The 55,436-nt window shown below is 71.6% G+C and carries 53 protein-coding genes (2 of these 53 running past the window's edge); 29 read left to right on the top strand and 24 right to left on the bottom strand.

The annotated features are described in order from the left end of the window. A protein-coding gene (locus ACYQ1L_RS01845; RefSeq protein WP_460002558.1) for a nucleoside deaminase crosses the window boundary here: on the bottom strand, positions 1-280 show its 5' portion. 251 nt of this gene lie to the left of the window's left edge; only the first 280 of its 531 coding nucleotides appear in the window; the start codon lies at positions 278-280; its stop codon lies off the left edge, out of view. A 245-nt stretch (positions 281-525) separates the two neighbouring features. On the opposite strand from ACYQ1L_RS01845, the gene ACYQ1L_RS01840 reads away from it, so the two are divergent. The 5 genes from ACYQ1L_RS01840 (at position 526) to moaA (ending at position 4,911) form a co-directional block, all read left to right on the top strand. After that, entirely contained in the window at positions 526-930 is a 405-nt protein-coding gene (locus ACYQ1L_RS01840) for a TOBE domain-containing protein (RefSeq protein ID WP_460002556.1), read from the top strand. Further along, entirely contained in the window at positions 927-1,751 is an 825-nt protein-coding gene (modA, locus tag ACYQ1L_RS01835) for a molybdate ABC transporter substrate-binding protein (RefSeq protein ID WP_460002555.1), read from the top strand. Before ACYQ1L_RS01840 ends, modA begins: the two co-directional genes overlap by 4 nt. Next, positions 1,748-2,551: an ABC transporter permease gene (locus ACYQ1L_RS01830; RefSeq protein ID WP_460002554.1), complete on the top strand. Its 804-nt coding sequence runs from the start codon at positions 1,748-1,750 to the stop codon at positions 2,549-2,551. The genes modA and ACYQ1L_RS01830 overlap by 4 nt, the downstream gene beginning before the upstream one ends. Next, positions 2,548-3,657: a sulfate/molybdate ABC transporter ATP-binding protein gene (locus tag ACYQ1L_RS01825; RefSeq protein WP_460002552.1), complete on the top strand. Its 1,110-nt coding sequence runs from the start codon at positions 2,548-2,550 to the stop codon at positions 3,655-3,657. The genes ACYQ1L_RS01830 and ACYQ1L_RS01825 overlap by 4 nt, the downstream gene beginning before the upstream one ends. 153 nt (positions 3,658-3,810) lie before the next feature. Further along, positions 3,811-4,911 (top strand): GTP 3',8-cyclase MoaA, encoded by a 1,101-nt coding sequence (gene moaA / locus ACYQ1L_RS01820; RefSeq protein ID WP_460002550.1) that lies wholly within the window; start codon positions 3,811-3,813, stop codon positions 4,909-4,911. 48 nt (positions 4,912-4,959) lie between these two features. On the opposite strand, the gene ACYQ1L_RS01815 is transcribed toward moaA, so the two are convergent. Continuing rightward, positions 4,960-5,370, bottom strand: coding sequence for a molybdenum cofactor biosynthesis protein MoaE (locus tag ACYQ1L_RS01815; RefSeq protein ID WP_460002549.1), 411 nt, complete (start codon positions 5,368-5,370; stop codon positions 4,960-4,962). Beyond that, positions 5,367-6,500, bottom strand: a complete 1,134-nt coding sequence (locus tag ACYQ1L_RS01810) for a ThiF family adenylyltransferase (protein ID WP_460002548.1) — start codon at positions 6,498-6,500, stop codon at positions 5,367-5,369. The genes ACYQ1L_RS01815 and ACYQ1L_RS01810 overlap by 4 nt, the downstream gene beginning before the upstream one ends. A 91-nt stretch (positions 6,501-6,591) precedes the next feature. On the opposite strand from ACYQ1L_RS01810, the gene ACYQ1L_RS01805 reads away from it, so the two are divergent. From ACYQ1L_RS01805 to ACYQ1L_RS01790, 4 genes are all read left to right on the top strand, one after another. Further along, the gene (locus tag ACYQ1L_RS01805) at positions 6,592-6,834 is read left to right on the top strand and encodes a MoaD/ThiS family protein (RefSeq protein WP_460002547.1); all 243 of its coding nucleotides are present in this window, start codon (positions 6,592-6,594) and stop codon (positions 6,832-6,834) included. A 140-nt stretch (positions 6,835-6,974) separates the two neighbouring features. Continuing rightward, on the top strand, positions 6,975-7,445 hold the full coding sequence (gene moaC, locus ACYQ1L_RS01800) for a cyclic pyranopterin monophosphate synthase MoaC (protein ID WP_460002546.1): 471 nt from the start codon (positions 6,975-6,977) through the stop codon (positions 7,443-7,445). Beyond that, complete coding sequence (locus ACYQ1L_RS01795; RefSeq protein WP_460002545.1) at positions 7,442-7,963, top strand: MogA/MoaB family molybdenum cofactor biosynthesis protein; 522 nt, start codon at positions 7,442-7,444, stop codon at positions 7,961-7,963. Before moaC ends, ACYQ1L_RS01795 begins: the two co-directional genes overlap by 4 nt. 80 nt (positions 7,964-8,043) lie before the next feature. Next, positions 8,044-8,583 (top strand): YaeQ family protein, encoded by a 540-nt coding sequence (locus ACYQ1L_RS01790; protein WP_460002544.1) that lies wholly within the window; start codon positions 8,044-8,046, stop codon positions 8,581-8,583. A 75-nt stretch (positions 8,584-8,658) separates the two neighbouring features. Here ACYQ1L_RS01790 and ACYQ1L_RS01785 read toward each other — a convergent pair whose 3' ends face one another. After that, the gene (locus tag ACYQ1L_RS01785) at positions 8,659-12,021 is read right to left on the bottom strand and encodes an efflux RND transporter permease subunit (RefSeq protein WP_460002543.1); all 3,363 of its coding nucleotides are present in this window, start codon (positions 12,019-12,021) and stop codon (positions 8,659-8,661) included. Between the two features lie 157 nt (positions 12,022-12,178). Here ACYQ1L_RS01785 and ddaH point away from each other — a divergent pair, with 157 nt between their 5' ends. Further along, positions 12,179-12,940, top strand: a complete 762-nt coding sequence (gene ddaH, locus ACYQ1L_RS01780) for a dimethylargininase (protein ID WP_460002541.1) — start codon at positions 12,179-12,181, stop codon at positions 12,938-12,940. Positions 12,941-12,961: 21 nt separating this feature from the next. Here the strand turns inward: ddaH and ACYQ1L_RS01775 are convergent, their stop codons facing one another. Together ACYQ1L_RS01775 and ACYQ1L_RS01770 are read right to left on the bottom strand one after the other, a co-directional pair. Beyond that, the gene (locus tag ACYQ1L_RS01775; RefSeq protein WP_460002539.1) at positions 12,962-13,327 is read right to left on the bottom strand and encodes a fluoride efflux transporter FluC; all 366 of its coding nucleotides are present in this window, start codon (positions 13,325-13,327) and stop codon (positions 12,962-12,964) included. Next, entirely contained in the window at positions 13,324-13,731 is a 408-nt protein-coding gene (locus tag ACYQ1L_RS01770) for a fluoride efflux transporter FluC (protein WP_460002537.1), read from the bottom strand. Before ACYQ1L_RS01770 ends, ACYQ1L_RS01775 begins: the two co-directional genes overlap by 4 nt. 263 nt (positions 13,732-13,994) lie before the next feature. Between ACYQ1L_RS01770 and ACYQ1L_RS01765 the strand changes: the two genes are divergently transcribed. After that, a complete protein-coding gene (locus ACYQ1L_RS01765) occupies positions 13,995-14,729 on the top strand; it encodes a Pr6Pr family membrane protein (RefSeq protein WP_460002535.1) in 735 nt (244 codons plus the stop codon). On the opposite strand, the gene ACYQ1L_RS01760 is transcribed toward ACYQ1L_RS01765, so the two are convergent. Both ACYQ1L_RS01760 and ACYQ1L_RS01755 read right to left on the bottom strand, forming a co-directional pair. Continuing rightward, positions 14,707-16,092 carry a flavin monoamine oxidase family protein gene (locus ACYQ1L_RS01760; protein ID WP_460002534.1) on the bottom strand — a complete coding sequence of 462 codons (1,386 nt, stop codon included), beginning with the start codon at positions 16,090-16,092 and terminating at the stop codon, positions 14,707-14,709. The two genes, ACYQ1L_RS01765 and ACYQ1L_RS01760, sit on opposite strands and share 23 nt — an antisense overlap. 196 nt (positions 16,093-16,288) lie before the next feature. Next, positions 16,289-17,113 carry a MerR family transcriptional regulator gene (locus ACYQ1L_RS01755; RefSeq protein ID WP_460002533.1) on the bottom strand — a complete coding sequence of 275 codons (825 nt, stop codon included), beginning with the start codon at positions 17,111-17,113 and terminating at the stop codon, positions 16,289-16,291. 53 nt (positions 17,114-17,166) lie between these two features. Here ACYQ1L_RS01755 and ACYQ1L_RS01750 point away from each other — a divergent pair, with 53 nt between their 5' ends. The 3 genes from ACYQ1L_RS01750 to ACYQ1L_RS01740 all read left to right on the top strand — a co-directional run bounded on the left by ACYQ1L_RS01750 (position 17,167) and on the right by ACYQ1L_RS01740 (position 21,481). Next, the gene (locus ACYQ1L_RS01750; RefSeq protein WP_460002532.1) at positions 17,167-19,737 is read left to right on the top strand and encodes a glycogen/starch/alpha-glucan phosphorylase; all 2,571 of its coding nucleotides are present in this window, start codon (positions 17,167-17,169) and stop codon (positions 19,735-19,737) included. 251 nt (positions 19,738-19,988) lie between these two features. After that, the gene (locus ACYQ1L_RS01745; protein WP_460002530.1) at positions 19,989-20,840 is read left to right on the top strand and encodes a DUF4097 family beta strand repeat-containing protein; all 852 of its coding nucleotides are present in this window, start codon (positions 19,989-19,991) and stop codon (positions 20,838-20,840) included. Further along, a complete protein-coding gene (locus ACYQ1L_RS01740; protein ID WP_460002529.1) occupies positions 20,837-21,481 on the top strand; it encodes a PadR family transcriptional regulator in 645 nt (214 codons plus the stop codon). The genes ACYQ1L_RS01745 and ACYQ1L_RS01740 overlap by 4 nt, the downstream gene beginning before the upstream one ends. A 169-nt stretch (positions 21,482-21,650) precedes the next feature. Here the strand turns inward: ACYQ1L_RS01740 and ACYQ1L_RS01735 are convergent, their stop codons facing one another. After that, complete coding sequence (locus ACYQ1L_RS01735; RefSeq protein ID WP_460002527.1) at positions 21,651-22,193, bottom strand: universal stress protein; 543 nt, start codon at positions 22,191-22,193, stop codon at positions 21,651-21,653. A gap of 163 nt (positions 22,194-22,356) precedes the next feature. Between ACYQ1L_RS01735 and ACYQ1L_RS01730 the strand changes: the two genes are divergently transcribed. From ACYQ1L_RS01730 to ACYQ1L_RS01720, 3 genes are all read left to right on the top strand, one after another. Further along, on the top strand, positions 22,357-22,542 hold the full coding sequence (locus tag ACYQ1L_RS01730; protein ID WP_159577147.1) for a DUF3073 domain-containing protein: 186 nt from the start codon (positions 22,357-22,359) through the stop codon (positions 22,540-22,542). Between the two features lie 178 nt (positions 22,543-22,720). Next, the gene (locus ACYQ1L_RS01725; protein WP_460002526.1) at positions 22,721-23,752 is read left to right on the top strand and encodes a LacI family DNA-binding transcriptional regulator; all 1,032 of its coding nucleotides are present in this window, start codon (positions 22,721-22,723) and stop codon (positions 23,750-23,752) included. Positions 23,753-23,798: 46 nt separating this feature from the next. After that, on the top strand, positions 23,799-24,623 hold the full coding sequence (locus ACYQ1L_RS01720) for an MOSC domain-containing protein (protein ID WP_460002525.1): 825 nt from the start codon (positions 23,799-23,801) through the stop codon (positions 24,621-24,623). A gap of 9 nt (positions 24,624-24,632) precedes the next feature. Here the strand turns inward: ACYQ1L_RS01720 and ACYQ1L_RS01715 are convergent, their stop codons facing one another. Then, entirely contained in the window at positions 24,633-25,706 is a 1,074-nt protein-coding gene (locus ACYQ1L_RS01715) for a LacI family DNA-binding transcriptional regulator (RefSeq protein WP_460002523.1), read from the bottom strand. Between the two features lie 93 nt (positions 25,707-25,799). Here ACYQ1L_RS01715 and ACYQ1L_RS01710 point away from each other — a divergent pair, with 93 nt between their 5' ends. The 4 genes from ACYQ1L_RS01710 to ACYQ1L_RS01695 all read left to right on the top strand — a co-directional run bounded on the left by ACYQ1L_RS01710 (position 25,800) and on the right by ACYQ1L_RS01695 (position 30,790). Beyond that, positions 25,800-26,699, top strand: a complete 900-nt coding sequence (locus ACYQ1L_RS01710) for a carbohydrate ABC transporter permease (RefSeq protein WP_460002521.1) — start codon at positions 25,800-25,802, stop codon at positions 26,697-26,699. A 1-nt stretch (position 26,700) separates the two neighbouring features. Continuing rightward, positions 26,701-27,573, top strand: coding sequence for a carbohydrate ABC transporter permease (locus ACYQ1L_RS01705; RefSeq protein ID WP_460002520.1), 873 nt, complete (start codon positions 26,701-26,703; stop codon positions 27,571-27,573). A gap of 43 nt (positions 27,574-27,616) precedes the next feature. Further along, on the top strand, positions 27,617-28,954 hold the full coding sequence (locus tag ACYQ1L_RS01700) for an ABC transporter substrate-binding protein (protein ID WP_460002518.1): 1,338 nt from the start codon (positions 27,617-27,619) through the stop codon (positions 28,952-28,954). An 87-nt stretch (positions 28,955-29,041) separates the two neighbouring features. Beyond that, positions 29,042-30,790: a glycoside hydrolase family 35 protein gene (locus ACYQ1L_RS01695; protein WP_460002516.1), complete on the top strand. Its 1,749-nt coding sequence runs from the start codon at positions 29,042-29,044 to the stop codon at positions 30,788-30,790. A gap of 3 nt (positions 30,791-30,793) precedes the next feature. Here ACYQ1L_RS01695 and ACYQ1L_RS01690 read toward each other — a convergent pair whose 3' ends face one another. From ACYQ1L_RS01690 to purM, 3 genes are read right to left on the bottom strand one after another with little or no spacing between them, the layout of a single operon-like run. Then, the gene (locus ACYQ1L_RS01690) at positions 30,794-32,128 is read right to left on the bottom strand and encodes an MFS transporter (protein ID WP_460002514.1); all 1,335 of its coding nucleotides are present in this window, start codon (positions 32,126-32,128) and stop codon (positions 30,794-30,796) included. A gap of 46 nt (positions 32,129-32,174) precedes the next feature. Next, positions 32,175-33,647: an amidophosphoribosyltransferase gene (purF, locus tag ACYQ1L_RS01685; RefSeq protein WP_460002513.1), complete on the bottom strand. Its 1,473-nt coding sequence runs from the start codon at positions 33,645-33,647 to the stop codon at positions 32,175-32,177. A 6-nt stretch (positions 33,648-33,653) separates the two neighbouring features. Continuing rightward, positions 33,654-34,769: a phosphoribosylformylglycinamidine cyclo-ligase gene (purM, locus tag ACYQ1L_RS01680; RefSeq protein WP_460002511.1), complete on the bottom strand. Its 1,116-nt coding sequence runs from the start codon at positions 34,767-34,769 to the stop codon at positions 33,654-33,656. A gap of 212 nt (positions 34,770-34,981) precedes the next feature. Between purM and ACYQ1L_RS01675 the strand changes: the two genes are divergently transcribed. From ACYQ1L_RS01675 to ACYQ1L_RS01665, 3 genes are all read left to right on the top strand, one after another. Further along, positions 34,982-36,715, top strand: coding sequence for a biotin carboxylase (locus ACYQ1L_RS01675; protein ID WP_460002509.1), 1,734 nt, complete (start codon positions 34,982-34,984; stop codon positions 36,713-36,715). After that, positions 36,712-37,971, top strand: a complete 1,260-nt coding sequence (locus tag ACYQ1L_RS01670; protein ID WP_460002508.1) for a serine hydrolase domain-containing protein — start codon at positions 36,712-36,714, stop codon at positions 37,969-37,971. The genes ACYQ1L_RS01675 and ACYQ1L_RS01670 overlap by 4 nt, the downstream gene beginning before the upstream one ends. Positions 37,972-38,067: 96 nt before the next feature. Next, positions 38,068-38,667, top strand: coding sequence for a zinc-binding alcohol dehydrogenase (locus ACYQ1L_RS01665; protein WP_460002507.1), 600 nt, complete (start codon positions 38,068-38,070; stop codon positions 38,665-38,667). A gap of 52 nt (positions 38,668-38,719) precedes the next feature. On the opposite strand, the gene ACYQ1L_RS01660 is transcribed toward ACYQ1L_RS01665, so the two are convergent. Then, positions 38,720-39,037, bottom strand: a complete 318-nt coding sequence (locus tag ACYQ1L_RS01660) for a potassium transporter Trk (RefSeq protein WP_460002506.1) — start codon at positions 39,035-39,037, stop codon at positions 38,720-38,722. Between the two features lie 216 nt (positions 39,038-39,253). Next, positions 39,254-39,622 carry a sterol carrier family protein gene (locus ACYQ1L_RS01655; RefSeq protein WP_460002505.1) on the bottom strand — a complete coding sequence of 123 codons (369 nt, stop codon included), beginning with the start codon at positions 39,620-39,622 and terminating at the stop codon, positions 39,254-39,256. A gap of 73 nt (positions 39,623-39,695) precedes the next feature. Here ACYQ1L_RS01655 and ACYQ1L_RS01650 point away from each other — a divergent pair, with 73 nt between their 5' ends. Beyond that, complete coding sequence (locus ACYQ1L_RS01650) at positions 39,696-40,373, top strand: NUDIX hydrolase (RefSeq protein ID WP_460002504.1); 678 nt, start codon at positions 39,696-39,698, stop codon at positions 40,371-40,373. Between the two features lie 97 nt (positions 40,374-40,470). Beyond that, complete coding sequence (gene purD / locus ACYQ1L_RS01645; protein WP_460002503.1) at positions 40,471-41,748, top strand: phosphoribosylamine--glycine ligase; 1,278 nt, start codon at positions 40,471-40,473, stop codon at positions 41,746-41,748. A gap of 192 nt (positions 41,749-41,940) precedes the next feature. On the opposite strand, the gene ACYQ1L_RS01640 is transcribed toward purD, so the two are convergent. From ACYQ1L_RS01640 to ACYQ1L_RS01630, 3 genes are all read right to left on the bottom strand, one after another. Continuing rightward, entirely contained in the window at positions 41,941-43,428 is a 1,488-nt protein-coding gene (locus ACYQ1L_RS01640; protein WP_460002502.1) for a DHA2 family efflux MFS transporter permease subunit, read from the bottom strand. Continuing rightward, complete coding sequence (locus tag ACYQ1L_RS01635; RefSeq protein ID WP_460002501.1) at positions 43,421-44,032, bottom strand: PadR family transcriptional regulator; 612 nt, start codon at positions 44,030-44,032, stop codon at positions 43,421-43,423. Before ACYQ1L_RS01635 ends, ACYQ1L_RS01640 begins: the two co-directional genes overlap by 8 nt. A gap of 84 nt (positions 44,033-44,116) precedes the next feature. Then, positions 44,117-44,698: a GNAT family N-acetyltransferase gene (locus ACYQ1L_RS01630; RefSeq protein ID WP_460002500.1), complete on the bottom strand. Its 582-nt coding sequence runs from the start codon at positions 44,696-44,698 to the stop codon at positions 44,117-44,119. A gap of 60 nt (positions 44,699-44,758) precedes the next feature. Here ACYQ1L_RS01630 and ACYQ1L_RS01625 point away from each other — a divergent pair, with 60 nt between their 5' ends. Together ACYQ1L_RS01625 and ACYQ1L_RS01620 are read left to right on the top strand one after the other, a co-directional pair. Beyond that, positions 44,759-45,634 carry a phosphoribosylaminoimidazolesuccinocarboxamide synthase gene (locus tag ACYQ1L_RS01625; protein WP_460002499.1) on the top strand — a complete coding sequence of 292 codons (876 nt, stop codon included), beginning with the start codon at positions 44,759-44,761 and terminating at the stop codon, positions 45,632-45,634. 264 nt (positions 45,635-45,898) lie between these two features. Then, positions 45,899-47,245 (top strand): uracil-xanthine permease family protein, encoded by a 1,347-nt coding sequence (locus tag ACYQ1L_RS01620; protein ID WP_460002498.1) that lies wholly within the window; start codon positions 45,899-45,901, stop codon positions 47,243-47,245. Between the two features lie 21 nt (positions 47,246-47,266). On the opposite strand, the gene ACYQ1L_RS01615 is transcribed toward ACYQ1L_RS01620, so the two are convergent. The 6 genes from ACYQ1L_RS01615 to ACYQ1L_RS01590 form a co-directional block, all read right to left on the bottom strand. Further along, positions 47,267-47,965, bottom strand: a complete 699-nt coding sequence (locus ACYQ1L_RS01615) for a TetR/AcrR family transcriptional regulator (protein ID WP_460002497.1) — start codon at positions 47,963-47,965, stop codon at positions 47,267-47,269. A 219-nt stretch (positions 47,966-48,184) separates the two neighbouring features. After that, the gene (locus ACYQ1L_RS01610) at positions 48,185-48,811 is read right to left on the bottom strand and encodes a response regulator transcription factor (RefSeq protein ID WP_460002496.1); all 627 of its coding nucleotides are present in this window, start codon (positions 48,809-48,811) and stop codon (positions 48,185-48,187) included. Then, a complete protein-coding gene (locus tag ACYQ1L_RS01605) occupies positions 48,808-50,142 on the bottom strand; it encodes a sensor histidine kinase (protein ID WP_460002495.1) in 1,335 nt (444 codons plus the stop codon). The genes ACYQ1L_RS01610 and ACYQ1L_RS01605 overlap by 4 nt, the downstream gene beginning before the upstream one ends. A 131-nt stretch (positions 50,143-50,273) precedes the next feature. Continuing rightward, positions 50,274-51,317, bottom strand: coding sequence for a LacI family DNA-binding transcriptional regulator (locus ACYQ1L_RS01600; protein WP_460002494.1), 1,044 nt, complete (start codon positions 51,315-51,317; stop codon positions 50,274-50,276). Between the two features lie 4 nt (positions 51,318-51,321). After that, a complete protein-coding gene (locus tag ACYQ1L_RS01595) occupies positions 51,322-52,782 on the bottom strand; it encodes a glycoside hydrolase family 1 protein (RefSeq protein ID WP_460002492.1) in 1,461 nt (486 codons plus the stop codon). A gap of 135 nt (positions 52,783-52,917) precedes the next feature. After that, positions 52,918-54,039 carry an ROK family protein gene (locus ACYQ1L_RS01590; RefSeq protein ID WP_460002491.1) on the bottom strand — a complete coding sequence of 374 codons (1,122 nt, stop codon included), beginning with the start codon at positions 54,037-54,039 and terminating at the stop codon, positions 52,918-52,920. A gap of 99 nt (positions 54,040-54,138) precedes the next feature. Between ACYQ1L_RS01590 and ACYQ1L_RS01585 the strand changes: the two genes are divergently transcribed. Next, a protein-coding gene (locus ACYQ1L_RS01585; RefSeq protein ID WP_460002490.1) for an alpha-galactosidase crosses the window boundary here: on the top strand, positions 54,139-55,436 show its 5' portion. It continues 877 nt past the right edge of the window; the window shows 1,298 of its 2,175 coding nt (coding positions 1-1,298); its start codon is at positions 54,139-54,141; the stop codon falls past the right edge of the window.

Here is a 55,436-nt window from a genome sequence, read left to right as displayed (position 1 = left end):
AGAGCGTGGCACCGGACAGGTCGAATGTGCCGAGCTGCTGGCACGCGTTGCGGATCGCGGTCACCTCGGCGTGCGCCGAGGGGTCGAGATTCGCGGTGACGCGGTTGACGCCTTCGAACACCCGGCCGTCGGCCGAGACGACGATGGCGCCGAACGGACCGCCGGCATTGCGCACGTTGTCCGTCGCGAGGGCGACGGCCCGCGCGAGGTACTCGGCCGGCGTCTTCGCCACGACGTTCGCGGACGCACTGCCGTCCGGGGGCACGGGGGTGCTGGTCATGGAGAGCTTCCTTGCTGTCGTCGCAGTGATACGGCTTCCGGTCGGGCCCCGGAGTCGGGCCGTCCCTCGAGATAAGTACGTCGAACCGCTAGGTTGTCATCCCGCCTTCGGCCGGTGATGCGGCGTCGGGCTGGGGTCGACAGTAACAGCGTTCCCTCCCACGGTCCAGCACTTTTCGGAATCGTCATTCCGTAATGCGGGATCCGTGATTGTCCAACCGCATCTGCGGCGCTATCGTCTTCCTCATGACGCATTTTCGGATTCGTGAAGCCGCGAGCCTGTTGGGGGTCAGCGACGACACGGTGCGCCGCTGGGCAGCCGACGGGATCCTCACCCTCTCCACCGACGCGACCGGTCACCAGGTCGTGCCCGGCGCCGAACTCGCCGAGCGCGCCCAGGCTCTCGCGAGCGAGCCGGATCCGGGCGACGACATGGTGCGCAGCGCGCGCAACCGCTTCGTCGGGCTCGTCACGGCAGTGCGGGTGGAGGGGCTGATGGCGCAGATCGAGCTGCAGAGCGGGCCGCACCGCATCGTGTCGCTGATGAGCGCCGAGGCCGCGGAGGAACTGGGGCTCGAAGTCGGCAGCAAGGCCGTCGCCGTCACGAAGGCGACCATGATGATCATCGAAGCCGAGAGGGCCGGAGCATGACCGGCACCCGTCTGCGGCCGGCGGCCCTCATGGCGGGCGCGCTGGCGCTTCTCGCCCTCACAGCGTGCTCCGGGACGGCTTCCCCGGCGGCGAGCCCCTCGGCCACGCCGACCGGCCGGACGAGCATCGCCGTCCGCTCCGCCCCGCACGGCGAGCTCACCGTGTTCGCCGCCGCCTCGCTGAGCAAGGCGTTCGATGAGATCACCGCCCGGTTCGAGTACGAGAACCCGCAGGTTCATGTGCATCCGATCACCTACGACGGATCATCGACGCTCGCGACGCAGATCATCGCGGGGGCGCCCGTCGACGTGTTCGCCTCGGCCGACCTGAAGAACATGGACAAGGTCATCCAGGCCCGGCTCGCCGGACCGACCGAGGTGTTCACCTCGAACGTGCTGCAGATCGCCGTCGCTCCCGGCAACCCGCACAAGGTGAAGGATCTCTCATCGCTCGCCGATCCCGGCCTCAAGGTCGTGCTGTGCGCTCCCGCGGTACCGTGCGGGAGCGCGGCGAAGACGCTGCTGGACGCCGCAGGTGCCGCCGTGACACCGGTCAGCGAGGAGCAGAACGTCACCGCCGTGCTCGCCAAGGTCAAGGCCGGCGAAGCCGACGCCGGCCTTGTCTACACGACCGACGTCAAGGCGGCCGGATCCGCGGTCGCGGGCATCACCATCCCCGACGCGGACCGGGCCGTGAACAAGTACCCGATCACGGCGCTGAAGGCCTCGAAGAACCCGGATGCGGCACTCGCCTTCCAGGAGTTCGTGCTGTCGGACAAGGGCCAGAAGATCCTCACCGACCTCGGGTTCGGCGGGCGATGACGCAGCGGCGCGGCGAGGGGCTGGCGGCGTGGGTGCTGATCCCGGCACTCATCGCGGTGGCCCTGCTCGTGCTGCCGTTCGTCGCGCTGCTGGGGCGGCTGGACTGGGCGACCGTGCCCGCGGCGATCACGTCGCCCGCCGCGCTGCAGGCGCTCGGGCTCTCGCTGCTCACCGCGACGATCGCCACCGCGGTCTGCGCACTGCTCGGCGTGCCCCTCGCGGTGGCGATCGCCCGCAGCCCCACGTGGCTCGCGGCGGTATTGCGCACCCTGACCACGCTGCCCCTCGTGCTGCCGCCCCTCGTCGGCGGCATCGCGCTGCTCGCGCTGTTCGGACGCACCGGGCTGCTCGGCGGTGCCCTCGGGGCCGCCGGGATCCAGATCCCCTTCACGACGGTCGCCGTGGTGGTCGCGCAGGCGTTCGTGGCGCTGCCGTTCCTGGTGATCTCGATCGAGGGCGCCCTGCGCGCGATCGGCACCGAGCACGAGCACGTGGCCGCCGGTCTCGGCGCGGGCCGATTCACGGTGTTCCGCCGGGTGACCCTGCCGCTCGCCGCCCCGGGGCTCGTCGCCGGCACCGTGCTCTGCTTCGCGCGCGCTCTCGGCGAGTTCGGGGCGACGGCCCTGTTCGCCGGCAACGCGGCGGGAGTCACCCGCACCATGCCGCTGGCGATCTACACCGCCTTCAACGGCGCCGGGGTCGAGGAGGACACCGCCATCGCCCTGTCGCTGATGCTGATCCTCGTCGCCATCGCCGCGCTGGTGCTCGTACGCGGCTGGCGCCCGGGGGCCGTGCGATGAGGGTCGACCTGCACACCCGTCGCGCCGGCTTCGCGCTCTCCGCCGCGTTCGAGGCGGATCCGGGCGAGATCCTGGCCGTGATCGGCCCGAATGGATCCGGCAAGTCCACGCTGCTGAACGCGGTCGCGGGATTCCTGCCCGCTGCAGGGACGGTCGAGGTCGCCGGGCGGGTGCTCGACGCCCCGGCTCTCGGATCCGCCCGACCGACGCATGTGCCGCCGGCGCGACGGCGGGTCGCTCTGCTCGGACAGCGCCCGCTGCTGTTCCCGCATCTGAGCGTGCGCGAGAACGTGGCCTTCGGGCCTCGTGCGCAAGGCGTGTCCCGCGCGGAGGCCCGCCGTCGCGCTTCGCAGCGACTCGAGGAGGTGGGTCTCGGCGGGCTCGCCGCCCGCCGACCGGCGGAGCTCTCCGGCGGGCAGCAGCAGCGCGCCGCGATCGCCCGCGCCCTGGCCTCCGAGCCGGACGCCCTGCTGCTCGACGAGCCGTTCGCGGCGCTCGATGCCCCATCTGCCGCGCAGGCCCGGCGGCTCATCGCCGCGCAGGTGGGCGCCGGTGACCGTCCCATCCCGATCGTGCTCGTCACGCACGACCCCATGGACGCGCTGATCCTGGCCGCGCGCACGCTCGTCCTGCACGACGGCGCCGTGATGCAGGCGGGACCGACCGCCGAGGTGCTCGGCCACCCGCGCTCGGAGTTCGTCGCCGCCCTCGTCGGGGTGAACCGGCTCGAGGCGGTCGGCACGGGCGACGGCGCCGTGCGGGCGGCCGATGGGCTCGCGCTGCGCGGTCACGGCGACGCGACGGGGGCGGGCCAGGCGGCCACGGCCGTGTTCTCGCCCGGATCAGTGCGGGTGGAGGCGGCGTCGGCGGCGGATTCCGCGGCGCCAGCGAACCAGTGGACCGGTCGCGTCGCGCAGCTGGACCCGATTCCCGGCGGGATCCGGCTGCGCACTGCGGAGCACCCCGGGATCGCCGTGGACTGTCCGTCGACGCACGCGGTCGCGCTCGGACTGCACCCCGGGCAGCGTCTGTCCTTCCGCGTCGACGAGACCGACGTCTCGCTCCGCGTCGAAGCGGCCGCTCCCTCGGCGGTCGCCGGTCGCTGAGCGCCCTTCGTCTCGTCGGTGCGCTCCTCGCTCAGGGACCGGGAACGGTCGCCGGTCCCTGAGCGCGCGCAGCGAGACGAAGGGCGATGCAGCCGTTCGGATCCTGCTCAGCCGAGCCGGTGCTACGGTTGCCCCTCGAAAGGAGGCCGACCGATGTCGCCCACGCCTCGCCCTCGTGACGCCGACGCCGCCGCGTCCCGCGCCGGTGCCCGGCGGCTGCCATCGACCGGCGTCCTCGACACGCGCGACCGGCCTCTGCGCGACCTCCGGATCTCCGTGACCGACCGCTGCAATTTCCGCTGCGTGTACTGCATGCCGCGCGAGGTGTTCGGCCGGGACTACGCATTCCTTGAACGGCATGAACTGCTGACCTTCGAGGAGATCGAGCGGATCGCGCGCGCTGCGCTCGCGAACGGCGTCCGCAAACTGCGCCTCACCGGCGGTGAGCCGCTGCTGCGCCGCGGCATCGAGGACCTCGTCGCCCGGCTCGCCGCACTGCGGACGCTCGACGGATCCAAGCCTGAGATCGCCCTCACGACCAACGGATCCGCCCTCGCCGTCAAGGCGGAGGCGCTCAAGGCCGCCGGCGTCGACCGCGTCACGGTGTCGATCGACTCCCTCGACGATGAGCTGTTCCGCCGGATGAACGACGTGGAGTTCCCGGTCGCGCGCGTGCTGCAGGGCATCGACGCCGCCCAGGCGGCCGGCATGCCCGTCAAGCTCAACACGGTGATCAAGCGCGGGGTCAACGACGGCGAGATCCTCAGCCTGGCCGAGCACTTCCGCGGGACCGGCCATGTCCTGCGCTTCATCGAATACATGGACGTCGGCGCCACGAACGGCTGGAGCCTCGACGAGGTCGTCCCGTCGGCCGAGATCGTGGCGGCGATCGACGCCCGCTTCCCGCTGGAGCCCGCGGCACCGGCCGCCCCCGGCGAGACGGCGAAGCGCTGGCGCTACGTCGACGGTGCCGGGGAGATCGGCGTGATCTCCTCGGTCACCAGTGCGTTCTGCGGCACCTGCAACCGCGCCCGGCTCTCCACGGAGGGCCGCCTGTTCACCTGCCTGTTCGCGACCGAGGGCCACGACCTGCGCGCCCTGCTGCGCGGCGGCGCCGACGATGACGAGCTCACCACGACCCTCGCGCGGATCTGGGGAGTGCGCGACGACCGTTACTCCGAGATCCGGTCGAGCCTCACCCCCGAGCTCCGCGCCGACCGCCGCCGCATCGAGATGAGCTACATCGGCGGCTGAGGCGTGCAGGTTCCTGAGCGAGCGCAGCGAGAAGAAGGACGTTCCCGGTCAGAGACCGACCCACTCCGAGACGCCGTCGGCGTAGTGCTGGCGCTTCCAGATCGGCACGCCGCGCTTGATCTCCTCCACGAGCCGCTCGCACGCCTCGAACGCCTCCTTGCGGTGCCCGGCCGATGCCGCCGCGAACAGCGCGACGTCGCCGATCCGCAGGTCGCCGACCCGGTGCGCGGCCGCAACGAGCAGGCCCGTCTCGGCAGCCACGCGCTCGACGATCTCCTCGAGGAACCGCTCCGCATCGGGGTGCGCGCGGTAGTCCAACGAGCGCACCGCCTGACCGCCGTCATGGTCGCGCACGACGCCGCAGAACATCACGGTCGCCCCGTGCGCCGCGTCGCCGACCGCGGCACGGATCACCGCCTCGTCGAGCGGCTGGTCGCTGATGATCGCGCGCTCGCTCATGCGCCGGCGCCCTCCGTCCTGCCGCCCACGGCGGCGTACGCCCCGATCCCGCCCGCGAGATAGCGCGCGTCGATGCCGCGCTCGCGCAGCACGCGCACCGCCCGCCGCGACCGCGGATCCTTCTCGCAGAACACGACGAGCGGCTCGTCCGCGCCCTGCGGATCCTCGCCGGCCTCGAGGGCGCCGAGCGGCAGCGCCGCCGCACCCGGGATCCCCCGCAGCGCGACCTCGTGCGGCTCGCGCACGTCGAGCAGCCGCACGCCGCCCTCGCGCTGCAGCCGCAGCACCTCCGCCGCGGAGACGCTCGACGTCTCGTCGCCGGCCTCGGCGGAGCCCAGCCCGCAGAACAGCTCGTAGTCGACCAGTTCCGTGACCGGATCCGCATCCGCTGCCCGCTCGTACGCGATCTCCCTCGTGCGCGCGGTGAGCGCGTCGTAGAACAGCACACGTCCGAAGAGCGGTTCGCCGATGCCGGTGACGAGCTTGACGACCTCGGTGGCCATGAAGGATCCGATGGCCGTGCACAGGCTCGCCAGCACCCCGCCGAGTTCGCAGGACAGCACCTCGTCCGGATCCGGCGGCACGGGAAACAGATCCCGGAAGCCGACCTCAGGCACGGACACCCCGACCTGACCCTGGAAGCGCAGGATCGAACCCCAGACGAGGGGCTTGCCGGCCAGCCGCGCCGCATCGTCGGCAAGGTAGCGGGTGGGGAAGTTGTCGCTGCCGTCGACGAGAAGGTCGTATTCGGTGAGGATCGCGGGCAGAGTCTCCGCGGTCGCGCGCTCCCGGTACGGGCGCACCAGGATGCCCGGGTCGATGTCGCGCACGGTGTCGGCGAGCGAGCCGACCTTCGACCGGCCGATGTCGTCCATGCCGTGGCTGAGCTGCCGGTGCAGGTTGGAGAGCTCCACGACGTCGTCGTCGATCACGCCGATGGTTCCGACGCCGCTGCCGGCCAGCGCCGGGATGAGCGCGCTGCCGAGGCCGCCCGCGCCGATGACGAGCACCCGGGCCGCGGCGAGGCGGCGCTGGGCGGACTCGCCGAACCCCGGCAGCATCAGCTGACGGCTGTACCGGGCGATCCGTTGGGGCGGCAGTTCCGGCCCCGGCTCGACGAGCGCGATCATAGGATCGAGTGTACGCGGGGATCCTCCTGCGGGACGTGCGCTTTTCCGGGATGCGGATGCCCATTTCCGCAATACGAGTTACATTGAGGTCATGACCACCATCACCGTGCGCTACTTCGCGGCCGCCGCCGAGGCGGCCGGGCGCGACCAGGAGCAGCTGACCGTGCACGGCACGCTCGGCGCCCTGCGCGCGGAGCTGCTGGAGCGCTACGGCGAGCCCATGGCCAAGGTGCTGCGGTCGGGATCCTTCCTCGTCGACGGCACGGTCAGCCGCGACGACGACCGCGCCCTCGGGGCGACCGTCGACATCCTGCCCCCGTTCGCGGGCGGCTGACCTGAGGCGACCCGGGCCGGATCGCCTCGCCCGGGCGTCCCGATCCGCCGACGACGTCCCATCCTGCCGAGATATGCGGCGGATCCGTCGGCGAAACGTGACAGGCTCGGAGGATCGGGACCGAGTCGGAGGAGACGAGCATGAGTGAGCTGACGCACCTGCGGGCCGATGGATCCGCGCACATGGTCGACGTGACGGACAAGGCCGTCACCCGGCGCGAGGCGCGGGCGCAGGCCGTGCTCCAGACGACCGCGGAGGTCGTCGCCAAGATCGCCGACGGCACCCTGCCCAAGGGCGAGGCCCTCGGCACCGCCCGCATCGCGGGCATCATGGGCGCCAAGCAGACCTCGGCGCTCATCCCGCTGTGCCACCCGCTGCCGCTGAGCCGCGTCGAGATCGACCTGGTTCCAGAGGGCGACCGCGTGCGGATCCTCGCCACGGCCGTCACGAAGGGCGTCACGGGCGTCGAGATGGAGGCGCTCACCGCGGCCAGCGTCGCCGCGCTGACCCTGTACGACATGATCAAGGCCGTCGACAAGCACGCCGTGATCGGCGACATCCGCGTGCTCGCGAAGTCGGGCGGCAAGAGCGGCGACTGGACGGCGGAGTGACCGCGGACGCGCCGGGTCCTGGCGCTTCGACGGACTCGGCGACCGGCACGCGCACCGCCGCGGTGCTCGTCGTCTCGACCCGGGCCGCAGCGGGCGTCTACGCGGACGAGACCGGGCCGATCATCCGCGAGTGGCTGACGGGCCGCGACTTCGCGGTCGGGGATCCGGTCGTGGTGCCCGATGCGTCGGTCGCGGACGCGCTGGCCGCCGCGCTCGCCGACGCCCCCGACGTGCTGCTCACGACCGGCGGCACAGGGCTGTCCCCCGACGACCGCACGCCCGAGGCGACCGCCGCGCTGCTCGACCGGGAGATCCCCGGCCTCATGGAGGAGCTGCGCCGACGGGGCCTCGCCGCGACGCCGATGGCGCTGCTCACCCGCGGCGTGGCGGGAGTCGCCGGAGGCACGGTCGTCATGAACCTGCCAGGATCCCGCGGTGGCGTGCGGGACGGGCTCGCCGTGCTGGATCCGGTCCTGGACCATCTGCTCGGCCAGCTGAGCGGGCGCCGCGACCACTGACCCCGGCTCGGCGCATCCGGCGGTCGGGCGGCATGCGGCAGTGCGGCGGGCACCCCGGATCCCCGTAGGGTGGGACATCTATGGCAATCGGGGCGACGATCCACACGTTCGACGTGCAGCTGGCGGACACCGACCGCGGGGTCTACGACGACTACGCGCTGCGCGTCGCGCGGCACCCGTCCGAGACCGACGCGTACATGCTGACGCGCGTGCTCGCGTACGGGCTGGAGTACACGGAGGGCATCGCGTTCAGCGAGGGCCTCTCCTCCACCGAGGAGCCCGCGATCGTCGTGCGCGACCTCACCGGACGCCTGACCGGCTGGATCGAGATCGGCGCCCCGGATGCCGAGCGCCTGCATTTCGGATCCCGGCTCGCCGAGCGCACCGTCGTGTACACGCATCGCGACCCGGCGAAAGTCATGGCGCCGTGGGAGGGAAAGCGGATCCACCGCGCCGAGCAGATCCGCGTCTACAGCTTCGATCCCGGCTTCATCGAGAGCGCGGTGCCGCTGCTCGAGCGCCGCAACACCGTCACGATGACGATGACCGAGGGCGTGCTCTACCTCGACCTCAACGGCACCACGCTGACGACCGCCGTGCACGAGCACGCGCTGGGCTGAGCCCCCCGCCCTTCGTCTCGTCGCTGCCGGTTCCTGAGCGAGCGCAGCGAGATGAAGGGCGGGGGGACCCGGCAGCTAGGACCCCGACGGCCCGTGCTCACGCAGCTCGCGACGGGTCGGGTGGTGCGCCGGCACCTCCGCACCGTCCGCGTACGCCACGCGGATCGCGGACAGCTGCGCGGTGGACGTCGCGGGCTCCGACGGCGTGACAGACGGCGCGGGCGGTGGGGTGGTGATGCCCTCGGCGGGCTCCTCGGGAGCGGTTCCTGAGCGAGCCGAAGGCGAGACGAGGGACGCGGCCGCGGGCGCGCTCTCCGGCGCTTCGCCCGAAGCCGCCGCGGGCGCGCTCTCCGGCGCATCCGGGAGCCCCGCCTTCGCGGCGCGCCGGGCTGCCCGGCGCTCCTTGGCGCCCTCGACGAGGTTGTACAGCGTCGGCAGCACGAGCAGGGTCAGCACGGTCGAGGACACGAGGCCGCCGATCACGACGATCGCGAGCGGCTGCGAGATGAAGCCGCCGTGGCCGGTGACGCCGAGGGCCATCGGGGTGAGCGCGAAGATCGTCGCGAGCGCGGTCATCAGGATCGGGCGGAGGCGCCGGGATCCGCCGGCGATCGTGGCGTCGTGCGCGTTCATGCCCTTCTCCCGGTACTGATTGACCAGATCGACGAGCACGATCGCGTTCGTCACCACGATGCCGATGAGCATGAGCACGCCGATGAGCGAGGCGACGCCGAGCGGCACACCGGTGACGATCTGCAGCAGGATCGCCCCGGTCGCGGCGAAGGGCACCGAGCTCAGCAGCAGGATCGGCTGGCGCAGCGACTTGAACGTCGCGACCATCACGATGTACACGATCAGGATCGCCGCGAGCATCGCGAGCCCGAGCTGGCCGAACGCATCCTGCTGCTGCGTCACGACGCCGCCCAGGGACGCGTCGGCACCCGAGGGGAGATCGGCCTTCGCGATCGCCTTCGACACCGACGCGGAGGCGCTGGCGAGGTCGTTGCCCTTCGGTGTGACCGAGACGGTCGCGGTGCGCTGGCCGCGCTGGGTCGTGACCGACGCCGGGCTCTCGCTCTGCTGCACGGTCGCGATCTGATCCAGGCGCACGAGGCCGGCCCGGCTCGGGATCGTGAGCGCCTTCAGCTCGTCGACCGTCGTCGGCGGGTGCGCGCTCTGCAGATACACCGTGAGCGAGGAGCCGTCGATCTCCACGGATCCGATCTGCTGGGGGCGCATCGCCTGCGACACGATGCCGCCGACCGCCACCTCACTGAGACCGTGCTGCGCCGCCGCCGCGCGGTCCACCTGCACGGCGATGTACGGCAGCGACGCCGACAGGTTGCTGGAGACCTGGTTCACGCCCGCCGCGCCCTTGAGCTCCTTCACGAGCGCGTCGGTCGCCGCGTTCAGCGTCTTCTCGTCGGGCGCGGTGATCTTCACCTGGATGTCGCTGGATCCGAAGCCCTCGCTGGCGGCGATCGTGATGTCGCCGACACCGTCGAGCTTCTTCACCGCCGCGCGCACGTCGGACTGCACCTGCTCCTGGTTCGCCGACGGATCCGTCGTGATCGAGTAGCTGATGCCCGATCCACCGCCCGAGAACGCGTCTCGGAGCGCGGATCCGCTGGATCCGATCGAGACCTGCACGGTCTTGATGCCCGGGATGTCCTTGATCGCCTCCTCCACCTTCTGCGCGGCCGCATCCTCGGCGTCCAGGCTGGGCGCTTCGCCCAGCGTCTGCGACATCCGGAAGGTGTTCTGCCCGCTGGATCCGAGGAAGTTCACCTTCATCAGCGGAGCGGCGGCCATCGTGCCGATGAGCACGACGACGGCGAGCAGCACCGTGATCCAGGAGTGCTTCAGCGTCCAGCGCAGGATCGGCAGATACGCCCGCTGCAGCCGGGTGGGCGGCGCGTCCTCGTGCTCCGGGTCGATCGCGTGCCCGTCCGCGCCGGTCAGCGGCTTGCCCGGGCGCAGGAACCAGTACGCGAGCACCGGAACGATCGTCAGAGCGACGAGCAGCGAGGCCGTCATCGCGATCGTCACCGTGAGCGCGAACGGGCGGAACAGCTCCCCGGTCATGTCGCCGACGAAGGCGATCGGCAGGAACACGGCCACCGTGGTGATCGTCGAGGCGGTGACGGCCGTCGCCACCTCGCGCACGGCGCTGAGGATCGCCGTCTTCTTGTCGGATCCCTGCACATAGTGCCGCTTGATGTTCTCGATGACCACGATCGAGTCGTCCACCACGCGGCCGATCGCGATCGTGAGCGCGCCGAGCGTGAGGATGTTCAGCGAGTAGCCGAAAGCCTGGATGCCGATGAACGTGATGAGCACGCTGGTCGGGATCGAGATGGCCGTGACCAGCGTCGACCGCACCGAGAGCAGGAAGATGAGGATGACGATCACGGCGAAGAGCAGGCCGAGCAGGCCCTCCTGGGCGAGCGACTCGATCGACTGCTGGATGAACGGCGCCTGGTCGAACACGGTCGTGAAGGTCGCGCCGGGCAGGTCCTTCTCGAGCTGCGGGATGAGGGCGGTGACGGCTTTGGACACGTCGACCGTGTTCGCCGAGGGCAGCTTGGTGACGGCGATCGTGAGAGCGGTCTTGCCGTCGACCCGGGAGAGGGAGGTGATCGGGTTGCCCTCGATCGCGACCTTCGCCACGGAACCGACAGTGGTGCCGGGCGCGGTCGCGCCGATGAGCGGGATCGCCTCGATCTGCTCGACGCTGGTGAGCTTCTCCCCCGTCTGCACGGTCAGGGTGGTGTCGTCCTCGGTGATGGATCCGCCGGGGAAGAGCGTGCCGTTCTGCTGCAGGGCGTCCTTGATGGCGGTCGGCGCCAGGCCCGCGGCGAGCACGGCCGCACTGTCGGGCGTGATGGTGAGGCGCTTGCCCTGCCCGCCCACGAGCGAGGCCGCGTTGACGCCCTTCAGCCGCTCGATCTTCGGGACGATCGTGTTCGTGAGACGCTGCTGTGCGGTCTCGGCGTCGGAGAAGCCGGTGACGGCGACCTGGATCACCGGGAAGTCGTCGATGGATGCGGTGATCACCTGCGGATCCACGCCGTCGGGAAGCTGGGACTTGATCCGTCCGATCGCCTGGTTGATCTTCTGCTCGGCGGTCGCGAGGTTGGTGCCGTACGCGAACGATGCCTGGATGACGGAGGAGTTCGTGGTGCTCGTCGCCGTCGAGGTGTCCAGGCCCGGGACGCCCTGGATCGCGGTCTCGACGGGCGTGGAGACGTCGTGTTCGACGACCTCCGGGGACGCGCCGGGGTAATTCGAGACGATCGCGAGCTGCGGGAACTCGATCGACGGGATGAGCTCCTGCTTCAGATTCGTGAGCGCGAGGCCGCCGAACACCGCCGCCACGATCGTGATGAGGGCGATCAGAGCGCGGTTGCGCAGGCTCAGGACGGCGAGTGTGGACACGTCAGACCCTCTCGATCAGTGCGTGCGGACGGCCGGCGTGCATGCGGCTGCACTGTGACGAGTCTAGATGCGTTCGTGTATCGAACCGCCGTGAGTCCGACCTCCGATCAGCACGCGCCGACATCTGACCTGCGGCGCGCCCGTCTAATCTGGGAGGATGTCGCGTCTTCTCGTCCGCCGCCCCTCGCCCCGCCTCGCCGAAGGGGAGCTGACCCACCTCGAGCGCGTCCCGGTCGACCCGGAGCTCGCCCAGCGGCAGTGGGAGGCCTATGTCGACGTGTACCGCTCCCGCGGCTGGGACGTGATCGACATCGAGCCCGACGACGCGCACGCCGACGGCGTCTTCGTGGAGGACACCGTCGTCGTGTTCGGCGACCTCGCCCTGCTCACGCGTCCCGGCGCCGACTCGCGCCGCGGCGAGATCGAGACCACCCGTGCCGCGCTGGAGCAGGCGGGCATCGCGTATGCCGCGATCGAGGCGCCCGGCACGCTGGACGGCGGCGACGTGCTCAAGGTCGGCCGCACGGTCTACGTCGGGCAGACGCTGCGCACGAATGCCGAGGGCATCCGCCAGATGGACGCCCTGCTCGCGCCGCGGGGCTGGAGGGTCGTCCCGGTCGAGGTCACCAAGGTGCTGCACCTGAAGAGCGGCGTGACCGCCCTGCCGGACGGCACCGTGATCGGCTACCCGCCGCTCGTCGATGACCCGTCCGTGTACCCCGAGTTCCTCGCCGTGCCCGAGGAGCACGGCACAGCGGTCGTCGTTCTCGACGAGAACACCGTGCTGATGTCCTCCGACGCCCCGCAGAGCGCTCAGCTCTTCCGCGACCGCGGGCTCACGGTGATCGAGACGCCGATCACCGAGTTCGAGAAGCTCGAGGGCTGCGTCACGTGCCTGTCCGTGCGGGTGCGCGACTGACCGGATCCGCCGAAGCCGGGGTCAGCCCGCGATCGCGATGCCGAGCGCCAGCCCGGCGACCGCGGCGAGAATCCCCAGCAGCAGCATCCCGGCGGCGTTGAAGACGGCCGCGGGCGAGGATCCGTCCCGCCACAGCGCGACGGTGTCGAGCATGGCCGTGCTGAACGTGGTGTAACCGCCGAGCAGGCCGGCGCCGACGATGAACGCCGCACCCGGGAAGCCGCCGGTGACCACTCCGAGCGCGAAGGATCCGGTGAGGTTGATCACCAGCACGCCCCAGGGGTACCGGGTGCCGACCAGCCGTGCGACGCCGAGGTCGACGAGGTAGCGCAGGCCGGCACCGACGCCTCCGGCGAGCGCGGCGCAGAGGAAGAGCAGCGGGTTCATCCGTGCGCCTGCGTGTGGGAGGAGCGGGGGCGCGCCAGATCGAGGCCGAGCGCGGCCGCCCCGACGCCGAGGACGACGCTGCCGATCGCGTACGCCGCGGCGAGCCAGGGCTGTGCATGCCACAGGGTGACGCTGCCGACCGCGAGCGCGCTGTAGGTCGTGAAACCGCCCAGCACGCCGGTGCCGAGGAGGATGCGCACGGCGCTGGATCCGGGCAGGCGCGCCGCGAGCACGCCGATGAGGAACGCGCCCGCGATGTTGGCGATGAGGGTCGCCCACGGCACCGCGCCGAACCCGTCGCCGACGGGCGCCGGCAGCACGAGCCCGAGCCCCAGGCGCGCAGCCGTGCCGATGGTGCCGCCGGCCACCACGAGGGCGAGGCGGAGCGGGATGGGCGAGGTCACGCCCGCCAGCCTAGACCGGGCAGCTGTGGGTGCCGCCCCTCGTCGGCGCGGGCGGGAATCGGGGGCGGAGCCGGCGTGTCAGGGCGCAGGCACACCGCCGACGAGACGACACGCCGCGCACCGCCGCCGTCTTCCGACGACGCACACGACCGGGGGGATCCGGAGCCGCGTCCAGCAGGGTTCCGTAGACTCGGCCAGGTGGCGGGCACCACCCGAGGCGCTCCGCCGATCGGTTCGGAGCGACCGAGGAGGACGACGCGCGAGTGAGATACAGGTCGGCTTTCGGCTGGGCGCGGCTCGTCACCGCGGCCGTGTGCATCGTCGCCCTCGTGGACCGGCTCTTCTGGGGCCTGCGCTCGCAGACCATCGCCGGCCAGAACTTCCTCGCATACCTCACGATCGAGTCGAACATCGCCTTCGCGGTCCTCGCGGTGATCGCCGGCATCATCGCGCTGCGGACCCCGGAGGATCCACGTTGGCTGACGACGGCGCGTGCGGTGGTGCTCAGCTGGACCATCACCGCGGGCTTCGCGTTCGCCCTCATCGTCTGGCAGGCCGGGGTGCACGGCGTGCCGATCTGGGTGCCGTGGTCCGACGTGGTGCTGCACTTCGTGCTGCCGGCGTGGACAGTCGTGGCGTGGGTGTACGGCCCGGGTCGTCGTGCCGCGTCCTGGCGGATCGTCCCCTACGTGCTCCTGTACCCGGTCGTCTGGGGGGTGTTCACGATCTGGCGGGGCGGCCTGGTCGGCTGGTACCCGTACTACTTCCTGGATCCGCGGCAGGTCTCCGGTCCGCTCGAACTGATCCTGACCTGCGCGATCGCGCTCGCCATCTTCGCGCTCGTGGCGAGCGGCCTCGTCGCCCTGAGCCGGCTGCATCCGACGGTGCCGGCGGACCCGGAGGAACCCGGCGGACCGGAGACGGATGGCCCGGGCCCGGATGCGGCGGATGCGGATCCGTCCGACCCGGCTGAGATCACGGCGTCGGCGTCGCGCTGACGAAGAACCGCAGCGATTCGCGCACCGTCGCCTTCGCCTCGGCGTCGCCGAGCTTCGCGAACGCCTCGGCCTCGGCGCCGCCGACGAGGCCGACGAGCACGGGCTTGCCGGTGACGGGCTGCAGGTTGAGCCAGGTGCGGATCGGCGCATCGCCGCCGATCACGTGCCAGATATCGGCGTCGACCTTCCAGAACGCCTCGTCGAACTGCGCCCACACGGTCTCGATGTAGCCCGAGGCGAGCGCCGCGACCGCACCGCGCTGCGCGAACGGCAGCGGGGGTGCGAACTCCACGGCCTGATGCTGCAGCACGCCCAGCGGCACCGTGACCACGACCCGGTCGAACGACAGCGACTCGCCCGTGCCGAGGCGCAGGCTCACCCCGGAGTCGTCGTGCGCGATGCGGGTCACCGGCGAGGCGAGCGTGACCTTGAGGTCGGCGAGCGGGGTGTCGACGAGCAGGCCCACGTCGCCGTCGGCGCCGACGAGCGCATCGGGCGCGAACGCCGGCGGGTACCAGCTCGACGCCTTCGCCGTGTCGGCGCCCGTGGTCGCCTGCAGCCACGCCAGGGCCGCCGCCAGCGCAGGGTCGGCGGGATCGGCGCCGGCGGCCTTGAGCGCGGCGACGATCGACACGTCCGCGGGGCCGTTCGCCGCCTGCGCGACCGCCTGCTTGACCCGCGCCTCGTCGACGGTCGGGGCGGCGCCGTCCTTCGACCAGCCGGTGGGCGTCTCGAAGCGCAGGCGGTGCACGCCTTGGGCGGCGAGCTCTGCGCCCAAGGTGCCCTCGTCCTCGCCGGCGGAGAGCCAGGCGCCCAGCTGGACCGGGATCGGCCACCTCTTGTCGGCGACGGACCGGATCCGCCCACCGGTGCGCTCCCGCGCCTCGAACACCGTCACGGTCATCCCGTCATCGGCGAGGGCGCGCGCCGCAGCCGCTCCGGCCGCTCCGGCGCCCACGACCGCGATCCTCTCGCCTGCGGCGGCCACGTCGGCGACGGCGCGCGCGGCGCGTCGGCCGGAGGCGATCGCCCCCGGAACGGTGCCGGGATGCTCGTCGTCGGTGGCCTCGCCCGCGAAGAAGACACGAGCGCCGATCGGCTCGGCGAGATCGGCGCGCAGCTGCGGGGTCGCACCGGCGGGCAGGTAGCTCATCGCGCCGCGTGCGTAGGGATCCGTCGACCACGTGCTGCGCATCCACTCCGCGGGTTCGGGGGCGGCGCCCGGCGGGATCGTCGGCGTCGGCGTGGGCGGTCCCGGGGTGGGCGTCTTCGTGGGCTGCGGCTCCGGCGTGCAGGCCGCGAGCACGACCGCGACGGCACCGAATCCGGCGCCGACGAGCAGGTTCCGCCGCGTGATGCCCATCGTGGTGTCAGCCTATCCCGGGCGGCGGGGCGAGCGCCCGGGATGGCACGCCGCCGGCGCCCGTCGATCGGCCTGACCGTTCTCAGGTCGGATTCGCCTCTACGCGCCATGTGCACGTGAACACGACGGCTGTGCAGGAATCCAGCCTGAGAACGGTCGTGACGACCGGCGGATCCGGATCCGGGTCGGGATCCGATTACAGGTTCGCCTCCGCGTAGATGCGGAGCGCGTCGCGGACGAACTCGGCACCGGCGGTGCCCTGCTCCGTGCCGGCGCGGTCCGCCTCGGTCGCGTAGTTCGCGCCGAAGCGCGGGTCGGCGACGTACATCTCGCCCAGACCGACCACGTAGGCCTTGCGCTCTGCGCCGGCGCCGTATGCGGGCGTGCCGGGGATGCCGGTCAGCCACTCGACGTGGCGGCGGGCGACGTCCTGCGCCTCGGGCGAGGCGGGATCCGCTCCCGCCTCGGCCAGGGCGATCCAGTCGGCGCCGAGGTCGGCGACGCGCCGCTTCCACGCCGCCTTCTCGTCGGCGCTCAGTCCGCGCCACCAGCGGTCGCTGTCGGCGTAGGCGTTCTTGCCCCAGCGGGTCTCGACCTCGTCCTTGTACTGCGTGTGGTCGAAGCCGTCGAACATGTTCTCAGGCATGAGGTCCTCTCCTTCTCTCAATGTGGTGATGGTGTGCTCGACCGACGCGATCTGCCGCGCCAGCCGAGCCTGCTCCGCGCGCAGCTGCTCGAGATGCCTCTCGAGCGCCGCTGCCTCGGCGTGGCCGCCGACTCCGGGCGCGGAGACTGGCTCCTTGCCGACGACGTCGGCGATGGCCGGAAGCCCCAGTCCGAGCTCGCGCAGCAGCAGGATGCGCTGCAGGCGCACGAGGGCGCCTTCGTCGTAGTGCCGGTAGCCGTTCGACGCGATCCGCGTCGGCGGCAGCAGGCCGATGTCGTCGTAGTGCCGCAGCGTGCGGCTCGTGGTGCCGGTCAGCCGTGCGATCTCCTGGATCGACCAGTCCCGATGCGTCATCGGATCCTCCTTCCGTCGTCGATGAGACCAGGCTAGAAGTTGACGTCGCGTCAATGTCAAGCGCATCTGACGGCCCCAGCCGCTACGGTCATACCGTGACCCCCGCCGATGCCCCGCAGTCGCACGAGACCACCGCCGCCCCGCACCCTGAGGGCGCGACCCATCCGCTCGCCCTCGCGCCGGTGATCCCGCCGCCCGCTACGGTCGACGGCTTCGTCGCGGAGTTCCTGCGCAACCTGAACTTCGACCGGGGCGTCAGTCTGAGCGCCTCCAGCCCGAACGACCGCTATCTCGCGCTCGCGTACACGGTGCGCGACTACCTGATGGGGCGCTGGCTCGAAGACCTGCGCGCCCAGAAGGAGTCGCAGGCGAAGGGCGTCTGCTACCTGTCGGCCGAATACCTGCTGGGCCGCCAGCTCGACAACAACCTGCTCGCGTCCGGCCTCGCCGAGATCGCCGACGAGGCGCTCGCCGCCTGCGGGCTGAGCCTGGACGAGCTGCGCGAGCACGAGATCGAGCCCGGGCTGGGCAACGGCGGCCTGGGGAGGCTCGCGGCGTGCTTCATCGACTCGCTCGCGACCCTCGGCGTGCCGAGCATCGGATACGGGATCCGCTACGAGTACGGCATCTTCCGGCAGACCTTCGAGGACGGCCAGCAGGTCGAGCAGCCCGACGCCTGGCTGACGCTGGGTTCGCCGTGGGAGTTCCCGCACCCCGAGCGCGCACAGGTCGTCTCATTCGGCGGGCGCACCGAGACCTATGACGACGGCGGCGTCACCCGCAGCCGCTGGATCCCGGCGTGGAACGTGAGCGCCGTGCCGTACAACTACATGGTCCCCGGCTTCCAGAACGGCCGCGTGAACACGCTGCGACTCTGGCGCGCGAGGGCGACCGACGCGTTCGATCTGCGCATCTTCAACTCGGGCGACTACGAGGAGGCCGTGCGCGCCCAGACCTTCGCGGAGAACATCTCGAAGGTGCTCTACCCCGAGGACTCGACCCCGCAGGGCAAGGAGCTGCGGCTGCAGCAGCAGTACTTCTTCGTCGCCGCATCCATCCGCGACTTCCTCGACAACATGCTCGCCGAGGGCTACGACCTCACCCGGCTCGGCGAGCGCGTGATCTTCCAGCTCAACGACACCCATCCCGTGATCGCCGTGCCCGAGCTGATGCGGGTGCTCGTCGACGAGCGCGGCCTGGACTGGGACACCGCGTGGTCGGTGACGCAGAGCTGCTTCGCGTACACCTGCCACACCCTGCTGCCCGAGGCCCTCGAGGTCTGGTCCGTCGAGCTGCTGGGCCGCCTTCTCCCGCGGCACCTGGAGATCATCTACCGGATCAACGAGGAGTTCCTCGCCCAGGTGCGCGAGCGTTTCGGTGACGACGAGCTGCGGATCCGGAACATGTCGATCATCGCGGAGTTCCCCGAGCGCGCCGTGCGGATGGCCTACCTCGCCACGGTCGCCGGATCCAAGGTGAACGGCGTGGCCGAGCTGCACTCGCAGCTGCTGCGCGACAAGGTGCTGCCCGACTTCAACGCGTTCTACCCGGGCAAGTTCACCAACGTCACCAACGGGGTGACCCCGCGCCGGTTCCTGCGGCTCGCGAACCCGGCGCTGTCGTCGCTCATCACGGAGGCGATCGGCGACGGCTGGGTCACCGACCTGGAGCGGCTCCGCGAGCTCGAGCCGTTCGCCGACGAAGCGGGCTTCCGCGCCTCCTTCGCCGAGGTGAAGGCCGGCAACAAGCGCCGCCTGAACGACGTGCTGCAGGCCCGTGACGGGATGCGGGTCGGCGACGGTCACCTCGTCGACGTCATGGTGAAGCGCCTGCACGAGTACAAGCGCCAGCTGCTCAAGGTACTGCACGTGGTGAGCGAGTACGAGGGGGTCGTCTCGGGGCGCATCCCGCTCGCGGAGCTGCAGCCGCGCACGGTGGTGTTCGGCGCGAAGGCGGCCCCCGGCTACGCGATGGCGAAGCGGATCATCCACCTCATCAACGCCGTCGGATCCACGGTGAACACCGACGCGCGGCTCGAAGGCCGCCTGCAGGTCCTGTTCCCGCCGAACTACAACGTCACCCTCGCCGAGAGCGTGATCCCGGCCGCCGATCTCAGCGAGCAGATCTCGCTCGCCGGCAAGGAGGCGTCCGGAACCGGCAACATGAAGTTCGCGCTGAACGGCGCGCTCACGATCGGCACCGACGACGGCGCGAACGTCGAGATCCGCGAGCTCGTCGGCGACGACAACTTCTTCCTGTTCGGGATGACCGAGCCCGAGGTCGCCGCGCTCCAGGCGCAGGGATACCGGCCGGCCGAGTTCTACCAGGCCGACGCCGGGCTTCGCCGTGCGATCGACCTGATCGCCTCGGGCGCCTTCTCCGGCGGGGACCGCTCGGTGTTCGAGCCGGTCGTGTCGAACCTCCTCTACGAGGACCGGTTCATGGTGCTCGCCGACTACGCCGCGTACATGGCGGCGCAGAAGCGCGTGGACGCGGCCTACGCCGCTGCCGATCGGTGGACCCGCTCCGCGATCCTGAACGTCGCGCGGACCGGTTTCTTCTCCTCCGACCGCTCGATCCGCGACTACATCGATCGGATCTGGCACACCCCGCCGATGCCCTGAGCCGACGCCCGAACCCCAACTCGACCTCCCTCTTCCGCCGAGACCCCCATCCCGCGCCCAGACCCCCACCTGTCGGCGTCCGCGGAAGGGGGTCTCGGCGCGTCGTGGGGGTTTCGGCGCAGTGAGAATCCGACCGTCGTCGTCGGGATCCGGAGCGAGCTCTTGACACGATCGAGATATATCGTGTTACGATCTCAAACACGATATATCTCGAATCAGCGGATCCGGGATCCCGACTCAGGAGAGAAGACATGACCGAGAAGTGGCTCATCGCCCCCGGGCAGGAGCGCGTGATCGACATCGAGCGCGCGTCGAAGCTCAAGATCGGGCTCGTCGGCGGGCAGGTGGACGTCATCGCGCACGACGAGCCGGGCATCCGGATCGAGGTGCACAACGTGACCGTCAAGGACCTGCGCATCGAATCCGACGGCACCCAGATCGAGATCGACCATCCGCAGATCGGGTGGGACAACTTCCTCGAGGTGTTCCGCAACTTCGGCGCGGGCGGCCCCAAGGCCGAGATCAGCGTCGCGGTCCCCCGCGATATCGCGCTCACGCTCGGCGTCGTCAGCGCGGGCGCGCTCGTCTCCGGCCTCACCGAGGACGCCCGCCTGAACACGGTGTCGGGCGACCTCATCGTCGACACCCACCGCGGCGACCTCAACATCAACACCGTCTCCGGCGATGTCCAGGTGCGGGGCCTTGCCGGCACCGCCATGGCGAACACCGTCTCCGGCGGCGTCGCGCTGACCGGCGAGATCCGCAAGGCCACGATCGACAGCGTGTCCGGAACGATGCTCATCGATGCGACCGGCGCCGTCAACACGGTGTCGCTGAACAGCGTCTCCGGCGACGCGACCGTGCGCCTGGACGAGGCCCTCGCCGCGAACTACGTGGCCCGCACCCTCAGCGGCCGCATCGTGATCGACGGCGTCCCGCGCGGCTCCTCCGGCCCCTCGAACTTCACGGGCTCGCGGGGCGAGCTGTCCGGATCCTTCGCCGACGTGCGCGTGAACACCGTCTCCGGCGACATCACCGTGCTGCGCCGCGACGCCGCCGAGGCGCCCGTGTCGTTCACCTCCGACGGGGAGGACCTGCTGTGAGCCCCGCCGTCTTCTCGCACGGCGACCTGCGCCTGTACCTGCTCGCGCTGCTGGCCGAATCCCCGCAGCACGGCTACGGGATCATCCAGGCGCTGACCGACCGCACCGGCGGCACGTACACGCCCAGCGCCGGCACGATCTACCCCCGCCTGGCGAAGCTCGAGGAGGACGGGCTCGTCTCGAAGACCGTCGACGGACGCACCACGATCTACGCGATCACGGATGCCGGGCGGGCGGAGCTCGCCGCCCGAGAGGGCGACCTGCAGGGCATCGAGGCGGGCCTGAACGACTCGGTGCGCCTCATCGCGAACGAGGTGCGCCAGAGCGTGCAGGAGGCCATGAAGAGCCTCCGCGCGGATCTGGCCGCCGCAGCGCGCGAGGAGCAGGACGGCGCATCCGCATCGACGTACCGGGAGGCCTCGGCGCGCGCCGACGAGCGGATCGCGAGCCGCGAGGAGCTGCGCCGCGCCGACGCCTCGATCAACGCGTTCCGCGCCCGGGTGCGCGCCGACCTGCGCACGCACGTGGCGAAGGGCGGCACGCTGCCGGCGCAGGTCGTGAGCGACCTCGATGCCGCGCTCGACACGGCGGCGCGCGCAGTCACCTCCGCCCTGGCCGGGGCAGGCCCCGCGCGCCCCTGAATCCGACCTGCGAGACCGCAAGACCCGCGAGACTGCGACTGTGCGACGAGACTGCAGCACTCTGTTGCAGTCTCGTCGCGGGGCTGCAGTCTCGCGGTCAACTGGTCAACGGGTCAGAGCGGTCAACGGATCGGAGGAGGGGATCCGGATCCGCGGGAGGTCCGGCGAGCTACTCCGCCCAGGGATCCTTCTTGTCGTCGGCGATCGGCTCCTGCAGCGGCACCACGAGGATCGGCCGCGACTGGCGGTGCGAGAGCCGCGCGGCGACGGAGCCGGTGAAGAACTCGCGGATCGACTCGCCGATGCCGCGGCTGCGCGTGCCGACCACGATGAGCTGCGCGTCCAGGTCGCCGGCGAGGTGCTTGATCGCGAGCGCCGGGTCGCCCACCAGCTGGCGTGCCGTCCAGGTGAGCCCGGATCCGCCGAGCGCCTTCTCCACCTCGGCGCGGAGCTCGGCGAACTCCTCGGCCCCCGTGTCGATGTTCAGGTCGATGGGTGCGGAGTGCACCATCCCGTCCGGATCCTCGAAGGTCACGAAGCGCGTGACGTCGACGTGCACGACCACGAGCGGTGCGGACAGCAGGGTCGCGTAGCGCATGGCCTCGGTCAGCACACGGGGCGGCTGGCCGGGCCGCAGGGCGACGATCACGGCCTTCTGCAGCTGCGCGTTCTGCAGTTCACGTTCCTCGGGGCTGGGGGTGGTGTCACTCATGTCATCGTTCCCTTCCGGCCGGGCTGCGGCGGGCTTCCCTCACGGCGAGGCGAGGTGGCCCTCGTGCTATCCTGGATGCTACTCTTACCGGCCGCGAGCCGGTGCCGCTGATAACACGACGGGCCCCGCAATGCCCGTTGTTTCTAGTAAGGGGGTCTCGCGCATGGGCCGTGGCCGTCAGAAGGCAAAGCACACGAAGATTGCCCGCGAACTCAAGGCGTACAGTCCGGATGTGAACTACGCCGCGCTCGAGCGCGAGCTGGGGCATCCGGATCCCGACGACCAGTACGTCGACAAGTGGGCGGATCAGTACGCCGACGAAGACGAGGACGAGCTCGAAAAGGCCTGAGCCTCGCCCTCCGAAACCCCGCCCGAGCCTCGGCTCGCGGCGGGGTTTCGTCGTTGTAGACGCATGATCCCGCGTCGCGCCGAGCATCGTTCGCGCTTCCGATGTTTGCGCTCACAGGCCCCCACCGCACACCCATCCGAGCCGCGTGATCGCGCGGTCTGATCGCTACCATTGCCCCATGTCCCCCCGCCATCCGCGCGAAGACCGCGTCACGAATCAGGTCGACGTCGCACGGCTCGCCGGCGTCTCCGCGCAGACCGTGTCCCGCGTCGTCTCCGGCCAGGGCAACGTGCGCCCCGAGACCGCCCGCCGCGTGCGCGCCGCGATCGACGAGCTCGGCTACCGGGTGCACGGAGCGGCGGCGTCTCTCGCCACGGGGCGCACCCGCGTGCTCGGCGTCATCGTCGTCTCGACGGACCGCTACTCCTCGGCGGCGCTCGGCGTCGGCATCCAGCAGGCCGCGAGCGCGAACGGGTACACCGTGACGACGGCGACGGTCGCCGACCACGCGTCGCCGGAGGCGTTCGCGGAGGCCTTCGACCGTCTGGAGCGCCAGGGCGCGGAAGGCATCGTGCTGGGGATCCCGGTCGAGCTCGACAGCCCCGCGATGCGCGCGCGCATGACCCGGACGCCCGCGACCCGCAGCTCGCACATCTCGCTCGACCACGACGCGCCGCTCGTCGTCGATCAGCACCTCGTCGCCCGTCTCGCCGTCGAGCATCTCCTCGACCTCGGACACGAGACCGTGTGGCACGTCGCCGGCGACGAGTACTGGGACGAGGGGAAGCAGCGCCGCGAGGCGTGGGAGGGCGCCCTGCGCGAGCGCGGCATCACGCCGCCTCCGGTGATCCCTGCGGACTGGACGCCGGAATCCGGGTACCGCGCCGGGCGCACGATCGCAGCGATCCCGGGCGTGACCGCGGTGTTCGTCAGCAGCGACGAGATGGCGTTCGGGGTGATCCGCGCGCTGCACGAGGCCGGGCGGACCGTGCCCGAGGACGTGTCCGTGGTGAGCGTCGACGACATCGCACTCGCGGCCTACGCCTCCCCCGCCCTCACCACGGTGCGGCAGCCGTTCGAGGCCATGGGCGTGGCCGCCGCGCTGCGGGTGATCGCCCAGATCGAGGGGCGCGATCTCGTCGGCGAGCTCCCCTCGATCGTGCCCCACCTGGTCGTGCGCGCGTCGACGGCACCGCCGCGCACCCGCTGACGCCTCGCGGTGCGGCGCGCTGCCAGGGCACTGCGAGGATGGATCCATGCCCCACGTCGTCGCGCTCTACCGTCATCCCGTCAAGGGCTTCACCCCGGAGAGCCTGCCCGCGCTCACCGTGCAGGCCGACGGCCGCATCGCTGGTGACCGCGTGCTCGCCTTCCGCTTCGCCGATGCGGTGGCTGCGGAGGAGCGCGACGGGCTGGACCACTGGCCGAAGTCGAAGGGGCTCGCGCTCGAGTCCTTCCCCGCACTCGCGGCGCTGCGGCTGAGCTACGACGACGGGGCGCAGCGCGTGCGCATCGAGCACGGCGACGACATGCTCGTCGAGGCGGCTCTGGACGCGGAGGGCCGGATCGCCCTCGCCGACGCGGTCACGGCGTTCGTGCTGAGCTCCCCCGATGCGAAGCGCCTGCGCCGGCCGGGACGGCTGCCCGTGGTGCTCGTCGGGGATGGCGCGACCTCGCGGTTCCAGGACCGCCATCGCGGCTACGTCTCCCTGCACAGCACGGCCAGCATCGAAGCACTGGGCGCTGCGCTCGAGCAGGACATCGACGATCGCAGGTTCCGCTCGAACGTCGTGATCGGCGGCGTGGATGCCTGGGATGAGCTGGGTTGGCAGGGCGAGGTGCGGATCGGCGACGTGCGCCTGCACACCGCCGGCCCGATCGTGCGCTGCCTGGCCACGCACGCCAACCCCGACACCGGCGAGCGCGACGCCCGCGTGCTGAAGACGCTCACCGGAGCCCTCGGTCAGGAAGAGCCGACGCTCGGCCGCCTGCTGATCCTGCCGGGCGTGAGCGGCGCGGTCGGCGACACCGCGGGCACCGGCGGCACCATCCGCGTGGGCGACGAGGTCGTCGTCGGCTGAGGCCTCGCGTCAGCTGCGCGGCGCCGCCGTGCTCGCCCGCACCACCAGCTCGGTCGGGATGAGCTGCGGGTCTCCGGACGCCGCGTCGGAACCGCCGCCCGCGGGGCCCTCGAGCTCCGCGATGAGCGCATCCACCGCGAGCGCGCCGACGTCCTCGAACCGCTGGCGGATCGTGGTAAGCGGGGGCCACACGTGGCCGGCATCCGCGACGTCGTCGAAACCCACCACGCTCACGTCCTCGGGCACGCGACGGCCCGCCTCGTGCAGCGCGTGCAGAACGCCGATCGCCATGCTGTCGTTCGCCGCGAAGACGGCGGTCACATCGTCGCGCGCGGCGAGCTCCCGCCCCGCCGCGAACCCCGCTTCGGCCGACCAGTCACCGGCGAGCGCATCGGGCACGGGGCGCCCGCGTTCTTCGAGCGCCGCCTTCCACGCCTCCCGCCGGCGGGTCGCCGCGTAGGACGACTCCGGCCCCGCGACATGCCAGACCGTGTCGTGCCCGAGGTCGAGCAGATGGTCGGTGGCCTGTCGTGCACCGAGTGCCTGGTCGTTGTCCACGAACGGATGCGAGAAGCGCTGGTTCGAGTCGATGACCACGATCGGCAGCCCGGGCGGGATCTCGATCTCGGATCCGTCCAGCTGGTGCGCTTCGATGAGGATGATGATGCCGTCCACGGCGTGCTCGGCCAGCCGGTGGAAGGCACCGCTGACGGTCGACAGATTGCGAGGGTCCACCGGGATGAGGGTGAGCGCGTAGCCGGCCTGGGCGGCGCGCACGGCGATCGCGTCGAGAGTGCGGTGATTGCCGTAGGGCGCGAGCGTGAACATGATCACGCCGATGGCGCGGAAGCGCCCGGAGCGCAGCGCGCGGGCCGCACTGTTGGGGCGGTAGCCGAGCTCGACCATCGCCGCTTCGACCTTCGCCCTCGTCGCAGCGCCGACGTAGCCCTTGGCGTTGACCACGCGGGAGACCGTCTGACCGGAGACCCCGGCGGCACGCGCCACATCCTCGAGCGACGGCTCGCGGCGCCGCGCAGGTGGCACGGTCGGATCCGAGGTCCGCTCCTCGTGATGCGCACCCATCGCGCCTCCTATCTGTTGACGTTGACACACTAGCGCGCGGCTGCGTATGTTGACGTTGACATACCGGGATCGGATCCCACGAGGAGAACATCGATGACGACACTGCAGCATCGGGCGCCGCGGCGCGACCGAGCGGATTGGCGGGGGTGGGCCTTCGTCGGGCCGTTCCTGACCGTGTTCGCCCTCGTCTTCCTGGCACCGCTCGCCTACTCGGTCTATCTGAGCCTGTTCCGTCAGCGGCTCATCGGCGGCAACGCCTTCGTGGGGCTCGACAACTACATCCAGGCCCTGAGCGACCCGCAGTTCTGGGAGTCGTTCGACCGCGTGCTGCTGTTCCTCGTCGTCCAGGTGCCGATCATGCTCGCCCTCGCCCTCGGCGCAGCACTCGCGATCGACAGCGGCCGCCTCCGCGGCGCCTCCTTCTTCCGGATCCTGGTGTTCCTCCCCTACGCGGTGCCCGCGGTGGTGGCCGTGCTCATGTGGGGCTATATCTACGGCGACCAGTTCGGTCTCGCCGGCAACATCAACCACCTCGTGGGCTTCGAGCTGCTCACCCCGTTCGCCCGGGAATGGATCCTCGCGTCGATCGGCAACATCGTCACCTGGGAGTTCGTCGGCTACAACATGCTGATCTTCTACTCCGCACTGAAGACCATCCCCGCGGACCTCTACGAGGCGGCGGCGCTCGACGGTGCAGGGCAGTGGCGCATCGTGAGCGCCATCAAGATCCCCGCGGTGCGCGGCGCGCTCGTCATCGCCACGATCTTCTCGATCATCGGCAGCTTCCAGCTGTTCAACGAGCCGAACATCCTGCGCCCGCTGGCGCCGAACGTCATCACCACCTACTTCACGCCGAACATGTACGCGTACAACCTCTCCTTCGCCGGTCAGCAGTTCAACTACGCCGCGACCATCGCCATCGTGATGGGCGTGATCACCGCGGTGATCGCCTACGTCGTGCAGCTGCGCGGATCCCGGGCGGAGGTGCGCTGAGATGACCGCCGTCACGACCGCGCGCGGACCGCGCACCCGCAGCTCGAAGCTGCTCCTGCTCGTCATGGTCCTGTACGCGCTGTACACCCTCGTGCCGCTCCTCTGGCTGCTGATCAGTGCGACCAAGACCCAGGCGGGTCTGTTCGGATCCTTCGGCCTGTGGTTCTCGAACGACTTCGCCTTCTTCGACAACCTGGCGCAGACCCTGAGCTATCGCGACGGCATCTTCCTGCGCTGGCTCGGCAACACCCTGCTGTACGTCGTGCTCGGCGCGGGCGGCGCGACGCTGCTCGCCACGCTCGCCGGGTACGGGCTCGCCAAATACCGCTTCCCTGGCCGCCGCGCGGTGTTCGCCGTCGTCCTCGGCGCGGTCGCGGTGCCCGGCACCGCCCTCGCGGTGCCGACGTTCCTCCTGTTCAGCCAGATGGGTCTCACGAACACCCCGTGGGCCGTGATCATCCCCTCGCTGATCAGCCCGTTCGGCCTGTACCTGATGTGGGTGTTCGCCTCGGACGCAGTCCCGGCGGAGCTGCTCGAGGCCGCCCGGATCGACGGCGCCGGCGAATTCCGGATCTTCTTCACGATCGCTCTGCGCCTGCTCGCACCGGGCGTCGTCACGGTGGTCCTGTTCACGGTCGTCGCGACCTGGAACAACTACTTCCTGCCCCTCATCATGCTGAGCGACCCCTCCTGGTATCCGCTCAGCGTCGGGCTCAACCAGTGGGCGGCGCAGGCCTCGGGCGTCAGCGCGCAGCCCATCTACAACCTCGTGATCATGGGGTCCGTCCTCACGATCGTCCCGATCGTCATCGCATTCCTCCTGCTGCAGCGGTTCTGGCAGGCGGGTCTCAGCGCTGGCAGCGTCAAGCAATGACGCACCCCTGCACCGCAACCACAACGAAGTGAAGGAGAAACCCATGGCACGCACGCGCGCAGTGCGCCGCATCCTGATCGCCGCGACCGCCGTCATCGCCACGATCGGCGCCCTCGCCGGCTGCTCCGCCGGAGGCACCTCGGGCGGATCCGGATCCGCCTCGGATCTGGACGCCGCGCTGAAGAAGGGCGGCGAGATCACCTACTGGTCCTGGACGCCCAGCGCCGAGGCCCAGGTCGCCGCCTTCGAGAAGGCCTACCCGAACGTGAAGGTGAACCTCGTCAACGCGGGCACCAACACCGAGGAGTACACGAAGCTGCAGAACGCCATCAAGGCGGGATCGGGTGCGCCCGACGTCGTGCAGATCGAGTACTACGCGATGCCGCAGTTCGCCCTCTCGGACGCGCTCGTCGACCTGTCGGCGTACGGCATGGCCGACCTGAAGTCGAAGTACAGCGCCTCCACCTGGGGCGCCGTGAACATCGGCGGCAAACTCGTCGGCCTCCCGCAGGACTCCGGCCCGATGGCGCTGTTCTACAACAAGAAGGTGTTCGACACCTACGGCATCGAGGTGCCGAAGACGTGGGACGAGTACGTCGCCGCCGCCAAGAAGCTGCACGCGGCCGATCCGACGAAGTACATCACCGCCGACACCGGAGACTCCGGCTTCGCCACGAGCATGATCTGGCAGGCCGGCGGCAAGCCGTTCACCACCGACGGCACGAAGGTCACGATCGACCTCGCCGACGAGGGCGTGAAGAAGTGGACGTCGATCTGGAACCAGCTCTCCCAGGAGGGCCTGCTCTCCACCACTCCCGGCTGGTCGGACGAGTGGTACAAGGGCCTCGGCGACGGCTCCATCGCCTCGCTCGTGATCGGCGCCTGGATGCCGGGCGTGCTCGAGTCGAGCGTCGCGAGCGCGTCCGGCGACTGGCGCGTCGCCCCGACGCCGACGTACGACGGCACGGCCGCGAACGCCGAGAACGGCGGCGGCGGCCAGTCGGTCACCAAGCAGTCGAAGAACCCCGCACTGGCGGCCGCGTTCCTGCGCTGGCTGAACAGCGACAAGGCGTCGATCGACGTGTTCCTGAAGTCGGGCGGCTTCCCGTCGACCACGGCCGACCTGGAGGACCCGGAGTTCCTCGCCGCGGCGCCCGACTACTTCGGCGGGCAGAAGATCAACGAGGTGCTGACGCAGGGCTCGAAGGACGTGCGCAGCGGCTGGAGCTACCTGCCGTTCCAGGTGTATGCGAACAGCATCTTCGGCGACACCGTCGGCCAGGCCTACCAGAACAAGTCCGACCTGAACGACGGCCTCAAGGCCTGGCAGGAGGCGCTCGTCAAGTACGGCAACAGCCAGGGCTTCTCCGTCAACAAGTAATCCCACCCGCACCTCGCTGCTTCGGGGAGGGGGCGCCCGCCTCCTCCCCGAACCGTCCGGCGCCGCACGCGCCCTAGGGAGCCACCCGTGACCACCTTCTCGATCGGCGAGACCGATTTCCTCCGCGACGGCGCACCGCACCGGATCCTGTCCGGCGCGATCCATTACTTCCGCGTGCACCCCGACGAGTGGGCGGACCGGATCCGCAAGGCGCGGCTGATGGGCCTGAACACGGTCGAGACCTACGTCGCCTGGAACGCGCACGAGCCGCGGCGCGGCGAATGGGACGCGACAGGGCCGAACGACCTCGGGCGCTTCCTCGACCTGGTCGCCGCGGAGGGGATGGACGCGATCGTGCGCCCCGGCCCGTACATCTGCGCGGAGTGGCACAACGGCGGTCTCCCGGTGTGGCTGACGCGGGACGACCGCATCCGGCTGCGCAGCTCGGATCCGCTCTTCGTCGCCGAGATCGGCGCCTATCTGCGTCGCGTGTACGAGATCGTCGCACCGCGGCAGGCGGATCGCGGCGGACCGGTCGTGCTGGTGCAGATCGAGAACGAGTACGGTGCCTACGGCGACGACGCCGGCTATCTCGCCGAGCTCGTGCGCATCACCCGCGACAGCGGCATCACCGTGCCGCTCACGACGGTCGATCAGCCGCAGGACAGGATGCTGCGCGACGGCAGCATCCCCGGCCTGCACCGCACCGGATCCTTCGGCTCCCACACCGCGCAGCGTCTCGCGACGCTGCGCGCGCATCAGCCGAGCGGGCCGCTGATGTGCTCGGAGTTCTGGGACGGCTGGTTCGACTGGTGGGGCGGCGTGCACCACACCACGAGCGCCGAGGACGCCGCGGCCGAGCTCGACGCGCTGCTCGCGGCGGGCGCCTCGGTGAACATCTACATGTTCCACGGCGGGGCGAATTTCGGGCTCACCAACGGCGCGAACCATAAGGGCCGCTACCTGCCCGTCACGACCTCCTACGACTACGACGCACCCCTGGACGAGGCGGGGGATCCGACCGCCAAGTTCCACGCCTTCCGCGCCGTGATCGCGAAGTACGCCGCGGTTCCCGCCGAGGAGGTGCCCCCGCGCGGTCCGCGTCCCGTCGCCGAGGCGCGGCTGCGTGCGCTCGGACCGTGGACGGACGTCCCGGCCGCGCCCGCGACGCACACGGATCCGCCCTCCTTCGAGGAGCTGGACACGCTCGCACCTCTGGTGCGGTACGAGACCGAGCTGCCCGCAGCTGCCGGAGACGGATGGCGCCTGCTGTCGTTCGGCGAGGTGCGCGACGCCGCGAAGGTGAGCGTCGACGGCGTCCCCGTGGGACGCATCTCGCGCACCGCAGGCGAGTGCTCCCTGCGGATCCCGGCCGGCCGCCGGCTCACCGTGCTGGTCGAGGAGCAGGGGCGCGTGAACTACGACCACCGTCTCGGCGAACCGAAGGGGCTCATCGGCGGCGCCGCACTCGACGGCGAGCCGCTGCAGGGCTGGACGGCGACGCCGGTCGATCCCGCGACCGCGGCGGCCTCGCTCGGCACCGCGGACCCTGCCGGGGAAGCGCGGCCCGGGCCCTCGGCGTGGAGCGCCGAGGTCGCGCTGGACGCACCGTCGGACCTGTTCCTGGACACCGCCGGCTGGGGCGACGGCTACGCGCTCGTCAACGGCTTCCTGCTGGGGCGGTATCGGCGCACCGGCCCGCAGCGCACGCTGTACGTGCCGTCGCCGGTGACGCGCGCCGGCGCGAACACGGTCACGGTGCTGGAGCTGCACCACCTCGACGACGCCACGGTGCGGCTGGTGCCGGCCGCCCTGCTCGGCCCGACCGAGGAGTGAGGCTCACCAGAGCCGGCCGTGCCGGCGCTCCCACGCGGCCTCGACCGTGACCGGGCGACCCGCGTAGACGCCGGCCGGGACCGATGCGACCACCAGGGCGGTGAGCACGATCAGCGGCACCTGCCAGCCCCCGGTGGCGCCGTGCAGGATGCCGAGCAGCAGCGGGAACACGGCCGCGAGCACGTAGCCGACGCTCTGCACGAAGCCGCTGAGCGCCACGGCCGTCTCCGGCTCCCTCGCACGGATGCTGATCAGCACGAGCGCGAGCGGGAACATGAGCCCGGCCAGGCCGTACAGCAGCACCCACAGCCAGACGAGCGCGGGCGCGGGCGCGAGCAGCAGGCCGATCAGGCCCGCCGCGGCGCCGAGCGCGCCGACCACGTACAGGGGCGTCGTCGCCCGGAAGCGCACGATGAGCACCGGCACGATCAGCGACGCCGGCAGGCCCGTGAACGCGAACAGGGAGAGCAGCAGACCGGCCTGCTGCGACGTCGCACCGGCGTGCTCGACGAGGATCGTCGGGAGCCAGGCGAATGCCGTGTAGGCCATGCTCGCGGACGTGCCGAACACGGCAGCCAGCGTCCAGGCCAGCGGGATGCGCAGCAGACGCGAGAACACGCGCGAGCTGGAGGGCGCGGTGATGATGGGACCGGTGGAGAGGACCGTGGCGTCCTCGAAGGACAGCGCCTCCCCGGCCGGGCCCTGGGCGTCCGCGGGCGCCGCCTCGGCTTCCTTCGCCTGCGTGGCGGCCGGCGTCGCAGCATCGGCACGGGAGCGCAGCAGCATCACGATCCACGGGATCGTGCCGGCGAGCGCGAACACGGCCCACATCGCCAGCGACGTGCGCCATCCGGCGAGGTCCGCCACGGGGACCGCCACGAGCGGGGGCAGGAACGTGGAGATCGCCATGACCGTCGTGTAGAGGGTCATCATCAGGCCGAGCCGGTCGGGGAAGTACTTCTTCACGAGCGGCGGCATGAGGATGTTCGCCATTCCGACGCCCGCGAACACGAGCGCCGTCGCGACGAGCAGGGTGGTCGCATCGACCGCGAGGCCGCGCGCGATGAGGCCCACCGTCACGGCGCCGAGCGCGATGACCGCGACCCGCTCCAGGCCGAGCCGTCGCTCGATGAGGGGGGTCAGCAGGCCGAACAGCGCGAAGCACACCGGCGGCGCGGTGCCGATCAGGCCGACCACGGCGGACGGCATCGGGAAGTCCCGGGCGACGTGATCCACGACCGGCGACAGTGACGCCACCGCGGAGCGCAGCGAGAACGCCACGAGCACGATGCCGAGCACGGCCAGCGCCCGTCCCCGCCAGAGCGGCCGGACGCTCATCGCCGGTCCCCGAGGCCGCCGGCGAGCACGGATCCGGCCGCCGGCGTCACGAGGTCTGCGACCCCTCGAGCCAGCCCAGGTACTCCTCGGTCACGGTCCCGGTGACGTACCGGCCGTCGAACGGGCTCAGGTCCAGATCGGTGAGATCGGATCCCTCGGTGATCGCGGCCTTGAGGTCGTCGACCTCCTGGTACACGAGCCGGTCGGCGCCGAGCTCCTCGGCGATCTCCGGGATCGTGCGGCCGTGGGCGATGAGCTCGTGCTTGGAGGGCATGTTGATGCCGTACACGTGCGGGTAGCGGATCGGCGGCGCGGCCGAGGCGAAGATCACCGAGGTGGCACCGGCGTCGCGCGCCATCTGGATGATCTGCTTGGAGGTGGTGCCGCGCACGATCGAGTCATCGATGAGCAGCACGTTCTTGCCCTTGAACTCGGTCGACATCGCGTTGAGCTTCTGGCGCACGCTCTTCTTGCGCACCGCCTGCCCCGGCATGATGAAGGTGCGGCCGACGTAGCGGTTCTTGTAGAAGCCCTCGCGGTACTCCTTGCCGAGCTTGCGGGCCACCTCCATCGCCGCCGGGCGGGAGGAGTCCGGGATCGGCATGACCACGTCGATCTCGTCGAGCGGCACGTGCTTGGCGATCGTGTCGGCGAGGCGGTCGCCCATCCGCAGCCGCGACTCGTACACCGAGACGCCGTTCATGACGGAGTCGGGACGCGCGAGGTAGACGTACTCGAACGCGCACGGCGCAAGCGTCGGATCCGTCGCGCACTGCTTCGAGAACAGCGTCCCGTCGTTGGAGATGAAGACGGCCTCGCCGGGCTCGATCTCGCGCACGACCTCGTAGTCGCCGTTCTCCAGCACGAGCGACTCGCTCGCGACGACCCACTCGTCGCGCAGCGCGCCCTGCGCATCCTCCCGCACCCGCTTGCCCAGGATGAGCGGACGGATCCCGAACGGATCCCGGAACGCGAGCAGGCCGTAGCCGGCCAGGAGCGCGATGACGGCGTAGGCGCCCTCGACGCGCTGGTGCGTGCGCGCGACGGCCTCGAAGATGCGCTCGGAGTCGAGGTCGACCGTCGACGTCGTGGTCTGCAGCTCGTTGGCGAGCACGTTCAGCAGCAGCTCGGTGTCGCTCGAGGAGTTCAGGTGGCGCCGGTCGCGACGGGCCATGTCGGCGGTCAGCTCGCGGGTGTTCGTGAGGTTGCCGTTGTGCACGAGGATGATGCCGTACGGCGCGTTCACGTAGAACGGCTGGGCCTCCTCCTCGCTCGACGCGGTGCCCTTCGTGGCGTAGCGCACGTGGCCGAGTCCGACGTTGCCGAGCAGCGACCGCATGTCGCGGGTGCGGAACGCCTCGCGCACCATGCCCTGCGCCTTGGCCATGTGCATGACCCCGTTGGGTTCGGCGGTGGCGATGCCGGTCGCGTCCTGACCGCGGTGCTGCAGCAGGAGGAGCGCGTCGTAGATGTCCTGGTTGACCGGGGCGTGCCCGACCATTCCGACGATGCCGCACATGTGTGGTTACTTCGCTCCGTCCGCGTACGCGCCGACCAGGCGCACTGCTCCGCCGTCGACGCCCTTGGCGCCCTGCTCGAATTCGCCGGCCGGGCGCGCGGCGACTGCGTCGAGCCGCACCGTTCCGACCTGCCAGGTGTCGATCCCGCCGACCGTGAGCGCCTGGGCGATCGCGGCGGCGGAGGAGGCGTCGACGACCGCGAGGAAGCCGATGCCGAGGTTCCAGGTGCCCTCGCTGGACTCCAGCGAGGTGCCGGCGAGCTCGCTGAGCACGCGGAACACGGGGGCGGGCGACCAGGTGGCGCGGTCGACCTCGGCCCAGGATCCCTGCGGCAGCACGCGCGCGAGGTTGGCCGCGATGCCGCCGCCGGTGACGTGGCTGAGCGCGTGGACCGCGCCGTCGAAGGCGTCCGCGATGCCCAGCAGCGGGGTCGTGTAGAGCCGCGTCGGGGTGAGCAGCGCCTCGCCCCAGGTGGTGCCGAGCTCCTCGGAGCGGTCGCCGTAGCCGATGCCGGCCTTCGCGAGGATGTGCCGGACCAGGGAGTAGCCGTTGGAGTGCAGCCCGCTGGAGGCGAGGGCGAGCACGACGTCGCCGTCCTGCACCCGCTCGGATCCCAGGATCCGGTCGGCCTCGACGATGCCGGTCGCGGCGCCCGCGACGTCGTAGTCGTCGACGCCGAGCAGTCCGGGGTGCTCGGCGGTCTCGCCGCCGACAAGGGCGGTGCCGGTGAGCTCGCACGCCTCCGCGATGCCGCGCACGATGTCGGCGATGCGCTCGGGGAAGACCTTCCCGCACGCGATGTAGTCGGTCATGAACAGCGGCTTCGCGCCCACCACGACGATGTCGTCGACGACCATGCCGACGAGGTCGTGCCCGATCGTGTCGTGCTTGTCGATGGCCTGCGCGATCGCGACCTTCGTGCCGACGCCGTCGGTGCTCGACGCGAGCAGCGGCCTGCGATAGCCGAGCAGGGCCGAGGCGTCGAAGAGTCCGGCGAATCCGCCGACCCCGCCGAGCACCTCGGGTCCGTGCGTGGCACGGACGGCGGACTTCATGAGTTCGACGGCGCGATCGCCGGCCGCCGTATCGACGCCGGCCTCAGCATAGGTGCGGGAGGACACCCGACAATCCTACCGGCGGGCGGCTGTGCGAGCGCCCCGCGTGGCGGCCGGCGGACGGGCCCCGCGCAGAAGGCCGCCGCGGCCGTCATCACCCCGTCGTCACCGGCTCTGGTGCTGCGACAGGAGACCTGGTGATACTTGACTCCCCTGATCCCGAGAGAACTCCGCAGCGCGGCGAAGAGGCCGCGCCTTCACGAATGGAGAGGGCCATCGTGGCACGCACTCAGAAGGACCAGGGGTCGGCGCTGACCCCGGCCGAGGACGCCGAAGCCGTGAAGCCGACACCCCGCCGGCGTGCGTCGAGCGCTTCCGCCGCGAAGGACGCCGCCGGGTCCGTGGCGAAGAAGGTGAGCGCGGCCCGTTCCCGCGGTCGCAAGCCCGTGCCACGGTCGGCCACGACGACGGGTCCGGCGACGAACCCGCTGCCCGTGGCGCTGCCCACTCTGGATCCCGAGATCGCTCCGGGCGAGAAGCCGGCGCGCGCGCACGGGCTGCGGAACATGTCGGAGATCCGGCACTACTTCCGCACCAACCGCACGCCGATCTTCTTCGTGGGCGCGTCCGCGTTCAACCTGCTGGGCCTGGACCGCTGGGTGCGCGGGTTCTCCTACATCGCCTATTACGACAGCTGGCAGGGCGCGCACCCGCGGGTGTTCAGCCCGATCCACAAGCCGTACGTGGAGTTCCAGAGCGGCGAGGAGATCAACAACTGGCTGCTGCGCCACCACGAGGTGCGTGCGCACATCGCCCGGCTCACCCCGGCGGGCGAGAGGCCCCGCATCGCCATGGTGTTCTTCGACGAGGAGACCGAGCAGATCTGCGAGGAGCCGGGCTACGAGCTGATCCTGCCGGCGGCCTCTCTGCGCGAGCGCCTCGACTCGAAGATGGTCACGACGCGCATCGCCGACGCCGTGGGCGTGCCCAGCGTGCCGAACATCATCACGACCGCGAGCTCGTACGAGGACCTCATCGCGCAGGCCGAGGAGTCCGGCCTCGGATCCGACCTCGTGGTGCAGACCGCCTACGGCGATTCCGGCAAGACGACGTACTTCATCGCCGACCCGGCGTCGTTCCGCAAGAACGAGGGCGACATCGTCGGCCACGAGGTCAAGGTGATGAAGCGCATCAACAACCGGCCGATCGCGGTCGAGGCGGTGCTCACCCGGCACGGCACGATCGTCGGCCCGTTCATGACCGAGATCACCGGGCACAAGGAGCTGACCCCGTATCGCGGCGGCTGGGCAGGCAACGAGATGTTCCCCGGCGTGCTCGACGAGCCCACCCGGCACACCGCGACCAGCCTGGTGCGCAAACTGGGCGACGCGCTCAGCGCCGAGGGCTACCGCGGCTTCTTCGAGGTGGACGTGCTGCTCGACACCGACACCGGCGACGTGTACCTCGGCGAGCTGAACCCGCGCATCTCTGGCGCCTCCGCGATCACCAACGTGACGGCGGGCGCGTACGCCGACATCCCGCTGTTCGTGTTCCACCTGCTCGAGTACGCCGGGGTCGAGTTCGACCTCGACGTGGACGAGATCAACGACCGCTGGGAGGAGCTCGCCGCCGCCGACCAGTGGAGCCACATGATCATCAAGCACACGGATCCGACCGTGGAGCACATCGATGTCGCCCCGCCCACGGGACGGTACGTGCTCGACGCCTACGGCCGCCTCGCGTTCTCGCAGGGCGACCTGGACTGGCACCTGCTCGGATCCGAGGCCGAGTCGTTCTTCCTGCGGATCTACGGGCCGGGGGACTACCGTTGGAAGGGAGCGGATCTGGGGATCCTTGTCACGAAGGGTCGGCTGCAGACGCCTTCAGGGCGCCTGTCCATCCGCGCGAAGCACCTCATCGAGTCCATCCGGGCCATGTACGCGGCCACCGAGCTGCCCCCTGCCGCAGCGGTCGATGAGAACGAGCAGATCGGAATCGAATCGACCTCATGAGCGGTGATGTGACGCCCCCGTCTGCGGAGATCTGGAACGGCACGGCTCCCGCGACGGGGGCCGTGCACGTCCCCGCGCACGACGCCCGGCCCGTCGACGGGTTCATCCCTCCCCTCGAGGCGTGGCAGCAGGAGCCGAACCTGCGCTGGTCGATGCAGCACATGGCGGACTTCCTGCCCGTGCACGAGATCTCCTCCGGCGGACGCACCCTCGCCCTCCCGTCGGTTCCGGCCGACCTGGGCCACATCGACGTCCCGCACCCGTGGGAGCCGCGATCGGCGCCGTTCGAGGACGTCATGGCCTCGACCTACACGGACGGCTGGATCGTGGCCCGGGACGGCGCGGTCATGGGCGAGCAGTACGTCGGCACCATGTCGCCGGGCGTGCTGCACCTGCTCATGTCGGTGAGCAAGTCGCTGACGACCGCGGTCGCCGGCACGCTCATGGGCGCCGGCGAGCTGGACCCGGGCGCCCAGGTCACGGCCTACGTCCCGGCGCTGTCGGGATCCGGATACGACGGCGCGCGCGTGCGCGACCTGCTGGACATGCGCACCGGGGTGCGGTTCTCGGAGGCGTACCTGGACGAGAACGCCGAGGTCCGGCTGCTCGAGGAGGCGATCGGGTGGGCGCCGCGACGGCACCCGGACACCCCGCACACGCTCCGCGACTTCCTCGCCACGCTCGGCGCGGACGGCCCGCACGGCGGCCGGTTCGACTACAAGTCGTGCGAGACGGACGCCCTCGCCTTCGTGCTCGAGGGCGCGACCGGGATCCACGCCGCCGACCTGATGTCGGAGCGGCTGTGGGGGCCGATGGGCGCGGAGTTCGGCGCCAACGTCGGCGTCGACGCGGTCGGATCCGGGATGTTCGACGGCGGCGTCTCCGCGTCGCTGCGGGACCTGCTGCGCTTCGGGACGCTGTTCCTGCGCGACGGCGCCGCGATGGACGGCCGGCAGGTGCTGCCGTCCGCGTGGATCGCGGAGACCCTGGCCGGCGCCCCGGACTCGCGTGCCGCGTTCGCGAACGCCGCCGAGCCCACGCTCATGCCGGGCGGCATGTACCGCAACGGCTTCTGGTTCCCGTATCCGGGGTCGGACGTGTTCCTCGCGCTGGGCATCCACGGACAGATGGTCTACATCAACCGCGCCGCGAACGTCGTCGCCGCCAAGCTGTCCAGCTGGCCGACACCGCAGGACGGCGAGCGCCTGCTCTGGACGATCCGCGCGTTCGACGCCGTCGCACGCACCATCGGCTGACCGCCGCGTCCGGTGCGGATCCCGCCCCGGAATCCCGCGGGATCCGTGCCGGAAGAACCGCCCCGTCCGGCCCCGGGAATCCGTACCATGGGGGCCATGGTGGAGAAGCCGCAGTGGCTGGTGCGCGAGGAGGCCGGCATCCCGGTCCTCGTGGCGCTCGCGCTGCGGCAGCGGCTCGGCATCCGCGTGCCCGTGGAGCTGCCCACGCTGCGCGATCATCCGCGGCGCGCGTTCGACGACGGCGAGGCCGACGACGCGCTGGAACGGCAGTGGCGGGCGTACTGGGAGATGACCGTCGAACCCGTCACGCACCCCTCGGCGACCCCGCTGGAGCTCGTCGACGGCTTCGACACGATCGTCGCGCTGCCGGCGCACGGCGCCGAGCGGCTGCGGACCGCGATCGCGCCGTTCGCGGCCGAGGTGCTGCGCTACGCCAAGGACGCGCAGCAGCGCTACGCCCGCTCGGTCTCCGGCACCGGCGATCCGTACCGCGCGTATGCGGCGGCGCTGGCGGAGTTCGAGCGCGACACCGGACGCCGGGCGCACTCGTTCGAGCTCAACGTGCACGTGCTGCCGCTCGCGCAGCGCGGGATCTGGCGGATCGGGGCGTTCAGCATCGCTGTGACCGACACCCTGCGGCACGACCCGGTTGACTTCGACACCGCGATCCGCCCCGTCATCGCCGAAGTGGCCTGATCGCCCTTCGGGCGCCGGCTGCTCGATCGCTGCGCTCGCGCTCTCCCGGAGGCTACTCCGCGATGGTCTGGTGGTCGACACGCACCACGCGCTCGCTGCGACGCGCGGCGCGCTCCAGCAGCAGCGCGATGATCCCGAACACGGCGATGCCGGCGGGGACCGTCCACAGCACGAGGAATCCGAAGACCTGACCGAACGGGTAGGCGACCTGGGTCGCCTCGGACGCCTCGAAGTTGCCGAACGCGGTGAGCAGGAAGGCCACGACGACGCCGACGACCACGCCGATGCCGAGGAAGACGCCCCAGCGCGGCGCACGACGGACACGCGCGATCTCGATCTCGGGCGTGCGGTGCGGCTGCGACGTGCTCATGGATCCATTCTCCCACGCCCGCCCGTGCGGCGGTCCGGGAGCGGGTGGTCGGCGGATCCGGTGCCCGCGGGCCGCCGACCGGTGTCCGAGAACGGGTGATCTGACCGAGATGAGGGGGATCCGGAGACGATCGCCTGATCTCGGTCACTTCACCTGATTTCGGTGCTCACCCGCATGGCGCAGACAGCTGCGACCGCGCGGCCGTCCGGGCCCGGATCAGGGCCGCAGGGGCAGGACCCCGGTGAGGTCGGCGCGCGTTCCGGAGGCATGGATCCGCCCGGCATCCAGCGCAGCCGCCCAGGACTCGGATCCGGTCGCGACCGCGATCCACGTCGCCGGATCCAGCTCGACGACGTTCGGCGGCGTGCCCCGGGTGTGCCGCGGCCCCTGCACCACCTGCACCGCTCCGAACGGCGGCACCCGCACCTCGACGCTGTTACCTGGCGCCTTCTCGTCGAGCAGCTGCAGCAGATAGCGCACCGCGGTGGCGTAGTCGGCCCGGGCGGGCTTCTCCCCGGCGGCGAGCGCGGTGCGGGCGGCGTCGAGCGCGGCGCGTCCGGCCGTGGTGTCGATCCTGCTGGCCATGGATCCAGCGTAGGCGGGTCGCGGAGCGCCGGCGCCGGCGCGCACGGGATGCGCCGGGCGTAGGCTCGGATCGATGACCGACACCCGGACTCTGCGCGGCGCCCGTGCCGAACTGCTCGCCGCCGTGCAGAACGGCGACGCGTGGCGGCCGCCGTTCCCGCAGGTGGTGAACGAGCCCGTGCCGGCCGCGGTGCTGATGCTGTTCGGGCGCCTGGACAGCATCCCGGCCCGCGCCGACGAGGCGACCGTCGCGGCCGATCTGGACGTGCTGCTGCAGCGCCGGGCGGCGACCCTGTCGTCGCATCCAGGACAGGTTTCGTTCCCGGGCGGGCGCAGCGAGCCGGAGGACGCGGACGCCGCGGCCACCGCCCTGCGTGAGGCGCGGGAGGAGACCGGACTGGATCCGGCCGGCGTCGAGGTGCTTGCGTCGCTGCCGGATCTGCCCCTCGCCGCCAGCAACCACCTGGTCACGCCGGTGCTGGCGTGGTGGCGGGTGCCGTCCCGCGTCGCCGCCGTCGATCACGCCGAGACCGTCGAGGTCTTCCGCGTGCCTGTGGCGCAGCTGCTCGACCCGGAGAACCGCTTCACGTCGACGCTGACGCGCGCCGGCTCGACCTACCGCGGGCCGGCGTTCGACATCGACGGCACGATCGTGTGGGGCTTCACCGCGAGCGTGCTGAGCGGCCTGTTCGACGCCGCCGGCTGGACGCTGCCCTGGGACCGCACCCGGGAGCGCCCGATCACGCTCTGAGGGCCGCCCGGATCGGTTGCCGGCGAGTGGCGCACCGCAGCCGCTCCGCATCCGACGCGATCCGAAATCCGGCGGGGGCGCTGGGTAGGCTTGACGGGTGAAGATCCTCGTCCTCGGTTCCGGTGCCCGTGAGCACGCGATCATCCTCGCCCTGCGCGCCGAGCGCAAGGGCCACGAGATCCTCTGCGCCCCGGGCAACGCCGGCATCGCGCAGGACGCCACTCTGGTCGAGGTGGATCCGATGGACGGCGCCGCCGTGCGCGCCTTCGCCGACGACCACGCGGTCGACCTCGTCGTGATCGGGCCCGAGGCGCCGCTCGTGGCGGGTGTCGCCGACGTGGTGCGCGAGCACGGCATCCCCGTGTTCGGCCCCGGGCGCGCCGCCGCGCAGCTGGAGGGATCCAAGGCGTTCGCCAAGCGGATCATGGAGGCCGCCCAGGTGCCGACGGGCCGCGCCGTCCGCGCCGCGACCACCGCAGAGGTCGAGGCCGCGTTCGACGACCTGGGCGCCCCGTACGTCGTGAAGGCCGACGGGCTCGCCGCGGGCAAGGGCGTCATCGTCACCGAGGACCGCGAAGCCGCCCTCGCGCACGCCGAGCACTACCTGCCGCATGGCCCGGTGCTCATCGAGGAGTTCCTCACCGGGCCCGAGGTCTCGCTCTTCTTCCTCAGCGACGGCGACACCGTGCGCGCGCTGAGCCCCGCGCAGGACTTCAAGCGCGCCTTCGACGGCGACGAGGGTCCGAACACGGGCGGCATGGGCGCCTACTCCCCGCTGCCGTGGCTCGCCGAGCAGTTCGGCAGCGAGGCGGCCTTCGTCGACGAGGTCACCCGCACCGTCGCTCTGCCCGTGGTGAAGCAGCTCGACGCCGAGGGCACCCCGTTCATCGGCCTGCTCTACGCGGGCCTCATCCTCACCCCGAACGGCGTGCGCGTGATCGAGTTCAACGCCCGCTTCGGCGACCCCGAGACCCAGGTCGTGCTGCCCCGCCTGCGCACGCCGCTGTCGCGGCTGCTGCTCGCGGCCGCCACGGGCACGCTCGAGGACGAGCCGCAGCCGGAGTTCTCCGATGAGGTCGCGATCACCGTGGTGCTGGCGAGCGAGGGCTACCCCGAGGCGCCGCAGACCGGCCGCCCGATCGAGGGACTCGCCGACGCCGCGGCCGTCGAGGGCGTGCGCATCGTGCACGCCGCGACCGCCGGCCCGGACGCCCCGGGCGGCAACCTCATCGCGACCGGTGGCCGCGTGCTGAACGTCGTGGCGACGGGATCCGGCTTCGCGGACGCGCGCGCCCGCGCGTACGAGGCGCTCGGGCGGATCCGCCTCGACGGCGCGCACCACCGCACCGACATCGCCGCGCGCGTCGCCGAGTAACGCCGACTCCGCGGCGCTCGCGCGCCCGCCCGGCACCCCTGCGCCCCACCCGGGGCGGCGCGTTGGGTGACGCCGACGCCCCCGTCCAGCGTCGAGACCCCCTTGCACGGACGTACGTGCGAGGGGGCCTCGATGCTCAGAGGGGGGCGGACGGCGGCGCCAGGGTGCAGCGCCGCACATCCAGACCCGGTGTCAGCGTGCGCGGAGGTGCTCCGGGCGCTTCATGAACAGGATCGCGATCACACCGGCGGCGAGCACGAGCGTCGGCAGCACCATGGTCTGCGACATCGCCGCCGAGAAGCCCTTGACCACGAACTCCGGGAGCTTGCCCGACCCGAAGTCGCCGCCGTGCGCGGCCGCCCCCGGCAGGTTCTCCACGAGACGGTTCTGCATGAACGCGGCGATGGCGGCGGATCCGAGCACGGATCCGATCGTGCGGGTCGTGTTGTAGATGCCCGCGCCGGCGCCGGCCTGACGCGGCGCGAGGTTGCGGGTCGCCGTGGTGGCCAGCGGGCCCCACATCCCGGCCTGGCCGATGCCCATGAGCGCCGACGGCAGCAGGAACATGCCGATCGGGGTGTCCGGGTTCATCAGCAGCGCGTACCAGACCAGCGCGAGCACGGTGAGGCCGAGACCGGGCACGAGCAGCAGGCGCGGGTCGACGCGGTCCAGGATCCGTCCGGCGAGCGGGGCGAGCACGCCCGAGAGCACAGCCATCGGGATCAGCAGCAGCGCCGCCTCGGTCGGCGTGAGCCCCCGGGCGAGCTGGTAGAAGAACATCATCGGCAGCGACATCGATGTGACCGTGAAGCCCACTGCCGCGATGCCGAGGTTCGCGACGGAGAAGTTGCGGTCGCGGAACAGCTCCAGCGGCACGAGCGGCTCGCTGCGGGTCTTCGCCTGCTGCCAGAGGAACACCGCCATCACCACGACACCGGCGGCGATCATTCCCCAGATCCATCCGGCCCAGTCATAGTGCTCGCCCTCCTGCAGGGCGAACACGATGAGGAACAGGCCGATGGCGCTGAGGAAGACGCCGACCAGGTCGAACCGGTGCTCATGCGTCTGCAGGCGCGGCACGAGGATCCACGCGAGCACGAAGCCGATCACGCCGACCGGCAGGTTGATGAAGAAGATCCACTCCCACCCCAGGCCGTCCACGAGGAGGCCGCCGGCAAGCGGGCCGACGAGGGTGGCCACACCCGCGGTGGCGCCCCAGAGGCCCATGGCGGCGCCCCGGCGCTCGGCCGGGAACGTGCGCGTGATCACGGCCATCGTCTGGGGCGTCATGAGCGCCGCCCCCAGTCCCTGCACCGCCCGGAACACGACGAGCATCGTGAGGGTGCTGGACAGGCCGCAGCCGAGCGAGGCGAGCGTGAAGATCGTCAGGCCGATGAGGTAGATGTTCTTCGGGCCGAACCGGTCGCCGAGGCGACCGGTGATGAGCAGCGGCACCGCGTAGGCGAGCAGGTAGGCGCTCGTGACCCACACGACGTTGTCGAGGTTGCTCGTTGCCGGATCGAGCGCCGCCTTGATGGCGGGGTTCGCGACCGAGACGATGGTCGTGTCGACGAGGATCATGAAGAAGCCGATGACCAGCGCCCAGAGGGCGGGCCAGGGGCTCTTCGGCTTGTGACCGGCGGCGTACGCGCCGGTCGACGTGCTGACGGGTTCAGCCATCGTGGTGAGCCTTTCGCTTGGCAAGAAGGTGGTCCGGATCCGGTCCCCAGGAGAACTCGGGGGAGGCGATTCGGGGGATCAGGGAGCCGAGCCAGTCGACGTCGGCCTGCAGCAGGAGGCGGTGCCGCAGCACCTCGAGCAGGTACTGCTCGGGGACAGCACGGGTGGCGGCGCCGTCCACTGCCGTGCTCAGCGTCTCGAGTTCGTGACGGAGCAGTTCGAGCCGCTGCGTGAGGAGCTCGACCACCTCGTCCCGTTCGAGGTTGTGCGCCTCGGCGAGGGCGACCCGGAACGCCGTCCGCCGCCGGCTGCCGCCGAGCTCGCGCCGCACCCACTCGCGCACCGCCTCGGTGCCGGCCGGCGTGACCGTGTAGGTGGTGCGCTCGGGGCGGTTGCCCTCGCGGTCGACGCCCACCTCCTCGATCAGACCCTGCCCGTGCAGGCGGGTGACCGTGTGGTACAGCGTGCCCGCGGAGATCGGCACGATCCGGTCGTCGCGGCGCGCGCGCAGCAGCCGCGCCATCTCGTACGGATGCATGTCGCCCTCGCGCAGCAGCGCGAGCACCATCACCCCCAGGGGCGTGAGCGCCGGATCCTTCACCATCACTCCATTTCAATTAGTCCATGTGGACTATCCGTACTGGACTATACGCGGGTCCGGCCGCAGGCGCCAGCCCGGATCCGGTCCTCATCGCAGCGCCGTGGCCAGCTGGACGGGCGTGAGCGCACGATCGGCGTAGACGAGCCGCATCACGGAAGGGTCCGGATTGCCCACGTCCGGGGCGCGGTGCACGAGCGTCAGCCCCGCCTTCTCCGCGACCGCCGCCGACGCCCGGTTGTGCTCGACGAGATACGCGATCACCGGACGCTCCGGCGCGACCTCGGCCGCCGCCGACCGCGCGGCGTGTGCCAGTTCGGTGGCGTACCCGCGGCCGTGGTGGTCGCCGGAGAGCCGGTAGCCGAGGTTCCAGACCTGCGCCGCGGGATCGTGGGGGTCGGGCGCGAGCAGTGTGCAGCCGCCGTTCCCGATCAGCTCGCCGGTCTCGCGGAGGAGCACCGTCCAGGTGCCGAGCCCCGCGCGCTCCCAGCTGCGCCACCAGCGCGCCATCATCGGCCCGATCTGGTCGGGGTCGGTGGGGCGCAGGCTCGGGAAGTGCGTCCACACCCGCGGATCCGTGTGGATCGCGAACACCGCGGCGAGATCGCCCGGCTCCGGGCGGCGCAGCACAAGACGGTCGGTCGTGATCTCGAGGGGGAACGCGTCGCTCACCCGTGCACCCTACGCGCGGCCACGGACATCGGGCGTCCCGGGCACCGCGATAATGGACGCGTGAGCACACCCCTCGATCTCCCCGGCTGGCGTCACCTCTACTCCGGCAAGGTCCGCGACCTGTACACCCCGGAGGATCCGGACGACCAGCGTCTGCTCGTCGTCGCGAGCGATCGGGTGAGCGCCTTCGACTTCGCGCTCGAGCCCGGGATCCCGGAGAAGGGCGCACTGCTCACGGCTCTGAGCCGCTGGTGGTTCGACCGCCTCGCCGAGGGCCCCGACCCGATCCAGAACCACCTCGTGGCGGGCGAGATCCCGGCGGCGGTGGCCGACCGCGCGATGCTCGCGAGGAAGCTGGACATGCTCCCGATCGAGTGCGTCGTGCGCGGCTACCTCACCGGATCCGGCTGGGTGGAGTACCAGGCCGAGGGCACCGTGTGCGGCATCGCGCTGCCGGCCGGACTGCAGAACGGCGACCGCCTGCCCGAGCCCCTGTTCACGCCGGCGTTCAAGGCCCCGCAGGGCGAGCACGACGAGAACATCACGTTCGAGCGCACCGCCGAGATCGTGGGTGCGGAGCGCGCCGCCCAGCTGCGCGACATGTCGCTCGCCGTGTACCGGCGCGCCGCGGCGATCGCCGAGCAGCACGGCCTCATCCTCGCCGACACCAAGTTCGAGTTCGGCGTGGACGAGGACGGCGCGCTGCGCCTGGCCGACGAGGTGCTCACGAGCGACTCCTCCCGGTACTGGGACGCCGAGGCGTGGCGGACCGGATCCACCCCCGCGGAGCGCATGGCGAGCTTCGACAAGCAGATCGTGCGCGACTGGCTCGCGGCGAACTGGGACAAGCAGGGCACTCCGCCGCTGCTGCCCGACGACGTCGTGGCCCGGACGGCCGAGCGCTACGCCGAGTTGCTGGAGCGGCTGACGGCCTGACACGTCGCGCGGCCCGCGGCCCACCCGTGCGTCGCCCCCGGTCGTGCGTCGCCACCCGTTGCGCGTCCGAGTCGCCCGAGATCGGGTCGATCGCCCCAGACCAGGCGGATGCGCTCAGAATCGCCTCATCTCGGTCAAACGACCTACCGCCGGAGCACTGCCGCCCCGCGTCCGGACCGCCGCGCGCCCGCGGGCGCTCCCGCGCCCAGGGAACGCTCAGGATAGGGTTTTCGCGACCCCCTCCCCCGATCCCGAGGAGCCCGCATGGCCGTGTGGACCATTCACGGCGACGGACGCACGGTCGAACCCGGCGCCGTCGTCCGCCCCGACGAGCGCCTGAACTGGCCCGCCACGATCGCGATCGGCGTGCAGCACGTCGTCGCGATGTTCGGCGCCACGTTCCTGGTGCCGATCCTCACCGGCTTCCCCGTGCCGACCACGCTGCTGTTCAGCGGCGTGGGCACGCTGCTGTTCCTGCTCGTCACCCGCAACAAGCTGCCCAGCTACCTCGGATCCTCGTTCGCCTTCATCGCACCGGTCACGGCCGCGACGGCGGCGCACGCGACCGGTGCGGACAAGGGCATCGGTGCCGCGCTCGCCGGCATCGTCTCCGTGGGTGTGCTGCTCGCCCTCATCGGCGTGGTCGTGCACGTCGCGGGCGTGAAGTGGGTGGACCGGTTCCTTCCGCCCGTCCTCGCCGGCACCATCGTGGCGCTCATCGGGTTCAACCTCGCCGGGGCCGCCTACGGCAACTTCGCGAAGGCCCCGATCACCGCGACGTTCACACTCGCGATCACCATCGTGTTCGCCGTGCTGTTCCGCGGATTCCTGGGTCGGATCTCGATCTTCCTCGGCGTGATCGCGGGTTACGTCTTCGCGGCGTTCCGCGGCGAGCTCGACTTCTCGGCCGTCGACAAGGCGGCCTGGGTGGGACTTCCCACCTTCCATTTCCCGGACTTCGGGACGCCCACGGCGTGGAGCGGCATCGCGATGTTCCTGCCGGTGGTGCTCGTGCTCATCGCCGAGAACGTCGGCCACGTGCGCGGCGTCGCCACGATGGTCGAGGATCCGGAGATCAACGCGCAGACCGGCAAGGCGCTCATCGCGGACGGCGTCTCGACCACGCTCGCCGGCTCCTTCGGCGGATCCGGCACCACGACCTACGGCGAGAACATCGGCGTCATGGCCTCCACTCGCGTCTACTCGACCGCGGCGTACTGGGTGGCCGGCATCGCGGCGATCCTGCTCAGCCTCTCGCCCAAGTTCGGCGCGATCATCAACTCGGTGCCGGCCGGCGTCCTCGGCGGCATCACCACCGGGCTCTACGGCCTCATCGGCGTGATCGGCATCAAGATCTGGGTGGACAACCGCGTCGACTTCTCCCGTCCGGTGAACCAGTACACGGCCGCGGTCGCGCTGATCATCGCCGTCGGCGGCTTCTCGATCTCCATCAAGGACTCGGGCTTCATGCTCGGCGGCATCGTCATCGCCACGGTCGCCGCGATCGTGATCTACCACGGCGGCAACGCGATCGCCCGGCTGCGCAGGAGCGGCGCGGACGACCCGCGTCCGCTCGAGGCGGTCGGCCCGATGGGCGGCGACCCCGCCTGACCGAACCCACGCGCCCGCGCGTCACTGCGACGCGCGGGCGCGCGGCTCGGATCCGTCCCCGGCGCCGGGCAGCGACGTCAGCCGCGGCAGGGGGGACTGCGGATCCGGCAGGTCGTAGAGCCGGTGCACCCAGCGCCGAGCCGGCTCGAGCGGGTACGAGTCGCCGTAGATGATGCGCTGCCCCACGATGCCGTCCAGCAGGCTGCGGAGCATGATCTCCTGGATCGCCGGATCCTCCTCGCCGCGCTCGCGGAAGATCGAGCGCACGGCGTCCTCGGCGGCGGCCACGGCGGCGGCATGCCTGCGCTCCGCGGCGGCGAAGATCTCCCGCGTCGACGGCCGCTGCTGCAGCGCGAAGATCACCCGCTGCAGCGGGAGGGCGACGGCGGTCATGCCGAGCACGGTGTCGATGATGCCCGCCAGTCGTGCGTCCGGCGGCGGTGCCTCCGACGCATTCCGTGGCGTCTCGTCCAGGTCCGCTGTGCCGTGCGCGATCCCGAAGAGCACCTCGAACCAGCGATCCACGATCGCACCGATCAGCTGATCCTTGCCGCCGAAGTAGTAGTTGACCATGCCCTGGGCGACGCCGGCGCGACCGGTGATCTCGGCGATGGTGGCACCCTCGATGCCGCGCTCGGCGAAGACGTCGATCGCCGCCTGGAGCAGGCCCTCCCGCGAACGCTCCCTGGCGAGACGGTTCTGCTCCGCAGAGCGTGCCATGCGCGGCGCCTTCCGGTTCCGTTGCCGGGTGACGGATCCATTCGCTAGATTAATCACTGAACGTGGATTCAACCTATGTTGATCACGTCACCGGAGGAAGCCGCGGCCGTCCAGGGGGCACACCGCGGGTGACCGGTTTCTGGGGGATCGGTCGGCGATGCCTCGCCTTCCGCGCCGTGCACGGCCGGGAGGCGAGGCACAACCGGCCGCTGGAACGGCTCAGCGCCGGATGATGCGCTGCTCGATGGCCGCGGCCACGGCGCCCGCCCTGGTGTCGACGCCGAGCTTGCCGTAGATGTGCGAGAGGTGCGACTTCGCGGTCGCCTCGGAGACGAAGAGCGCCTTGGCGAGCTCGCGGTTGCCGAGGCCGTCGGCCAGGAGCTCGAGCACCTCGACCTCGCGCTCGGTCATGCGGGGCTCCGGAGAGGACGCGCGGCGCATCAGCAGCGCGGCGACCGAGGGCGCGAGCGCGGGCTCGCCGCGGTGCACCGCGTGGATCCCCGCGAACAGCTGATCCGGCGGGGAGTCCTTGAGGAGGTATCCGGCGGCGCCCGCATCGAGCGCGCGCAGGATGTCGAACTCGCTGTCGTAGGTGGTCAACACGAGCACGGCGGGGGGATCCGGCAGCGCCCGGATGCTCCCCGTCGCGGCGATCCCGCCCTCCCCGTCGCCGAGGCTCCGGTCCATCAGCACCACGTCGGGCCGCTCCGCCTCGACCGCCCGCACCGCATCGGCGGCGTTGGACGCCTCGCCCACCACGACGAGGTCGTCGGACGATTCGAGCAGGGCGCGCAGGCCCGCGCGCACCACGGGGTGGTCGTCCACGAGCACGATCCGCAGGGTCATCCGGTCTCCTTCTGCGGATCCGCGCCGGATCCGGCCTTCGTGCGGGGTGCGCCTTCCACGGGGGAACCTTCGGCGGCGGCGGTCGCGCGGTCCGTGCGGGAGCCGTCCGCACCGTCGGCGCTCCTTGGAAACACCAGCGACACCGTCGTGCCTTCGCCCGGCGCGCTCTCCACGTGCAGCTCTCCGCCGAGCTGTGCGATGCGCTCGCCCATGCCGCGGATCCCCTGACCGCGGCCGGCCGCACGCCGCTGCGCCGCGCGGGCCCTCATCGCCGCGGGCCGGGCGTCGAAGCCGACGCCGTCGTCGCGGATGTCCAGGCGCAGCTCGTCGGGCTGCGCCGTGAGGCTCACCACCGCCCGTGTGGCGCGGGCGTGCTCGGTGACGTTCGCGAGCGCGCCGCGCACCGTGCGGATGATCGCCGACGCCACCGGCAGCGGCACCTCGGTGGCCGTCCCATGGCTGGCGAACCGCACGTCCACGCCGCGGCCCGAGGCCTCCTCGACCACGCGCGCGAGCGCCGCGGGCAGGGATCCGGCGGCGCCCTCGAGCTCGCCCGGCGCGAGGTCGCGCACCACCCGGCGCACCTCGTCCAGGGCCGAACGCGCGGTCCCGGCGGCCGAGCGCACCTGAGCGCGGGCCACGTCGGGGCGGCGCTCCCAGCCCTGCTCGGACGCCTGCAGCAGGAGGTTGATGCTGGACAGGTCCTGACCGACGGAGTCGTGGATCTCGCGGGACAGCCGGGCGCGCTCGGCGAGCGCCCCCGCGCGGTGCTGCGCGGCGGACAGGTCGGCCTGCGTCGCGGTGAGCTCGTCCACGAGCTGCTGCCGGGCGCGGGCCTCGCGGTCGAGGGCCCGGTAGGCGACGATCGTGGCGAACGCGATCCCGATCGGCCCGGCGACCAGCGTCGGGTCGAAGAGCGCCGCCAGACGCAGCTCGGCGACGATCACCACCGTCGTCATCGCGGCGATCACCGCCGTCGCCGGCCAGAACGGCAGGATCTGCAGCACGCCGAAGGCGAGGGGCACGGCGCACCATGCGAACGACGGGGCGATGAGGGTGAGCACGGCCCAGAGCGCGCACACCACGAGGGTCCACACGGCGGGCCACGCGCCCCGGCGCGGCACCACACCCTGCAGCACGGCGGCGACGACCAGCACCGCGGCGCCCGCCATCACGGCGATCGCGTCCTCCCCCTCGCCGTGGCGCAGGAGATACCGGATGGCGCTGACCACGATGAGGGCGATGAGCACGACCTGCAGCGCGCGCCCGAAGCGCACCGGGGCGAGGATGCCGCGTGCGCCGTCGCTCGCGCCCTGCCCCGCCTCGTCCATGGCCTCAGCCTAGGGAGCCCGGATCCGGATCCGCATCATCCGATCGGCCAGGATCCGCACCGCCGCTGCAGGTCGGCCGGGCGTCGCCGCGCCGGCCGCCCCAGGCATCACCACCCCGGTCGAGCCGCCCGTCAGGCGGAGCCGCGTACCACCAGCTCGGTGCCGAGGATCGTGCGCCGGGGCGGAGCGGATCCGGTGAGCCGGTCGATGAGCACCCCGGCGAGCGCCTCGCCCTGCGCGTGCATGGGCTGCCGGACCGTCGTGAGCGCCGGGTCGGTCGACAGCGCCACCGTGGAGTCGTCGAAGCCGACGATCGCGACGTCCTCGGGCACCCGCACGCCCGCGCCATGGAGGGTGCGCAGCACGCCGCGGGCCATGAGGTCGCTCGCCGCGAAGACCGCGTCGGGCAGCGCGCCGCCCGGCTCAGCCGCGCGGGCGAGCAGCTCGTGGGCCGCACGCACGCCGCTCGCCTCGGAGTAGTCGCCGGCGAGCTCGGCGAACGGGGTCAGGCCCGCCGCGGCGAGCTCGTCGCGGAACCCGGCGAGGCGATCCACGGCCCCCGCCATCGACAGCGGCCCGGTCACCGTCGCGATCCGGCGCCGCCCCGTGGCGAGCAGGTGCGCGACGGCCTGCCGCGCGCCGGCCACGTTGTCCACGTCCACGAACCAGTCGTCCTCCCGCCCGTTGGCGCGCCGCCCGCCGAACACGACGGGAACGGCCTCGACGATGCGGTCCACGAAGGCGTCGCTGTTGTGGTGCGACAGGATGATCGCGCCGTCCACGCCGCCGTTGCGCACGAAGCCCGTCATCCGCCCGCCCGGGTCGTCGCTCGCGATGAGGAGGTTGAGGATGTAGTCGGAGCGCGCGATCCGGTCGCTGATCCCCGCGACGACGGCGCCGAAGTACGGATCCCCGAAGAACCGCCGGGTGTCCTCCGGCACGACCAGCGCGATCGCGTGCGTCTGCCGCAGCGCGAGCGAGCGCGCCGCCCGGTTGGGCACGTAACCGAGGCGCGCGATGGCGTCCTGCACGGCGGCGAGCGCCTCGGGGCTCACCGCGGTGGACCCGTTCACCACCCGGGACACCGTCGACCGGGACACCCCCGCCGCGGCGGCGACCTCCTCGATCGTCGCGCGGGGTGCGCGGAGCGGATCCGGATCCGTCGTGCCGGCCATGAGCTCAGACCGCCCGTGCGGCGATGATCCGCGCGTACTCCCGGCCGGAGTCCTTCACGGTGCGCTGCTGGGTGCCGTAGTCCACCCGCACGATGCCGAACCGCTTCTCGTAGCCCCAGGCCCACTCGTAGTTGTCGAGCAGCGACCACGCGAAGTACCCGCGCACGTCCACGCCCTCGTCGATCGCGTCGTACACGGCCGCGATGTGCTCGCGCAGGAACATGGCGCGCTCGGCGTCGTGCACCTGCCCGTCCTCGACGACGTCGTCGTAGGCCGCGCCGTTCTCGGTGACGTAGAGCGGGAGGCCCGGCGCGTACTCGGTGCCGAGTCGGCGCAGCAGCCGGGTGAGCCCCTCGGGCTGGACCTCCCAGTCCATGCCGGTGCGGGGCAGCCCGCGCTCGACCCAGTGCACGTCGTCGGCGGCGGGGAACGGCGAGCGCGTGCGCCGTGCGGTCACCCCGTCGCCGCCCCCGTCGTGCGGGGTGCCCTCGCTGCCCGACTGCGGCGTGCCGGAGAGCAGCTCGCCGTGGTAGTAGTTGACGCCCAGGCAGTCCAGCGGCGTGGCGATCGTGTCGTGGTCGCCGTCGTGGATCGCCGCGGCCCAGCGTCGCACGGCCACGGGATCCACGTCGCGGATGTCCGAGACGACGTCGGCCGGGTAGGCGCCGCGCAGCAGCGGATCCAGGAACCAGCGGTTGAACTGGCCGTCGATCCGCCGCGCCGCGTCCGCGTCGGCGGGGTCGCGCGGATCGGCGGGATCCGCGACCGTGAGGTTGAGCGTGATGCCCAGGTCGAGCTGGGGATCCCGCTCGCGCAGCGCCTGGACCGTGCGACCGTGCGCGAGCAGCAGGTGGTGCGCGGCGAGCATGCCGTCCTCGATGCTGACCCGCCCTGGCGCGTGCACGCCCGCCGTGTACGACAGGAACGAGGAGCACCACGGCTCGTTCAGCGTGGTCCAGTGCTTCACCCGGTCGCCGAGGACGTCGTGCACGCTGAGCGCGTACTCGACGAACCGATCCACGGTGTCGCGGGACGTCCAGCCGCCCTTCTCCTCGAGCGCCTGGGGGAGGTCCCAGTGGTACAGCGTCAGCCAGGGCACGATCCCGTCGCCGCCCGCGTCCTTCGCGAGCAGCTCGTCGACGAGGCGGTCGTAGAACGCCAGTCCCGCCGGGTTCACCGCGCCGCCGTCGGGTCGCACTCGCGCCCACGAGGTGGAGAAGCGGTACACCTGAAGCCCGAGCTCGCGCATCAGCCGCACATCGTCGGGATAGCGGTGGTAGTGGTCGCAGGCCACGTCGCCGGTGTCGCCGTTCTGCACCGCGCCGGGCACGCGCGCGAACGCATCCCAGATCGACGCGGTGCGGCCGTCCTCGAAGGCCGCGCCCTCGATCTGGTAGGCGGCGGTGGCCGCGCCGAACAGGAAGCCGTCGGGGAATCGGCGGGCGGACTCATCCACGGTGCTCATGCGGGCGATAGCTCCTTCACGGTGGCGGCGCGGCGCATCGGACGGGGACCCGCGCATCCCGGACAGGCTATGGGAGCGCTCCCACGACTGTCAACAGCCGCACGCGCCCGACAGGCGGGCCGTTCCGCAGGCGCCCTACGGCAGTCCCAGCACAACGTCGCGCACAGCCACGGCGGCCGCGCCGCGCGCCCATGCGGCGAACCCGCTGTCGTCGACGTGCAGGGCGACCGACGTGGCACGGGGGTCGCGACCGGCCGCGATCGCCGCCCTGATCCGATCCTCGGCCACGGCGAACAGCCGGATCCCCTCCCCCGCGAGCACCACGTCGGGGTACATCGTCAGATTCGCCGAGAGCGCGATGAGCCGGCCCAGCGCCTCCGCCGCCGCGTCCACGACGGCCTCGGCCGCCGGAACGCCCGCCGCCGCGAGGTCGAGCACCTCGTCGTAGCCGACCGGCCGCTGCAGCGCCGCCGACACCTGGGCCGCGATGGAGCCCGAGGTGAGCATCGCCTGCGCGCAGCCGTGGTGCCCTTCCTGGCACAGCGGTCCGTGCGGGGTCAGCGGGATGTGGCCGCCCATGCCGACGCCGGCATCACGGGTGCGGACGACGTCGCCGTTCGCCACCACGCCGTACCCCACGCCCACGCCGATCGTGATGACGCTGAACCCGGGCAGGCCCCGGCCCGCGCCGAACCAGAGCTCCGCCTCGGCGAGCGCGATCAGGTCGTTCTCGAGCCGCACCGGCAGCCCCAGGGCCTCCTCCAGGAGGTCGCCCAGCGGCACGTCGCTCCAGCCGAGGAACGGAGCCCATTCGACGACGCGATGATCCACGGATCCGCCCAGGCTCACCCCGACCCCGCGCAGCGGCGGCGCCTCCAGCCCGCGGGACGCCAGCTCGTCGCGCGCGCGCACGATCACCGCCGCGGCGGCAGCGGGATCGTGGTCCGGCAGCGGCAGCCGCAGTTCGGCAAGGGGGCGGGCATGCACATCGGTGATCGTGGCGTGCACCTCCTCGCCGGTCAGCTTCACGCCGAGGAAGGAGCCCAGGGTCGGGGAGATGTCCAGCGGTCGCGACGGACGGCCGACGCCGTCGATGACGTCGTCGAGCTCGATGAAGTCGCCGCGTTCCAAGAAGGGCTTGGCGAGGCGGGTCAGGCTCGCCGGCGACAGGCCCAGGCGCACGGCGAGCTCCGCGCGGGAGAGCGGCCCGTGGATCAGCACGGTCCGCACGAGAGCGAGCTCACTGGGCGTGGACATCCCGGCCCCTTTTCTTTTCGCTGCGACACGAAAACCCTAGCAAGTTCTCGCCATTCCCGACCCTTGACCCCGTAATTAGTTCCGTGGTAGAAGTTATTCATGCTTCACACCCTTCCGCCCTCTGCGGGGGACGCGCCGACGAAGGCCGCCCCGCTTTCCGGCACGCTGCATCTGCGCGGCGGCGGCACGAGCGTGGTGATCGCACTCGAGCCGATCCCCGCGATTGTGCACTGGGGCGAGGATCTCGGCGCCGTCCCGGCGGCGGCCCTCGACGGCATGGCGCTCGCGGCGCGCCCGCAGCGCGTCTCCGGCGGCCTCGACGCCACCCCGGTGCTCACGCTGCTGCCGACGCCCGGACACGGCTGGCTCGACACCCCGGGCGTGGAGGGGCACCGCAACGGCCAGGGCACGGGGATCCGCTGGCGGCTCGAGGACGTAGGCGCCGACGCGAGCAGCGCGGAGTTCGCGCTGCTCGACGACGAGGCGGGACTCCGCGCCGTGATCGAGCTGCGGGTCGGCACGGCCGGTCTGCTGCACCAGCGCATCACGCTGCGCAACATCGGGGCGACGCCGTTCACCGTGCAGCGCCTCGCCACCTCCTTCCCCGTGCCGTGGGACGCCGGCGAGATCCTCGACACCGCCGGACGCCATCTGCGCGAGCGCTCTCCGCAGCGCCATGCGTTCACCGTCGGCACGCACCTGCGCGAGAGCCGACGCGGCCGCCCCGGAGCCGGCTCCACCCTCCTGCTCGCCGCCGGGCAGCCCGGCTTCGGATTCGAGCGCGGCCGGGTGCACGCGATCCACGTCGCGTGGAGCGGCAACAAGAGCCTGCTCGCCGAGCGCGTCGTCACCGGCGAAGCCTTCCTCGCCGGCGGCGAGCTGTACGCCCCGGGCGAGATCGTCCTCGGGGAGGGCGAGAGCATCGAGACCCCCTGGGTGATCGGATCCTGGGGAGACGGACTGAACGAGCTGTCGGCGCGGTTCCACGACGAGCTGCGTGCACGTCCCCAGCACCCTCGGCGTCCGCGTCCGGTGACCCTCAACACCTGGGAGGCGGTGTACTTCGATCACGACCTCGACCGTCTGACGGCGCTCGTCGACGCCGCGGCCGAGGTCGGCGCGGAGCGCTTCGTGCTCGACGACGGCTGGTTCCGGGGGCGTCGCGACGACACCGCCGGGCTCGGCGACTGGTTCGTCGACGAGGAGGTCTGGCCGCAGGGCCTCACCCCGCTCATCGATCACGTGCGGGCGGCCGGGATGGAGTTCGGCCTCTGGGTCGAGCCGGAGATGGTCAATCCCGACAGCTCCCTCGCGCGCACGCATCCGGAGTGGATCCTGCGCTCGCGCGCCGAGCTTCCCGCGTCGGCCCGGCAGCAGCAGGTGCTCGACCTGTCCCG

The organism is Microbacterium xylanilyticum (assembly GCF_054654695.1).
The sequence above is the reverse complement of the archived record's forward strand: the minus strand, read 5'-3'. Positions and strand labels throughout refer to the sequence as shown.

Excerpts from the sequence above, each read along its gene's own strand:
- ACYQ1L_RS01840 (WP_460002556.1), top strand. The coding sequence starts at position 526 with ATGACGCATTTTCGGATTCGTGAAGCCGCGAGCCTGTTGGGGGTCAGC.
- modA (WP_460002555.1), top strand. The coding sequence starts at position 927 with ATGACCGGCACCCGTCTGCGGCCGGCGGCCCTCATGGCGGGCGCGCTG.
- ACYQ1L_RS01830 (WP_460002554.1), top strand. The coding sequence starts at position 1,748 with ATGACGCAGCGGCGCGGCGAGGGGCTGGCGGCGTGGGTGCTGATCCCG.
- ACYQ1L_RS01825 (WP_460002552.1), top strand. The coding sequence starts at position 2,548 with ATGAGGGTCGACCTGCACACCCGTCGCGCCGGCTTCGCGCTCTCCGCC.
- moaA (WP_460002550.1), top strand. The coding sequence starts at position 3,811 with ATGTCGCCCACGCCTCGCCCTCGTGACGCCGACGCCGCCGCGTCCCGC.
- ACYQ1L_RS01815 (WP_460002549.1), bottom strand. The coding sequence starts at position 5,370 with ATGAGCGAGCGCGCGATCATCAGCGACCAGCCGCTCGACGAGGCGGTG.
- ACYQ1L_RS01810 (WP_460002548.1), bottom strand. The coding sequence starts at position 6,500 with ATGATCGCGCTCGTCGAGCCGGGGCCGGAACTGCCGCCCCAACGGATC.
- ACYQ1L_RS01805 (WP_460002547.1), top strand. The coding sequence starts at position 6,592 with ATGACCACCATCACCGTGCGCTACTTCGCGGCCGCCGCCGAGGCGGCC.
- moaC (WP_460002546.1), top strand. The coding sequence starts at position 6,975 with ATGAGTGAGCTGACGCACCTGCGGGCCGATGGATCCGCGCACATGGTC.
- ACYQ1L_RS01790 (WP_460002544.1), top strand. The coding sequence starts at position 8,044 with ATGGCAATCGGGGCGACGATCCACACGTTCGACGTGCAGCTGGCGGAC.
- ddaH (WP_460002541.1), top strand. The coding sequence starts at position 12,179 with ATGTCGCGTCTTCTCGTCCGCCGCCCCTCGCCCCGCCTCGCCGAAGGG.
- ACYQ1L_RS01775 (WP_460002539.1), bottom strand. The coding sequence starts at position 13,327 with ATGAACCCGCTGCTCTTCCTCTGCGCCGCGCTCGCCGGAGGCGTCGGT.
- ACYQ1L_RS01760 (WP_460002534.1), bottom strand. The coding sequence starts at position 16,092 with ATGGGCATCACGCGGCGGAACCTGCTCGTCGGCGCCGGATTCGGTGCC.
- ACYQ1L_RS01755 (WP_460002533.1), bottom strand. The coding sequence starts at position 17,113 with ATGACGCATCGGGACTGGTCGATCCAGGAGATCGCACGGCTGACCGGC.
- ACYQ1L_RS01750 (WP_460002532.1), top strand. The coding sequence starts at position 17,167 with ATGTCAAGCGCATCTGACGGCCCCAGCCGCTACGGTCATACCGTGACC.
- ACYQ1L_RS01745 (WP_460002530.1), top strand. The coding sequence starts at position 19,989 with ATGACCGAGAAGTGGCTCATCGCCCCCGGGCAGGAGCGCGTGATCGAC.
- ACYQ1L_RS01735 (WP_460002527.1), bottom strand. The coding sequence starts at position 22,193 with ATGAGTGACACCACCCCCAGCCCCGAGGAACGTGAACTGCAGAACGCG.
- ACYQ1L_RS01730 (WP_159577147.1), top strand. The coding sequence starts at position 22,357 with ATGGGCCGTGGCCGTCAGAAGGCAAAGCACACGAAGATTGCCCGCGAA.
- ACYQ1L_RS01725 (WP_460002526.1), top strand. The coding sequence starts at position 22,721 with ATGTCCCCCCGCCATCCGCGCGAAGACCGCGTCACGAATCAGGTCGAC.
- ACYQ1L_RS01720 (WP_460002525.1), top strand. The coding sequence starts at position 23,799 with ATGCCCCACGTCGTCGCGCTCTACCGTCATCCCGTCAAGGGCTTCACC.
- ACYQ1L_RS01715 (WP_460002523.1), bottom strand. The coding sequence starts at position 25,706 with ATGGGTGCGCATCACGAGGAGCGGACCTCGGATCCGACCGTGCCACCT.
- ACYQ1L_RS01710 (WP_460002521.1), top strand. The coding sequence starts at position 25,800 with ATGACGACACTGCAGCATCGGGCGCCGCGGCGCGACCGAGCGGATTGG.
- ACYQ1L_RS01705 (WP_460002520.1), top strand. The coding sequence starts at position 26,701 with ATGACCGCCGTCACGACCGCGCGCGGACCGCGCACCCGCAGCTCGAAG.
- ACYQ1L_RS01700 (WP_460002518.1), top strand. The coding sequence starts at position 27,617 with ATGGCACGCACGCGCGCAGTGCGCCGCATCCTGATCGCCGCGACCGCC.
- ACYQ1L_RS01690 (WP_460002514.1), bottom strand. The coding sequence starts at position 32,128 with ATGAGCGTCCGGCCGCTCTGGCGGGGACGGGCGCTGGCCGTGCTCGGC.
- purF (WP_460002513.1), bottom strand. The coding sequence starts at position 33,647 with ATGTGCGGCATCGTCGGAATGGTCGGGCACGCCCCGGTCAACCAGGAC.
- ACYQ1L_RS01670 (WP_460002508.1), top strand. The coding sequence starts at position 36,712 with ATGAGCGGTGATGTGACGCCCCCGTCTGCGGAGATCTGGAACGGCACG.
- ACYQ1L_RS01665 (WP_460002507.1), top strand. The coding sequence starts at position 38,068 with ATGGTGGAGAAGCCGCAGTGGCTGGTGCGCGAGGAGGCCGGCATCCCG.
- ACYQ1L_RS01660 (WP_460002506.1), bottom strand. The coding sequence starts at position 39,037 with ATGAGCACGTCGCAGCCGCACCGCACGCCCGAGATCGAGATCGCGCGT.
- ACYQ1L_RS01655 (WP_460002505.1), bottom strand. The coding sequence starts at position 39,622 with ATGGCCAGCAGGATCGACACCACGGCCGGACGCGCCGCGCTCGACGCC.
- ACYQ1L_RS01650 (WP_460002504.1), top strand. The coding sequence starts at position 39,696 with ATGACCGACACCCGGACTCTGCGCGGCGCCCGTGCCGAACTGCTCGCC.
- ACYQ1L_RS01640 (WP_460002502.1), bottom strand. The coding sequence starts at position 43,428 with ATGGCTGAACCCGTCAGCACGTCGACCGGCGCGTACGCCGCCGGTCAC.
- ACYQ1L_RS01635 (WP_460002501.1), bottom strand. The coding sequence starts at position 44,032 with ATGGTGAAGGATCCGGCGCTCACGCCCCTGGGGGTGATGGTGCTCGCG.
- ACYQ1L_RS01620 (WP_460002498.1), top strand. The coding sequence starts at position 45,899 with ATGGCCGTGTGGACCATTCACGGCGACGGACGCACGGTCGAACCCGGC.
- ACYQ1L_RS01615 (WP_460002497.1), bottom strand. The coding sequence starts at position 47,965 with ATGGCACGCTCTGCGGAGCAGAACCGTCTCGCCAGGGAGCGTTCGCGG.
- ACYQ1L_RS01610 (WP_460002496.1), bottom strand. The coding sequence starts at position 48,811 with ATGACCCTGCGGATCGTGCTCGTGGACGACCACCCCGTGGTGCGCGCG.
- ACYQ1L_RS01605 (WP_460002495.1), bottom strand. The coding sequence starts at position 50,142 with ATGGACGAGGCGGGGCAGGGCGCGAGCGACGGCGCACGCGGCATCCTC.
- ACYQ1L_RS01600 (WP_460002494.1), bottom strand. The coding sequence starts at position 51,317 with ATGGCCGGCACGACGGATCCGGATCCGCTCCGCGCACCCCGCGCGACG.
- ACYQ1L_RS01595 (WP_460002492.1), bottom strand. The coding sequence starts at position 52,782 with ATGAGCACCGTGGATGAGTCCGCCCGCCGATTCCCCGACGGCTTCCTG.
- ACYQ1L_RS01590 (WP_460002491.1), bottom strand. The coding sequence starts at position 54,039 with ATGTCCACGCCCAGTGAGCTCGCTCTCGTGCGGACCGTGCTGATCCAC.